Raw genomic sequence first — 57671 nt, 5'->3', positions numbered from 1 at the left:
CACGCGGCGGCCGGTGGCGTGGAAGACGGCGTTCGCGATGGCGGGGGCGACGCCGACCAGCGCCACCTCGCCGAGGTTCGTCACGCCCATCGGGTCGAGCGGGTGGCCGGGCTCGTCGATGAAGTCCACGTCGATCGTGCCGACGTCGGCGTCGACCGGGATCACGGAGTCGGCGAGGTCGTCGTCGACGAGGCCGCCGTAGCGGGGATCGGCCTCGCTGTGCTCGCGCAGCGCCGCGCCGATGCCCCACACCACGCCGCCGCGCACCTGGGACTCGGCGGCGACCGGGCCGGCCACCCGGCCGCCGTCGGCCACGCTGACCATCCGCGAGACCCGGATGCGCCGCGTCACCGGCTCCACCCTGACCTCGGTGAAGTGGGCGATGAAGCTGAAGGAGACGAAGCCGGGATACTCGGGTCCGACCGGCGCGACCAGGCCCCTGCGCATCCGGTCGGACGCCTCGGGCGGCTGCCCGGGCGCCCGGGTGACGGCCTCGGCCACCACCTCGTCGCCGCCGGTCCGCTTGACCGCCGCCGCCACGTCCACCGGGCCCTCGGGGTCGGCGCCGAGCCGTGCCCGCAGCTCGCGCAGCGCCGCGTGCACCGCGAGCAGCGCGCTGTCGGTGCCCCGCGCGCCCGCCGTCAGGTGGTGCGGCACGCCGCCAGGTGCCGGGACGAGAACGGCTTGCCCGTCACCGGGTCCGTGCGCGCGCCGTTGGCCAGGCGCAGCTCGACCGGGTCGCGCCCGGCGGCGACGGCCAGCTCGTCGATGGCCGACTCCAGCGCGAACGCGGCCGGATGCTCCCGCATGTGGCCGGGCGGCCCGAGCGGTCGGCGCCCAGCCGGACGCGGTGCCGGGTCTTCGGGTGGAAGCTCGCCGCGTGGAAGGTTGCCGGTGAGGAGCGGCCGCGGCGGCGCCTCCTCCTGGGAGACAGGCTCCGCGCCGTCCGCGCCAGGCTCCACGGCGAACGGAATCTCGTCGTGCTCGGCCCGTACGAGCGATGCCGCGTGCGCGGCGGCGACCGGCGTGTCGGCCACGACCAGCGCGATCGGCTGGTGCGCCGGGTGGGGCGATCAGCCCGGGAGCCCCGCGAGGTCACTTCGGCAGCACGGAACCCGCCAGGCGGCCCTCGGGCCGGTAGACCGCGCACATGACGTCACGATCGCCGTCCGCCCACGTCTCCGCCGTCGGCATGATCGGGTAGTACGCCAGGTCTTCGCGTTCGCCGCCCCAGAAGCGGTCGAACCGCTCGCCGCAGCTCCGCCACGCGAACGCCGCCAGCCTCTCCCGGTCGTACGGGCCGTCGGGGACGTGGGCGAACCCGTACGACTGGTTGTCCGCGCCCTGCGCGCACGGCGTGTAGACCACGATCGGCTCGCCGGCGCGCACCGAGTACTCCGGATCGCTGAAGCACTCGCCCGCCTCGATCAGCAGGATGCCCGTCGTCTCCGCCGTGATGAACGTCTCCGTCTTGACCGTCGCCTGCGCCGGCGGCGGCACGAACAACGTCGCCAGCGCCAGCACGGCGGGCAGCAGGCTCCAGCGGCGCACCATCCGTCCCTCCACCCGTCCATCCACCGGCCCGATCGTAGGAGGCGGCCGGGGAACGCCGGGCGAACGGCCGATGACCGGCGGCTTACCGATCGCGAATTCACCTGGCGGACCACTGCGCGACAGGAGATCGTCAGCGCGGTCTGGATGAATGCGCTCGCACCCGTCCGCCTTCGCGCGGGCGGGCCCGTACAGCCCCTCTCAGAGAGCGAAACGAGAAGTGAACGACCCCATCAAGCCGCGCAGGTCCTGGCCGCGCCAGGCGAAGCTGGCGGCGGCAGGCACCGCCGCGCTGCTCGCCGCCGGGTTAGCGTTCGGCCCCGCCGCCATCGGCGCGGCGGCACCGCCCGCCTACCCGGCCGCCGAGGCGCACAAGCCCAGCCCCATCCCCGACCGCATCATCCTCATCCCGACCACCACGCCCGCCACCAGCCAGCGCGTCTCGTGGCGGGCCGAGGCCGACGCCGACACCGCACAGGCCGAGATCCTGGAGGCGCCGCGCGCCCTCGGCCAGGTGCAGCCGCCGCCCGGGGCCGTCACCACGGTCAAGGCCATCGCGAGCACGCCGGTCAACACCACGCTCGGGTACGCATCGACGTACCACACGGTGGAGTTCACCGGCCTCAAGCCCGGCACCCGCTACACCTACCGCGTCGGCGACGGCACCAACTGGAGCCCCTGGACCGACTTCACCACCGCCGCCGAGGGCTTCGAGCCGTTCTCGTTCATCTACTACGGCGACGCCCAGAACTACCTCGACTCCGCCGTGCCGCGCGTCTTCCGCCAGGCGTTCGCCGACCGGCCCCAGGCCAAGGTCATCGTCAACGCCGGCGACCTCATCGACTCCGCCAACAGCGAAGAGCAGTGGGGTCAGTGGTTCCAGGCCGGCGGCTTCATCGACAGCCAGATCAACAACATCTCCATCCCCGGCAACCACGAGTACAGCGGCGGGCTGTCCGCGTTCTGGCGGCCGCAGTTCCCGTATCCGGACAACGGGCCCGGCGACCCCGAGCTGAAGCAGACCGTCTACAGCGTGGACTACCAGGGCGTGCGCTTCATCGGCCTGGACACCAACCACCAGAGCAACGCCACGCTCATGGCCGCCCAGACCGCCTGGCTCGAGGGCCTGCTCAAGGACAACCCGAACAAGTGGACCGTGGTGACCTTCCACCACCCCGTCTACTCCACCACCGGCACCCGCAACAACCCGAACGTCCGCGAGCAGTGGGCGCCGCTGTTCGAGAAGTACGGCGTGGACCTCGTGCTCCAGGGGCACGACCACTCGTACGGGCGCGGTAACCAGGTGGCCGCACGCAAGTCCGCCACTGTGCACAACGGCGTCGCGTACGTCGTGTCGGTCTCCGGCGGCAAGATGTACGCGCTCAACGGCGGCGAGAACTGGACCGGCAACGGCGCCGAAGTCCGCAGCACCAGCGAGAACACCCAGCTCTACCAGCTCATCGACGTCGCCGAGGACACCATCACGTTCGAGGCCCGCTACGCCGACGGCACCCACCACGACGGCTTCGTCATCCGCAAGAACCGCAAGGGCGAACGCACCGTCAACGACCTGCGCACCCCCGAGAACACCGTGGGCGAGCAGGTCACCGTCGACAAGACGTCGGTGCGCCGGCTGGAGCCGGTCAAGGTGTCGGCGTACGGGTACGACCCGGGCGAGCGGGTCGCCATCTGGTGGCGCGAGGCTGATTCCCGCCGCGGCGGCGGCCACGGCAAGGACGGCACGCTCCTCGGCCACGCCAAGGCCGACGAGCTGGGCCGCCTGTCGCAGACCGTCCGCGTCCCCGCGCCGGTGAAGCGGGGCGGCACGTACGTGGTGCACCTGGACAGCGACCACCAGAAGATCACCAGCCCGCCCATCACCGTCACCAGGTAACACCCTCGGCGCGGGCTCGCCCCCCAGCGCCCGTGCGGCTTCGGGCGCGCTGACGCCGCGACTCATCAGCGCGCCCGGAGCTTTCAGCGCCGCGTCCCAACCCCTCAGCACGCCGGCACCCCGGCGCCTCCGCTCCCCATCGGCTCGGAGCCGTAGCGCTGCCGCGCCTTCGCGCGTCAGGCCCCGTGCGCCGGCGTGCCGACGGTGTGAGGGCGTGCGAGCCGGCCGATCCCGAGCACGGGCCGGCTCGCTTTGAACGCGGGCGGGCCGGCCTTGGGCACCGGCCGGTCCGCCCGCCGAACGCCGGTCGGCCTGTTTCGGGCGGCCGCGTCATCACGAGCCGGTCTGGGCCGTGGGTACGGGTGGCGGCGCGTTCGTCGCGTGGCCGGGCGTCACGGGGTGGTTTCGTTGGTTTTCTTGCTAGGAGTTCCCTTGAGGTCTGGCCTTCTGGCACGCCTATGCGTGCCCTTCATCGTCGCCGTCGTCGCGGTGCTCGTGCCCGCTCAGACGGCGGCCGCGCACCCCTTCGGGCCGCCGTCCACGGCCAGGATCGCCGTGGACGGTGACCGCGTGACGCTCGCCTGGCTGCCCGCCGAGGACGACTGGGTGGCGCTCGGCCAGTCGCTCGGCGCGTTCGAGGACCCGGCGACCGGCGCCGACACCACGCTGACCGGCGAGCAGAAGCTGGCCAGATCCGCCGCCGTACGCGACTACCTCCTCGCCCACGTCGGCGTCACCCAGGGCGGCCTGCCGTGCGCCGCCGAGCTGGAACCGCTGGAGCGGCTGCTCGCCGAGGGCGCGCGGTTCGGCTTCGAGTGCCCGGAGCCGGTGGTGACGGTGGACGTGCGCATCGCGGCGCTCACCGACCTGCACCAGGCGTACCGCACCGTGCTCACCTCCGACACCCCGGCCGAGCCCGCGAAGGTGCTGTTCACGAAGGCGGAGGACACCCGAAGCGTGCGGTTCGACGCGCCGGAGGGCGGTGGGGTGCCGCTCGCGGTGCCCGCCGTCGCGCTGGTGGCCGTCCTCGGCGTGCTGGTTCTTCTCCTGGTACGCCGCCGCGCCCCCGCCCCGCCCGCCGCCTCGGACAAGCCTGCTGAGCCGGCCGCGACACCGGGGACGGGCGAATGAACGATCTCACCGGGCCCGAGAACGTCCTCATCACCTTGTTCGACGGGGCGGGCGCGTTCTGGCCGGCGTTGATCGTGGCGCTGGGGGCCGGTGCGCTGCACGCCGTCGCGCCGGGGCACGGCAAGAGCGTGACGGCGGCGTACCTGATCGGAACGCACGGACGCTACCGCGACGCCCTGCGTCTCGGCGTGGTCGTGGCGTTGATGCACACGGTGTCGGTGCTCGCCCTGGCGCTGGCCTGGGTGGGGTTGAGCAGCGGCGCCGCCGCCGTGGGCACCGAGGCCGTCACCGCGTGGCTGCAGGTGGTCGCCGGTGTCGTCGTGATCGGCGTGGGGGCGCACCTCACGTACCGTCACCTGCGCGGACGTACGACGCATGCCCACGGCCACGGCCACGGGCATGGGCACGGGCATGGACACGGGCACGGGCATGCGGAGGTGCACGATCCGTGGTCGGCTCGCGGGCTCACCGCGCTGGCCCTGTCAGGGGGTCTGGTGCCGTCGCCGTCGGCGTTCATCGTGCTCGTCAGCGGTCTGCTCACCGGGCGGTCGTTCGGCGCGGTGGTGCTGGTGCTGGCGTTCGGTGCGGGGATGGCCGTCACGCTGACCGGCGTCGGCGTGGTGACCGTGCGCGGTGCGACGATGGTGCGCGGACGTACGCCACGGCTGCGGGCGTTGCGTACGGCGGCGGCGTGGGCGCCGGCGCTGGCGGGCGTGGCCGTGGCGATCGGCGGCTGCCTCTACCTGGCCACCGCCGTGACCGCCCTTTCCTCATGAGCCTTCGCGCGTTTCGCCGGGGATGCGGTCATTCGGCCGCGACCGCGCCCGCGTACGCGAGATCCGCCTCCATGCGCGCCGCCGCCTCCCGCAGCTCGGGGAGGACATCGCGGATCAGAGCGTCGTTCCCGAACCGTCCGGCGTGGGTGGCGACGTTCACGGCGGCCACGGTGCGCCCGGTGCGGTCCCTGATGGGCACGGCGATCGACCGTACGCCCTCCTCCAGCTCCTGGTCCACCAGCGCGTAACCGTCGGCCCCGGCCCGCCGGATGAGGGCGCGCAGCTCGTCCTTGGAGGTGACGGTCCGCGCGGCCAGGCGGCGCGGCTCGATGGCGGCCAGCCGCTCGTCCGGCTGCTCGGCCAGCAGCACCCGGCCCATGGAGGTCGCGTACGCGGGGAAGCGGGTCCCGACGGTGATGTTCACGCTCATCAGGCTCACGGTCTGGACCCTGGCCACGTACACGACGTCGTCGCCGTCCAGCACGGCGACGGAGGCCGACTCGTTGACGCGGGCGGCCAGGTCCGCCAGGTGCGGCTGGACGATCTCCCTGAACGTCAGCCCCGACAGGTGCGCATACCCCAGCTCCAGCACCCTGGGCAGCAGCGTGAAGCGGGACCCGCGGGCGGCGGCGTACCCGAGCCGCTCCAGCGCCTGCACCGCGCGCCGCACGGTCGCCCTGGGCAGGCCGGTCACCTTGGCGGCGTCGGCGAGCGTCAGCCCGCCGCGCGCCGACCCGAGCGCGACCATGACGGCGAGCCCGCGCGCGAGCGACTGCAGGAACCCCATGCCCAGCTCCCGCTTCGCCTCCTTCGCCGGATCCACCCCGGGACGGGGGACCGGCGGCGTGTGATCAGTACGGCCGGCGGCGAGCGCGGCCTCCATCTCGGCGACCGTTTCGCGCAGTGCGGGCAGGCAGTGTTCGCCTAGCTCGGCGACGGTGTGCCGGCTCGTGTGGCTGACCACGCTGACCGCGCACACCGCCTCCCCAGGACCATCGGGTCCGGGAGCAGTCCGTACGGGCACCGCGATCGCGATCAACCCGGGCTCGATGAGCTGGTCGTCCTCGGCCCACCCCTTGGCGGGGTCGAGCAGGGCGAGCCCGGCCGCGCATCGGGAGGCGGGCAGCACGTCACCCACCCGGAAGGTCACCGACATGCGCCGCCGCCGGGTGAACTGCGCGATGAACCGCACTCCGTCACCGTCGCGCACGGCCACCGACACCGACTCGTCCAGCTCGTCGGCGAGCCGCGCGGCCGGCCCCGCGACGGCGTCGCGCAGCCCCGAGCCGGACAGGTACGCCTCGCCCAGCTCCATCAGGCGCGGCGCGAGCACCACGTCCCGCCCTTCGGCGCGCAGGTAGCCGAGGTGCACGAGGGTGCCGAGCACCCGGTCGACGGTGGACCTGGCCAGCCCGGTCGCCCGGACGAGGTCCGTGGCGCGGGCGGGCCGCCGCGGGTCGGCGGCGATCGCGCGCAGCACGCTCAGCCCGCGTTCGAGGGTTCCGGCCGGTTCCATCGGCTCCTCCTGCGGCGCTCGTAGGGGACCTTTGACAGGCCAGCCACTCCACACACATACTGAAAACCCCATAATAGTGAACAAAAGTTCGCAGAGCGAACACGTCCTGATCGGAGCGTCGTGCCGAGAGACAAGGTGGTCGCCACGGCCGCGGAGGCGCTGGCAGGCGTGCGCGACGGCGCGTCGTTCGCCGTCGGCGGCTTCGGCCTCAGCGGCATCCCGAACGTCCTGATCAAAGCCCTCTTCGACACCGGTGTCACCCGCCTGTCGGTGGTCAGCAACAACTGCGGCGTGGACGGCGGCGGCCTCGGCCTGCTGCTGGCCGCCGGCCGCATCGCCCACGTGACCGCCTCCTACATCGGCGACAACAAGGAGTTCGCCCGCCAGTACCTGTCCGGCGAGCTGACGGTCGAGCTGACCCCGCAGGGCACGCTGGCCGAGCGGCTGCGCGCGGGCGGCAGCGGCATCCCCGCCTTCTACACCCCGGCCGGCGTGGGCACGCCGATCGCCGACGGCGGCCTGCCGCTGCGCCACAACCCGGACGGCTCGGTCGCGGTGTCCTCGCCGCCGAAGGAGGTGCGCGAGTTCGACGGCCGCGAGTACGTACTCGAACGCGGCATCCGCACCGACTTCGCCCTCGTCCGCGCCGCCAAGGGCGACCGCCACGGCAACCTCGTCTTCCGCAAGGCCGCCAGGAACTTCAACCCCCTCGCCGCCATGGCGGGCCGCGTCACCATCGCCGAGGTCGAGGAGCTGACCGAGCTGGACCCGGACGAGGTGCACCTGCCGGGCGTGTTCGTGCAGCGGGTGCTGGTGCTCACCCCCGAGCAGGCCGCTGACAAGGGCATCGAGAAGCGGACGACCAGGGGAGCGTGAGCGGATGAGCTGGACCAGGGACGAGATGGTCGCGCGGGCGGCCGCCGAGCTGCGCGACGGCGACTACGTCAATCTGGGCATCGGCCTGCCCACCCGCATCCCGTCGTTCCTGCCGCCCGGCGTGGACGTGGTGCTGCACTCGGAGAACGGCATACTCGGCGTCGGCCCGTACCCGGCCGAGGACGAGATCGACCCCGACCTGATCAACGCCGGCAAGGAGACCGTGACCGTGCGCGAGGGGGCCGCGTTCTTCGACTCTGCGCTGTCGTTCGGCATGATCCGCGGCGGGCACATCGACGTGGCGGTGCTGGGCGCGATGCAGGTCTCCGCCCGCGGCGACCTGGCCAACTGGATGGTGCCGGGCAAGCTCGTCAAGGGCATGGGCGGCGCCATGGACCTCGTGCACGGCGCGCGCAAGGTCATCGTGATCATGGAGCACACCGCCAAGGACGGCTCACCCAAGATCGTTGAAGAGTGCTCGCTTCCGCTCACGGGGAAGGAGTGCGTCCACCGGATCGTCACCGACCTCGGCGTCCTCGACGTCACCGAGCAGGGGCTCGCGCTGGTCGAACGCGCGCCGGGAGTGAGCGTGGAGGACGTGCGCGAGCGCACCGACGCGGAGGTACTGGCATGAAAGACGTCTACATCCTCGACGCCGTACGCACGCCGTTCGGCCGGTACGGCGGCGCCCTGTCCGGCGTGCGCCCCGACGACCTGGCCGCGCACGTCATCAAGGCCCTCGCCGAGCGCAACGACCTCGACGCGCCCGACGAGGTGATCCTGGGCAACGCCAACGGCGCCGGCGAGGAGAACCGCAACGTCGCCAGGATGGCCGCCATCCTGGCGGGCCTGCCGATCACCACGCCGGGCGCGACCGTGAACCGGCTGTGCGGGTCCGGCATGGAGGCCGTCATCCAGGCGTACCGGGCGATCGCGCTGGGCGACGCGAGCACCGTGATCGCGGGCGGCGTCGAGTCGATGACCCGCGCGCCCTGGGTGCTGCCCAAGCCGGACAAGGCGTTCCCCGCGGGCGGGCAGGAGCTGGTCTCCACCACGCTCGGCTGGCGGCTGGTCAACCCGGCCATGCCCGCCGAGCACACGATCCCGCTCGGTGAGGGCGCCGAGCTGATCGCCGACAAGCACCGCATCAGCCGGGCGGAGCAGGACGCGTTCGCGCTGGCCAGCCACCAGAAGGCGGCCAAGGCGTCGTTCGAACGGGAGATCGTGCCCATCGCCGGCCTGACCCGCGACGAGGGCATCCGCCACGACACCTCCATGGAGAAGCTGGCCAAGCTCAAGCCCGTCTTCCGCCGGGACGGCGGCACCGTCACCGCCGGCAACTCCTCCCCGCTCAGCGACGGCGCCGCCGCGCTGCTGCTGACCGACGAGGCCGGGCTGCGCGGCCGCGAGCCCCTCGCCAGGATCGCCGCCACCGGCGTCAGCGCGCTGGAGCCGCGCTACTACGGGCTCGGCCCCGTCGAGGCGTCCACCAAGGCGCTCGCCAAGGCGGGCAAGAGCTTCGGCGACCTCGCCACCGCCGAGCTGAACGAGGCGTTCGCCGCGCAGGTGCTCGGCTGCCTGGCCGAGCTGCCCGACCTCGACCCCGCCATCGTCAACCCCGACGGCGGCGCCATCGCGATCGGCCACCCGCTCGGCGCCTCGGGCGCCCGCGTGACCGGCGCGGTGGCGCACCGGCTGGCCGCCGCGGGCTCCGGCACCGGGCTGGCCACCCTCTGCATCGGCGTCGGCCAGGGCCTGGCCGTCGTCCTCGACAGATAGCGCGAAAGGCAGCTGTATGTCCGAACCCCTCCAGCAAGCCGACATCGACCGCGAGATCGCCGAGTACGCCGGTCGTCCCCCCACGCCGTCCGGCCATCCCGCGCGCGACTACGCCCCCTACCGCAGCACCCTGCTGCGCCACCCCAAGCAGCCGCTCATCCCCGTCAAGGACCCGGAGGCGGCCGAGCTGACCGGGCCGGTGTTCGGGGCGACCGACGTGACGCCGCTCGACAACGACCTCACCAAGCAGCACCTCGGCGAGCCGATCGGCGAGCGCATCACCGTGCGGGGCCGGGTGCTCGACCGGTCGGGACGTCCCGTACGCGGCCAGCTCGTCGAGATCTGGCAGGCCAACGCGGCAGGACGCTACCTGCACCAGCGCGACGACCACCCGGCGCCGCTCGACCCCAACTTCACCGGCGTGGGCCGCTGCCTGACCGACGACGAGGGCCGCTACATGTTCACCACGATCAAGCCTGGCCCCTATCCGTGGCGCAACCACCGCAACGCCTGGCGGCCGGCGCACATCCACTTCTCGCTGTTCGGCACCGCGTTCACGCAGCGGCTGGTCACCCAGATGTACTTCCCGGGCGACCCGCTCTTCCCGTACGACCCGATCCTGCAGTCCGTCACCGACGAGCGGGCGCGGCAGCGGCTGGTCGCCGAGTACGTGCACGACCTGTCCGAGCCGGAGGTCTCGCTCGGCTACCAGTGGGACATCGTGCTCGACGGCCCCGCCGCGACCTGGATGGAGGAAGGCCGGTGAACCCCACCCCCTCGCAGACCGTCGGCCCGTTCTACGGGTACGCGCTGCCCTTCCCCGGCGGCGGCGACATCGCGCTCGGCGGCATCGCCGTCCACGGCTACGTCTACGACGGCGCGGGCGACCCGGTGCCGGACGCGCTGCTGGAGTTCTGGCAGGCCGACGAGAACGGCGAGCTGCGCGGCGCGCCTGGCTCGCTGCGCCGCGACCCCACCAACGGGGCCGTGCTCGGCAGGAACGGCGTCGTCTTCACCGGCTTCGGCCGTGTCGGCACCGACCAGGACGGGCACTGGGCGCTGCGCACGGTACGGCCGGGAAACGGGTACATCAGCGTGTGCGTGTTCGCCCGAGGTCTGCTGCACCACCTCTACACCCGCATCTACTTCGGGCAGGACCCCTTCCTCGACTCCGTGCCCGCGGAGCGGCGGCACACGCTGCTGGCCGAGCAGGAGCGCGACGGGGTCTACCGCTTCGACATCCACCTGCAGGGCGAGAAGGAGACGGTCTTCCTTGACTTCGGCTGATCCCGCGGACCTCGGCCTGCTGTCCCCGATGCGGGGCGCGGCCGGGGCCACCGGGGACGCCGCCGTGCTCCAGGCCATGCTGGACGCCGAGGCCGCGCTGACCCGCGCCCAGGCGGCGCTCGGCCTGGCGCCCGCCGAGGCCGCGCCGGCGGTCACCGCCGCCGCCCGCGCCGAGGCGTTCGACCTGCCGGGGCTCGTCGTGCGGGCTCGCTCGGGCGGCAACCCGGTGATCCCGCTCGTGGCCGACCTGCGCCGGGCGGCCGGCCCCTACGGCGCGTACGTGCATCGGGGCGCCACCAGCCAGGACATCCTCGACACCGCCCTGATGCTGGTCGCCCACCGGGCGCTCGGGCCCGTGCTCGCCGAGCTGGACGGGGTGATCGAGCGGCTGGCCGCGCTGGCCGCCGAGCACCGCGACACGCCGATGGCCGCCCGTACGCTCACCCAGCAGGCGGTGCCCACGACGTTCGGGCTCAAGGCGGCGGGCTGGCTGACGCTCTGCGCCGACGCCGCGGAACGCCTCGAAGCCGCCCGCCGCGCGCTCCCCGCCCAGCTGGGCGGCGCCGCCGGCACCCTCGCCGCCTTCGAGTCCGACGCGCGGGCGCGCCTGTCCGGCTCGCGGGAGCCGGACAGGCGGCAGGAGCCGAACGGGCACTCCGAGCCGGACGGGCGGCAAGGGCCGGACGGGCGGGTGCTCGCGCTGGAGCTGCCCGCGCGGTTCGCCGCCGAGCTGGGGCTGGCCGCGCCGGCGCTGCCGTGGCACGTGCTGCGCACACCGGTGGCCGACCTGGCGCACGCGCTGGCGTTCGCGGCCGGGGCGCTGGGCAAGCTGGCGGCCGACGTCCTGGTGCTGTCCCGCACCGAGATCGGCGAAGTGATCGAGGGCGTGGGCGGCGGGTCGTCGTCCATGCCGCACAAGCACAACCCGGTGCGGGCCACGATGATCGCCGCCGCCGCCCGCCAGGTGCCGCCGCTCACCGCCACCCTGTACGCCTCGCTCGCCGCCGAGGACGAACGCCCCTCCGGCGCCTGGCACGCCGAGTGGCAGCCGCTGCGCGAGGCCCTGCGCCTGGTCGCGGGCGCCACGAGGGACGCCGTGGAACTGGTCGCCGACCTGCGCGTGCACCCGGACCGCATGGCGGGGAACCTGGCCGTCGAAGGCGACCCGGGCCCGGCCTCGGCCCTGGTGGACCGAGCGCTGGCCCGCCACCACGAGAACCGGCGAGAAACCTGAGGAGGCCGGCAGAGCCGTCACCCAGCCCGTGAAAGCGGCCTGAGCCCATCCACGGAGCCGCCGCGCCGATCACCCAAGGCGCGAACAGGCGCGGTCTCCGTACGTCACCACGGAAGCGAAACACCGAGACAAGGCACGCCATTGATGTTGCACTACCGTCTGGACGGCCCCGAGCGGGGAGAGCCGCTCGTTCTCGCCCCCTCGCTCGGCACCACCACCCGCCTGTGGGAGCCGCAGGTGCGGACGCTGGCCCGCAGATACCGGGTGCTCAGGTTCGACCTGCCGGGCCACGGCGGCTCCAAGCCGATCCCCGCGAGCACCATCGAGGACCTCGCCGGGCTGGTGCTGCGGGTGGCCGAAGCGGCAGGGATGGAGAGCTTCCACTACGCGGGCGTCTCGATCGGCGGCGCGATCGGCGCCACGCTGGCCGTCCGCCACCCCGCCAGGCTCAAGTCGCTGGCGCTGGTGTGCTCCAGCGCGCATTTCGGCGACCCGGCGGGCTGGCACGAGCGTGCCGCGCTGGTGCGGGCCGAGGGCACCGCGCCGCTGGTGGAGGGCGCGGCGGGCCGCTGGTTCGCGGGCCCGCCGGAACAGGCGCTGCTGGACGACCTCGCCGCCGCCGACCCCGCCGCGTATGCCGCCTGCTGCGACGCCCTGGCCGCCTACGACCTGCGCGCCGAGCTGGCCGCGATCAGCGTCCCGACCCTGGTGGTGGCCGGACGCGAGGACCCGGCGACGCCGCCCGCGCACGCCAGGGAGCTGGCCGACGGCATCTCCGGCGCCACGCTCGTCGAGCTGCCGGGCGCCGCCCACCTGGCCACGATCGACCAGCCGGACCGCGTCACCCGGGCCCTGCTCGGCCACCTTCCCGCGGCCCCCGGCATGCAGGTGCGCCGCGAGGTGCTGGGCGACGCCCACGTGGACCGCGCGATCGCCCGTACCACGGACTTCACCAGGGACTTCCAGGACTTCATCACCCGCTACGCGTGGGGCGAGATCTGGACCCGCCCCGGCCTCGACCGGCGGACGCGCAGCTGCATCACGCTCACCGCGCTCGTCGCGCGCGGCCACCTGGACGAGCTGGCCATGCACGTACGCGCCGCGCTGCGCAACGGCCTCACCCCCGACGAGATCGGCGAGGTGCTGCTGCAGAGCGCCGTCTACTGCGGCGTCCCGGCCGCCAACGCCGCCTTCGCGGTGGCCCAGCGCGTCCTGAACGAGGAGACGGCCTGACCCGCCGGTCCGGGCCGCGGCGGGTCGAGCCACGGGGCGCTGAGACCGCCGCAGGCTGAGCCGCGGGGCTCCGAACCGGGGCGGCCCGGAGCCGATGGCAGGCCGGGTCAGCGGGCCGAAGCCGGCGCGGGGGAGGTGCCGAGCTCTTTCGTCGGCACCCGGTACGTCTCCCGCGCCGTGGCCACCGCGATGGCGCTGATCGCGCACAGGATCGCGGTGAACACCCCGACGCCGGTCCACCCCTGCAGCCCGAGCCAGCCGTCGGGGGAGACGATCCCGGCCGCGGACGCCACGGCGAACCCGGCGATGGCGAACCCGATCTGCGTGCCGATCGCCATGCCGGACAGCCGTACGCGGGTGCTGAACATCTCCCCGTACAGGGCGGGCCAGATGCCGTTGGACGCGCTGTAGACCACGCCGAGCGTGAGGATGCCGACGGCGAACACCAGCGGATAGCTGCCCGCGTTGATGGCCGCCAGGTACGCGAAGATCATGATCGGGCTGCCGATCGCGCCGATGAGGAACACCGGCTTGCGCCCGATCCGGTCCGACAGCCGCGCCCACAGCGGGATCGCGACGAGCGCGACGGCGTTGGCGGCCACGCCGACCCAGAGCATGGTCGCGTTGTCGAGGCCGATCTCGTCGCTGGTGGCGTAGTTGAGCGCCCAGACCGTGAAGATCGTGCTGACGGTGGCGATGAGCGCCGCGCACACCACGCGCAGCACGCTCGCCCAGTGCTCGCGGAAGAGCTCGGCGAGCGGCAGGCGCGGCACGGTGCCGGCGGCGACCTCCTCTTCGAAGGCCGGGGTCTCCTCAAGCCGCCGCCTGATCATGTAACCGGCCACCGCCACGGCCACGCTCAGCCAGAACGGCACCCGCCAGCCCCAGCTCAGCAGCTGCTCATCGGGCAGTGCGGCCACCGGGATGAAGACGAACGTGGCCAGGATCTGCCCGAACTGGGTGCCGTTCAGGGTGAAGCTGGTGAAGTAGCCGCGCCGGTCGGTGGGGGAGTGCTCGAGCGTCATGGAGTTGGCGCTGGCCTGCTCGCCCGCCGCCGACAGCCCCTGCATGATGCGCAGCAGCACCAGCAGCACGGGCGCGGCCCCGCCGATCTGCTCGCGCGTGGGCAGGCAGCCGATGAGGAACGTCGACAGCCCCATCAGGACGAGCGTGAACACCATGATCTTCTTGCGGCCGAACCTGTCGCCGATGTGGCCGAGGAAGAACGCGCCCACCGGCCGGGCCGCGTAGGCGACGCCGAAGCTGGCCAGCGACTGGAGCGTGGCGGTCGCCGGGTCGGAGTCGTCGAAGAACACCTTGCCGAAGATCAGCGCGGCGGCGCTGCCGTAGATGAAGAAGTCGTAGTACTCCAGCGCGCTGCCGATCCAGGCGGCGAAGGCGGCCTTGCGCGGCGTTCCCCTGCTCAGGGGGCTGCCTGGGGAGTTGCCTGGCGAGTTGTCGGTCACGTGGGCTCCTCGGGCTTCTGGTGAGCGTGGTGGCGGCGGCCCCCGGCGCCGGTTACCCGTGTTTTACGAACTAGATAGTTAATTAACGTGGGAGCAATGCTGACGTGGCGCGGGTCACATGTCAAGGACGTCTTCCCGGGGAGCGGCTCGTGCGTTATAACGAACTCACTAGTCCGTACGTTATTGGCCGGCCGAGGAGAACCGCATGACCTCGTACCTGATCGGGCTGATCGGCTCGGGCATCGGTCCCTCGCTGAGCCCTCCGCTGCACGAGCGCGAAGCCGCACACCACGGCCTGCGCTACGTCTACCGGCTGCTCGACACCGACCGGCTCGGCGACGACGCCGGTGAGCTGCTGCGCACGGCCCGCCGCTTCGGCTACGACGGGCTCAACATCACCCACCCCTGCAAGCAGGCCGTCATCCCGCACCTGGACGAGCTGTCGCCCGACGCCGCCATGCTGGGCGCGGTCAACACGGTCGTCTTCGACGGCGAACGCGCCGTCGGCCACAACACCGACTGGACGGGCTTCGCCGAGTCGTTCACCCGCGGCCTGCCCGGCGCGCCCACCCGCCACGTCGTCCAGCTCGGGGCGGGCGGCGCGGGCGCCGCCGTCGGGCACGGGCTGCTCACGCTCGGCGCGGACGTGCTGACCGTGGTGGACGCCGACCCCGGCAGGGCGGCGGCGCTCGCCGACCGGCTCGCCGAGCGGCACGGCGCGGGCCGCGTGCGGCAGGGCCGTACCGCAGACCTGCCCGCGCTGCTGGAGGGCGCCGACGGCCTGCTCCACGCCACGCCCACCGGCATGGCGCACCACCCCGGGATGCCGCTGCCCGCCGAGCTGCTGCGCCCCGAGCTGTGGGTGGCCGACATCGTCTACCGGCCGCTGGAGACCGAGCTGCTCAAGCAGGCGAGGGCGCTCGGCTGCCGGACACTCGACGGCGGCGGCATGGTCGTCTTCCAGGCCGCGCACGCGTTCCGCCTGTTCACCGGCCGTACGCCCGACGCCGAGCGGATGCTCGCCCACCTGACCGACCTGACTGACTGAGCCGACCCTGACCGAGCCGACCCTGACCGGGCTGATTCTGACTGGGCCGACCTTACTGGGCCGACCTTGTTGGACCGACCCGATCGGCCGGTCGCGGCCGAGGAGGAGCCGTGCGCAAGTCGATCGCCACCGTGTCGGTGAGCGGCACGCTGACGGAGAAGCTGGCGGCCGTGGCCGCCGCGGGCTTCGACGGTGTGGAGATCTTCGAAAACGACCTGCTCGCCTGCCCGCTCCCGCCCGAGGAGATCCGGGCCAGGGCCGCCGACCTCGGGCTCACCATCGACCTCTACCAGCCGTTCCGCGACTTCGAGTGCGTGCCGAGAGCCCGGCTGCGCGCCAACCTGGAGCGGGCCGAGCACAAGTTCCGCCTGATGGAGCGGCTCGGCGCGGATCTGCTGCTGGTCTGCTCGAACGTCTCGCCGGAGACCATCGCCGACGACGGGCTGGCCGCCGAGCACCTGCGGCTGCTCGCCGAGCGGGCCGCCGAGCACGGCATCCGCATCGCGTACGAGGCGCTGGCCTGGGGCAGGCACGTCAACGAGTACCTGCACGCCTGGCACATCGTGCGCCAGGCCGACCACCCCAACCTCGGCACCTGCCTGGACAGCTTCCACATCCTCTCGCGCGGCTCCGACCCGCTCGGCATCGAGGCCATCCCCGGCGAGAAGATCTTCTTCCTCCAGCTCGCCGACGCGCCGCTGCTCGCCATGGACGTGCTCCAGTGGAGCCGCCACCACCGCTGCTTCCCCGGCCAGGGCGGCTTCGACGTGGCCCGGGTGGTCAGGCACGCGCTCAACGCCGGGTACGCGGGCCCGCTGTCCCTTGAGGTGTTCAACGACCACTTCCGCCAGGCCGGCACCGCGCGGACCGCCCGCGACGGCATGCGCTCGCTCATCGCGCTCGAAAGGCAGCTCCAAGGGGCGGTGCACCCGTCGGTGCCGGCGGGGTTCGCCTTCGCCGAGCTGTCCGGCACCGGCTCGCTGGGCGGGGTGCTGCCCGCGCTCGGCTTCACCCGTACGGGGCGGCACCGCGGCAAGCCGGTCGAGCTGTGGTCGCAGGGCGCGGCCCGCCTCCTGGTCAACGAGGCCGGTGCGGGTCAGGGGCCGGGGCTGCTCGCGATCGGCCTGGACAGCCCGGACCCCGGCCGTGCCGTCGAGCACGCAGAGTCGCTGCTGTCGCCCGTCCTGCCGCGCGAACGTGCGCCGCAGGACGCGATGCTGCACGCGGTCGCCGCGCCCGACGGCACGGAGATCTTCTTCTGCGACGACGGCTGGCTCGCCGACTTCCCGCCGGAGGACGGCTCCTCCTCGGACGACGGCTCGCCCCGAGGCGGCGGTTCCCCCTCGGCAGGCGGCTCCCCGGGGCACGGAGGCGGCGGGATCACCCACATCGACCACGTGGCGCTCGCCCAGCCGCCGCACTACTTCGACGAGGCCATGCTGTTCTACCGGGGCGTGCTCGGCCTGCAGCCGCAGGAGAGCCTGGAGGTGCCCGACCCGTACGGGCTGGTGCGCAGCCGGGCGATGTCCACCCCGTCCACCCCGTCCACCCCGCAGGGCACGGGGGAGGGGCCTGGCGTGCGCATGGTGCTCAACCTGGCCCAGGTCGGCGCCGGCCAGCCGCCGCCCCAGCACGTGGCGCTCGCCTGTACGGATGTGCTCGCCGTCGCCCGCAGGCTGCGCGCCGAGCATCCGGAGCTGCTGCTGCCGATCCCCGCCAACTACTACGACGACCTGGAGGCCCGCCACGACGTGCCGCCCGAGCTGCGGGAGCTGGGCGTGCTGTACGACCGCGACGAGCGCGGCGGCGCGTTCCTGCACCTCTACACGGTCACCGTGGGCCGGGTGTTCTTCGAGCTCGTTCAGCGGGTGGACGGATACGACGGCTACGGCGCGGTCAACGCCCCCATCCGCCTCGCCGCCCAGCACGCGGCCCCATGACGGCCCCCATGACGGCCCCCATGACGGTATGGCCGGCGGCCGGTACGCGAGCAGCCCCGCGGGGCCGCCTATGATGAGCGAATGACCTCGTCTCCCGCCACCGCCGAGCGCCGGCGGGACGCCGACCGCACGCGGGCGGAGATCCTCGACGTCGCTCAGCGCGAGTTCGCCCGTTACGGCTACGCCGGGGCCAGGGTCGATGAGATCGCGGCCCGCATGCGCACCACCAAGCGCATGATCTACTACTACTTCGGCAGCAAGGAGCGGCTGTACATCGCCGTCCTGGAGAAGGCGTACTCCGAGGTGCGTGCGGTCGAGCGCACGGTCGACGTCGAGCACCTGGAGCCGGTCGAGGCCATCCGCACGCTCGCCGAGCTGACGTTCGACCACCACGACGCCCACCGCGACTTCATCAAGCTGGTCGCGATCGAGAACATCCACCAGGCCGAGCACATCCGCAAGTCGGAGGTGCTGGCCAACCTGGGCGCGCCGGTGCTCGACCTCATCACCCGCATCCTGGAGGCCGGGCGGGCCAGCGGCGACTTCGTCACCGAGGCCGACGCCATCGACGTCCACATGATGATCAGCGCGTTCTGCTTCTTCCGCGTGGCCAACCAGCACACCTTCGGCGCGCTGTTCGGACGCGACATGACCGCGCCCGAACACCGCGACCGGCTGCGCCGCATGGTCGGCGAGATGGTGGTCGGCTACCTCTGCGGCGCCGGCGAACGCGGCTGACGGCCCGGCCGCGCCCCGGCTCACCGGCCCGGCCGCGCCCCGGCTCACCGGCCCGGCCCGCCGCGGTCTCGCCCTGGCCCGCCCGGCTCGCCGACCCGGTCCGGCCCCCGACCCTCCTAGGCGGCGGCCTGTCCCGCTCGGCCCTACCCCTGGTCGGCGGGGGCGGGGCCGGTGGAGCGGCGTGGCACCAGGGTCGGGGTGACGGAGAAGCGCATGGCGGCCGCACGCCCTTCGACGCGTTCGAGCAGCAGCCGTGCCGCCGTCCTGCCCATGAGCACGCCGTCCTGATCGACGCTGGTGAGCGAGATGTTGGCCATCGCCGCCAGCTTGGTGTTGTCGTAGCCGGCCACCGACATGTCGCCGGGCACCGACAGCCCCGCCTCGTGCAGGGCCGCGAGCGCGCCGAACGCCGCCTGGTCGTCGCCCGCGAAGATGGCGGTCGGCCGGGGCGAACGGGCCAGCAGCTCGCGCGTGCCGTCGTAGCCGCCCTCCTCGGTCCAGCTCGTGACGGCGATCGCGATCTCGGCGGCCAGGCCGTGCTCGTCCATCACCCTGCGGTAGGTCTCCGCCCTGGTCAGGTGGGGCAGTGCGACCGGCCGGCCGCGTCCGGGGCAGCGCTGCGAGATGTGGCCGATGCGGCGGTGGCCCAGCTCGATGAGGTGGCGCACGACCAGCTCGGTGCCGGCGTCATCGTCGTCGAAGACCGCGTCGTACGCCGATGAGCGCTCGTGGCGGCCGAGCACGATGAGCGGCATCTCGGCGGACACCTCCTCCAGCCGTGACTTCGCGGTGAGGGGCGCGATCATCAGGATGCCGTCCACCTGCCGGTCGATCAGCGCCTCGATCGCCCGGCTCTCGGCGGCCAGGTCCGTGCCGCCGCCCTGGACGAGGATGGCCTGGTAGCTGGTGCCCGCGAGCTGCTCGTTCACGCCGTCCAGCACGTCGGCGAAGAACGGGTTGCGGATGTGGGGGAGCAGCACCCCGATGGTGAACGTGCGCCCGCGCATGGCCCTGGCCGCCGCGTGGGGACGGTAGCCCAGCTCCTCGATGGCCGCCTTGACCCGGTCGCGCATGGCGGGGCTGGCGCCGTAGGCGTTGCGCAGCACCTTGGAGACGGCGGTGGTGGACACCTGGGCGTGGCGGGCCACGTCCGCGATCGTCACCCGCCGCCTGGGCCCGCGCTCCGCCATGAGTCCCGCCTTCCGTTCGTCGGTGACGAGTGTAGGAGCCCGCGCTGCCACCCGGCAGCCTGGTGAGCAACGATGCCCTGAAAGCGACGTCCAAAGTCGCCATTCGGCGCAGGAGCTGGGGTGAGGAGTGGACATCGTTTTCCACAACAGCGTCTTGACGCACCCTCACGCGGCGTTTTACGTTAGCTCGCGGCGACGCTGTTAAAACGTTTCAAGCTTTCCCGCTGATCTCCGTACTCCTCATCCGCCTCGTCCGCACGACCGTGGCCGGCATCGACCGCCGGGGCCATCAAGGGCCGACCTGAAGGAGCGCCTTGCTACACGTCACACCACCCACCTTCGAGCACCACCGCGACCCCCTCGGCATCGGCGAGAGCCGCCCCCGCCTGTCCTGGACCGTCGCCACCGACCTGCCCGGCTGGACGCAGGCGGCGTACGAGATCGAAACCCGCACCGCGAGCGACGCGAGCGAGACATGGCGCGTCGAGTCGGCGGAGTCGGTGCTCGTGCCCTGGCCCGCCGAGCCGCTGCGGTCGCGCGAGCGGCGCGAGGTCCGCGTCCGCGTCCACGGCGGCGACGGCTCCGCGAGCGACTGGAGCCCCTGGGCGGCGGTCGAGACCGGCCTGCTGGAGCCCGCCGACTGGCGTGCGGGGGCCGCCGCGCCGCCCCGTGACCTGCTCGGCCCGCCCGACGGCCCCGCCCTGCTGCTGCGCCGCGACTTCACCCTGCGCGGCCCCGTCGCGAGCGCCCGCCTGTACGTCACCGCACACGGCCTGTACGAGGCCGAGCTGAACGGCCGGGTCGTCGGCGACGACGTGCTCGCCCCCGGCTGGAGCAGCTACGACCGGCGGCTGCGCTACCGCACCCACGACGTCACCGGACTGCTGCGCGAGGGCCCCAACACGATCGGCGCGACCCTGGCCGACGGCTGGTACCGCGGCAGGATCGGCTTCGGCGGCGGCAAAACCGAGGTCTGGGGCGACCGTACGGCGCTCATCGCCCAGCTGGAGATCACCTACGCCGACGGCGGCACCGACCTGGTCGTCACCGACGAGCACTGGCGCTGCGCCACCGGCCCGATCACCGCCACCGGCCTGTACGACGGCGAGCGCTACGACGCCCGCCTGCTGCCCCAGGGCTGGTCGGAGCCCGGCTTCGACGCCTCCGCATGGACGCCCGCCGAGGTGCTCGACCACGACCCCGCCAGGCTCGTCGCACCCACCGGCCCGCCGGTGCGCAGGGTCGAGACGCTGCGCCCGCGGCAGGTGCTCACCGGGCCGTCGGGGGAGACCATACTCGACTTCGGGCAGAACATCTCCGGGCGGTTGCGCATCCGCGTCCAGGGCCCGGCCGGGCACACGATCACCCTGCGCCACGCCGAGGTCCTGGAGAACGGCGCGCTCAGCCTGCGCCCGCTGCGGCACGCCGCCGCCACCGACACCTACACGCTGCGCGGCGACGACGCCCCGGAGCAGTGGGAGCCCCGCTTCACCATGCACGGCTTCCGCTACGCCCAGATCGACGGCTGGCCGGGCCCGCTACCCGACGGCCTCGAGGCGGCGGCCGCAGGCGGCGATGCGCAGGTGGCCGAAGACGGGTTCGGTGACGGGGACGGCGCGAAGACGGGGATCGAAGCGGTCGTGTGCCACACCGACCTGCGCCCCACCGGCTCGTTCCGCTGCTCCGATCCCGACCTCAACCGCTTCCACGACAACGCCGTCTGGAGCCTGCGCGGCAACTTCGTGGACGTGCCCACCGACTGCCCCCAGCGCGACGAACGCCTCGGCTGGACGGGCGACCTCCAGGTCTTCGCGCCCACCGCGTCCTTCCTCTACGACTGCGCGGGCCCGCTGTCCTCCTGGCTCGCCGACCTCGCCGCCGAGCAGGCCAAGCTCGGCACCGTGCCGCACTACGTGCCGTGGGTGCCGCTGATGCCCGCCGAGCCCGCCGCCGCGTGGGGCGACGCGGCCGTCATCGTGCCCTGGGTGCTGTACCAGCGCTACGGCGACGTCGGGCTGCTGCGCACCCAGTACGCCGGCATGAAGGCGTGGGTGGACCACATCGCAGAACGGGCGGGCGAGAGCCACCTGTGGGACACCGGCTTCCAGTGGGGCGACTGGCTCGACCCGGCCGCGCCGCCCGACAAGCCGGGCAAGGCACGTACGGACCCCGCCCTGGTCGCCACCGCCTACCACGCCAGAACGGCGCGGATCGTCGCCGAGACCGCCGCGCTGCTCGGCCACGACGATGACGCGGCCCGCTACGCGGCGCTGGCCGGCGAGGTGCGGGCGGCGTTCGCGCGCGAATTCGTCACCCCGTCGGGGCGGCTGGCCTGCGACACGCAGACCGCGTACGCGCTGGCGATCTGCTTCGACCTGCTGGAGACGCCGCGGCAGCGGAAGCGGGCGGGACGGCGGCTGGCCGAGCTGGTCGCGGCCGACGGTCACCGCATCGGCACGGGGTTCGTGGGCACGCCGCTGATCTGCGACGCGCTGGCGGCGGTCGGCGAGTACGGCACCGCCTACGAGCTGCTGACCCAGCGCGAGTGCCCGTCGTGGCTGTACCCCGTCACGATGGGCGCCACCACGATCTGGGAGCGCTGGGACAGCATGCTGCCCGACGGCAGCGTCAACCCGGGCGAGATGACCTCGTTCAACCACTACGCGCTAGGCGCGGTCGCCGACTTCCTGCACCGTACGGTCGCCGGGCTCGCCCCCGCCGCCCCCGGCTACCGGCGGCTGCGGGTCGCGCCGCGTCCCGGAGGCGGGCTGACCGAGGCGGAGGCGGCGCTCGACACCCCGTACGGGCCTGCCCGCGTCGCCTGGACCAGGGCGGGCGGCGAGGTGACCGTCACCGTCACCGTGCCGCCCGGCGTGACCGCCGAGCTGGACCTGCCGTTCAAGGGCGCGCCCGCCGAGGTGGGCGCGGGCACCCACACCTTCACCGGCGAGCCGCAGGAGTGAGCCGGGCGCGGGCCCGGCGCGCTCAGCCGGGCCCGCGCGCCGCCAGGCGCTTGCCGAGTCGCTGGGCCGGCGCCTCGACGACGTGGTACGTGAGGATGCTGAGCGGAATCAGGACCAGGAGGTAGAGCGGCAGGTTCGGCAGCACGTGCAGCAGGATCGGGTGCAGCAGGTAGACGGAGAAGCTGATCACGCCGAGCCGCGGCAGCCAGGCGGGGAAGGTGCGCTCGCGCAGCCGGTACGCCAGCCAGAACGCGCAGAACGCCAGCACGATCGCCGGCGCCCAGGCCGGGTCGTCCTTGGCCGGCAGGCCGCAGCCCAGCACCACCAGCACCGCCGCGATCGCGGCCCGCCAGGAGATCGTGCCCTGCTCGGCCCGGTACATCGCCGTGCCGGCGAACATCGTGGCCAGGATGATCACGCCTTGCCAGGTGCCGCCCCTGCTGCCCAGCACCACCAGCGCGAGGCCCAGCAGCCCGCCCGCGACCGCGCCCGCCGTCCTGAGCGCGCCCCTGCCCAGCACGGTCACCGCGACGGCCGCGACCACCGCGAGGCCGAGCGACGCGGCGAGCAGGTCCGCCCGCCCGCCGATGACCGCCTTGGGCAGCAGCAGCCCGAGCGGCACGGCGGGCACCGCCAGCGCCACCGCGATCCCCGCCGACCGGTGCGACTGGCCGGCCGCGAACAGCGCCGCGCACATCAGGTAGAAGGCCATCTCGTACGACAGCGTCCAGGTGACGTTGATGACGGCGGGCAGGTTCAGCAGCTCCTGGAGCATGGTCACGTTGCCGAGCACGACCAGCGCCGCCGGCCGGTCGCCCAGCCCGTCCGGCACCGGCAGCGCCCCGGCCAGCGCTAACCCGAGCAGCAGCGCGCAGGCGACCAGCAGCAGCGGCAGCAGCCGGAACGCCCGGCCGGTCCAGAACGCGCGCAGATCGCCCTTACGCTCCAGCGAGGCTGGGATGATATAGCCGCTGACCAGGAAGAAGACGAACACGCCCCAGGTGCCCACGTCGACGCGCCGGTCCACCTCCGCCCAGATGCGGGGGATGAACGTCCACCGGCGTGATGCAGGGTGACGGCCAGCGCTGCCGGCCCTCGCAGGGCATCCAGCCAGGCCAACCGGGCGGGGGCCAGGAACATCTGCCGCAGTCTAGGCCATGTGCCGCGCCGGGCCGTTTCCCAGGGCGGGCGAATCCGGAATGAAGCCCTGTCGGATACCAGGTACCGGTATGGCGTGCGATCTTCTATCTTTACCGTGACATTGCGTCACGAAGGAGATGTCGATCGTGAAAAGCCTATCTGGCCGAGCCGTTCTCCGTACCAGCGCCGTCGCCGCCGTCGCCCTGGCCGGTGGCCTGCTCGTCGCTCCTCCCGCGAACGCCGCCGCGCCCGTCACGAGCGCGCCCGCCGTCACGACGGTGACGCTGACCGCCCAGCAGGCCGCCGCCGCGCGCCCGCGCAACGGCCGCATCCTCTACGACCGCATCAGCGGCGGGCTGGGCCAGCTCAAGATCAAGAACGGCACGTCGCGTGACGGCGTCGTCGCTCTGGTCAAGGGCAGGAAGAAGGCGATCAGCATCTACGTGCGCGCGAAGTCCAGCGCGACGATCCGGGACGTCAGGGACGGCACGTACACCATCTACTTCACCACCGGCACCCGCTACAGCGTCTCCAAGGGCCGCTTCACCCGCGGGGCCAGCTACCAGCGCTTCAACAACCGCCTGCGCTTCACCACGACCTCCCGGACGCGGACCATCTGGACGATCACCCTCAACCCGGTCAAGGGCGGCACCGCGCGGACGAGCCACGTCAACCCGAAGGACTTCCCGGCCTAGCCGGGTCGCTTGCGTGGAACGGCCGTGATCGAGGCGCCGGCCGAGCCGTCCGATCGCTGACCGCGACCCGTCCCGGCTCGGCTGACCAGCAGCCGTGCAAGCCCGGACACCGGCCCGCCACACGGGGGTCATGGGGCCCGCTGGTCACGGGTTTCCGTGTCGGGTCGGGCCGCCCCCGGGGGTCATAGGCCCGCTGGTCGCGGGTTTCCTTGCCGGGTCGGGTTGCCGTCGGGGGTAGTAGGCCCGCTGATCACCGGTTTCCGTGCCGGGTCGTGCCCCGCTCGGGTGTTACAGGCCCGCTGGTCAGGGGATTCCCCGCCAAGCCGTCCCGCGCTCGGGCCGGCGGCTGCGCGCCCCTTTCCGCAGCCGCCACCCCGCATCGGCCCGCTTGTGACCTGCCGCCGCTCCGCCGTGAGGCGCATCTGGCCTGCCGGCGCTCTCCCGCCGGGGCGCCTCAGGTCCGCTACCGCCTTGCGGCCGCCTCGTTTTGGCTCGCCCGCCGCTCCGCTGTCGGCACGTCACCGCCCCACCTCCGGCGCACGGCCGTCCCGCCTCCAGCCCGCTTGCGCCCGCAGGCACCTCGCGTCCGTCCCGTCGTCGTGCGTCCGGCTTGCTGACAGCCTGCCGCGCTCGGTCGTCGCCCCGCCACTGGCCCGCGGCCCGTCCGTCGCGTCCGGGCGCCGTCGCGTCCGGTCGCCGTTGCGTGCGGCGCCGTCGTGCGGCCGTCCCGCCCAAGCTGCGTTGCTACCCCGCCGTTGGCCGGTCGTCGGTGCGGGGGTGGTTTCTTCGCTCTGGGCGATCAGGACCCCGGGCGGAGATCATTGTGGTAGGAAAGATCCCCTTGTTGCCTCAAACGGGGGAAATATCGTTATGCTCACTAGACGCCGACTGCTCCAGGTCGGTGCCGGAATGGTGCCCGCCGTCGTGCTCGGCTCCGAGGCCGCCCACGCCAGTGCGATCCCGACGACGGGGGTCGTCCCCAGCGCGCTCGCGGGCTTCGACAACGCCATGAAGACGTACATCGCCGAGCGGAACATCTCCTGCGCCCAGCTCGCGGTGGCGAAGAACGGCAAGATCCTGCTGGCCCGCGGCTACGGCTCGTACGTCGCGAACGGCAAGACCGTGGCGGTGCAGCCGACCTCGCTCTTCCGCATCGCCAGCCTGAGCAAGAGCCTGACCGGGGCCGCGCTGGCCCGCCTGGCCCAGGACGGCAAGGTCGCGCTCGGCGCGAAGGTGGCGGACCTGCTCGGGCTGTCCACCTCGGCGGATCCGCGGCTGAAGGACGTCACGCTGTGGCGGCTGCTGCAGCACACCGGCGGCTGGGACCGCAGCGTGTCCCCGGACCCGCTCTGGTACGACCAGGGCATCGCCTCCGCGCTGGGCGTGTCGCTGCCGATCGACCACGACGACATCATCAAGTACGTCACGGCGAGGAAGCTCGACTTCACCCCGGGCAGCAAGTACGCCTACAGCAACTACGGCTACATGCTGGCCGGCCGGGTGATCGAGAAGCTGTCGGGCATGAGCTACGAGACGTACGTCCGCAACACGCTGCTCGCCCCGGTCGGGATCACCCGGATGCGGCTGGGCAGGAGCCTGCGCTCGCAGGCGTTCCCCACCGAGGTGACGTACGAGTCGCAGTACACCAGGAAGAGCGTCGTGGACGACTCGGGCGAGGTGGTGCCCTACCCGTACGGCGGCTTCAGCATGCCGAACCAGGACGCCAACGGCGGCTGGCTCGCCTCGGCGGTCGACATGGTCAAGTGGGGCTTCGTCTTCGACGCCTCCGGCCCGGTGCTCAACAAGACGTCGATCGGCCGCGTGTTCGCCAAGCCGGAGACGGGCGTCAACTCGAACGGCTCCTGGTACGGCCTCGGCTGGCACGTCCGTACGAACAATCTCGGCACGCTGAACACCTGGCACACCGGGTCCATGCCGGGCACGTACAGCTTCCTGGCCAGGATCCAGCACGGCGTCAGCTACTGCGCGATCTTCAACCGGCGCGAGGAAGAGGGCACGCCCGACTTCGACTCCATCGACCCGATCCTCGGCAAGGCGACCGGGGCCGTGAAGACGTGGCCCACGACGGACCTCACCTCGCGCTACTTCTGAGCGCTCCGCCGCTTCGAGTGCCGAGCCTCTTCCGAGCGCACGCGCCTCTTCTGAGCGGCGCGTCACTCCCGTGACCGCCACGCAGCGGAGCCCGGCGATCCCCGGCCGTGACGACGGCGGGGGATCGCCGGGCAAAGGATGCCTCATCTGCGGATTCGGCTTGACGAGCGATCTTAGATGCACCAGATTGTTCGCGTCTTTCAGCACCCTCAACAAGGAAAGCGAATGAAGCGAACCCTTATCGGTGCGGTCGCCGTCGCGGGCCTGGCGCAGTTCTTCGCCGCTCCCGCGCACGCCGCCCCCACCACGGATCCGGTCAAGGCGCTGCAGTCCCAGTTAGGGCAGGGCAAGGCGGTCAACCTGCAGGCCACCGCCAAGGTGACCTACAAGGCCGGACAGGTGGCCACCTCCGCCCTCGACGGCACCATCGGCTTCGGCCCGCGCGGGCCCGTCGCCTCCGACGTGGCCCACACCCTGCAGTACAGCCAGGCCCTGCTGCGCACCATGAAGAAGACCAGCCCGGCCGAGACCGAGGCCCTTCAGGCGGGGCCGATCCGCATGCTCTCCTCCGGTGGCGTGAGCTACGTCTCCGGCCCCGTGGTCGAGCAGGCGCTGCCGCCGGGCACGAGCTGGGTGCGCTACCGCAAGGTCGTCCAGCCGCCGAGCAACCTCGTCGTCGAGCCGCTCGACCCGGCCACGCTCAAGACCCTGGTCGCAGGCCGCACCTCGTGGAAGAACGGCATCCTCAAGGGCAGCGTGAAGGCCAGCAAGCTCGTCAAGTCCTCGAAGCCGTTCGCCGCCTTCTACGGCACGGGCTTCACCGCCAAGCGCGACGGGAAGATCGCCTACACGATCTACTTCGGTGACAAGGGCCTGGTGCGGCGGGTCGTCGCCAAGGCGACGCTGCCGATCGGCAAGAGCACCGTCCAGGTCGAGTCCGACACCCGTTACCGTGACTGGGGCCGCGAGGCGACCGTGCTGCTCCCGCTCGAGGGCGACGTGATCGACCGCAGCGAGGTCAAGGACGACACGCCCGACCAGGTGCCGGGCATCTGGAACTGACCCGCAGGAAAATCCGTGGCGGGCCCGCGCGGCCCGCCCGTACACTGATCCGCATGTCTACGCCCCGGACTTCTTAGCCCAGGACACCGGCTTCACGTCACCCTTGTGTCCTTGAGCTTTTCCGGAGCGTCATCCCATGCTTACCTTCCGTGGCGTCGCCGTGCGCGCCGGCGCCTCTCTGCTCATGTCCGGTGTCACCGGTCACGTCGCCCCCGGCGACCGCGTCGGCCTGGTCGGCCGCAACGGCGCGGGCAAGACCACCCTCATGAAGACCCTCGCCGGGCGGCTCCAGCCCGCCTCCGGCGAGATCGTCCGTACCGGCCCGGTCGGGTACCTGCCGCAGGACCCGGCCGCGGCCGACCCCGCGAGCACGGTCATCGGCCGCATTCTGTCGGCTCGCGGCCTCGATGAGGCCGTACGCGAGCTGCGCGCCGCCGAGACGGCGCTCGCCGAGACCGCCTCGGCCTCCCCACAGGCCGCAGAGAAGGCCATGGCCCGCTATGCCAGGGCCGAGGCCGAGTTCCAGGCGCGCGGCGGCTACCCGGCGGAGGCGGAGGCCGCCCGCGTCGCCGCCGGGCTCGGGCTGCCCGACCGGGTGCTCGACCAGCCGCTCGGCACGCTCTCCGGCGGTCAGCGCCGCCGCGTCGAGCTGGCCAGGGTCCTGTTCGCCGAGCCGGGCGTGCTGCTGCTCGACGAGCCGACGAACCACCTCGACCGCGACTCCATCGCCTGGCTGCGCACGTTCCTGCTCGGCTACCCGGGCGGGCTCGTCGTCATCAGCCACGACACGGACCTGCTCGCCGACGTGGTCAACCGGGTCTGGCACCTGGAGGACGGCACGCTGGAGATCCGCAACATGGGCTGGGAGGCGTACCTGGCCGAGCGGGAGGCCGACGACCGGCGCAGGGCCAGGCTGCGCGCCGCCGCCGAGCGCAAGGCCGCCGCGCTGCGCGCCCAGGCCGACCGCATGCGGTCCCGCTCGTCCACCGCCGTGCGCGCCCGCGACATGGCCCGCCGCGCCGAGCGCATGCTCGCCGAGACCCGCCCGGTGCGGCGCGCCGCCAAGGTCGCGCGGTTCCGGCTGCCCGAGCCCGCGCCCTGCGGCCGCACGCCGCTCGGCGCGATCAGCCTGACCAAGTCGTACGGCGGCCTGCCCGTGCTGACCGGCATCGACCTGGCCATCGACCGCGGCAGCAGGCTCGTCGTGCTCGGGCTGAACGGCGCGGGCAAGACCACCCTGCTCAAGATCCTCGCCGGGCATGAGCGGCCCGACTCCGGGCGGGTGGTGCACGGCCACGGGCTGCGCCTCGGCTACTTCGCCCAGGAGCACGACACCCTCGACCCCGCGCACACCGTCGGCCGCCACCTCGCCGAAGCCGCGCCGCACCTCAGCGACGGCGAGGCGCGGACGGTCCTCGGGTCGTTCCTGTTCGGCGGGGACGACGTGGACAAGCCGGTGGGGGTGCTGTCGGGCGGCGAGAAGACCAGGCTCGCGCTGGCCGGTCTGGTCAGCTCGCAGGCGAACGTGCTGCTGCTCGACGAGCCCACCAACAACCTCGACCCGGCGTCCAAGGCCGAGGTGCTGGGCGCGGTGGCGGCGTACGAGGGGGCCGTCGTGATGGTCACCCACGACGAGGAGGCCGTCGAGGCGCTCGCCCCTGACCGGGTGCTGCTGCTGCCCGACGGCGTCGAGGACATGTGGAACGAGGAGTACGCCGAGCTCGTCACCCTGGCCTAGCGGCCGGGTCGTCGCCGGCGTGAGGGGCGCGTGCCTGGGCAGGGGTCAGCTGAGGACCGCGCCCCCACGTGGGGCGAGCTGCGACGACAGGACGGCGACATGACCTCTGCACCCGATCCCCACCGGCCGGTCGCCCCTCCCATCCCGCCCGGCGCGGCGGAACCGGAGGACGCGGCCGAGGCCGCGATAGAGGCCGAGATCGGGCGCGTCAAGGAGCCGGCGCGGCTGCTGCGCGTCAGCACGATGGCCCGATCGATGCTCGACGAGGCGCGCGGGCTGCCGCTCGACGAGCACGCACGCGAGCAGCTCGGGCACATCCACGCGCGCGTCGTCGCGGAGATCGGCGAGTCGGTGGCGCCCGAGCTGCGCGAAGAGCTGGAACGGCTGCTGCCCGCCACGTCCGGCACCCTCACCCAGGGGGAGATCCGCATCGCGCAGAGCCAGCTCGTGGGCTGGCTCGAAGGGGTGTTCCAGGGCATCAAGGTGGGGCTGTCGCTCCACCAGGCGGCCCATCCCGAGCTGCCGGGACGTCCGGGACCGCCTCGCCCGCCGGGCGGCCCGGGCGCGGGCCCGTACCTGTGATCAGACCTTCATCGGCCTTTCACCGCGTACGTGACGAGCGTCGTCAGCACCTCCTTGACCGACTCGCGCTGCCGCACGTCGCACATCACGATCGGGATGTGCTCGGCAAGCCCGAGCGCCCGCCGCACCTTGGACGGCTCGTACCGGCGGGCGCCGTCGAAGCAGTTGACCCCCACCACGAACGGGATCTGCCGCTGCTCGAAGTAGTCGACGGCGGGGAAGCAGTCCTGCAGCCTGCGCGTGTCGGCGAGCACCACCGCGCCCAGCGCGCCGAGCGCCAGCTCGTCCCACATGAACCAGAACCGGTCCTGACCCGGCGTGCCGAACAGGTACAGCCACAGCCCGTCCCTGATCGTGATCCGGCCGAAGTCCAGCGCCACCGTGGTCGTGACCTTGGACTCCACGCCCGAGGTGTCGTCCACGCCGATGCCGCGGTCGCTCAGCAGCTCCTCGGTGTGCAGCGGCCGGATCTCGCTGATCGTGCCCACCATGGTCGTCTTGCCGACGCCGAAGCCGCCCGCGATGAGGATCTTGATGGCCAAGGCAGGGACGGCCGGCGCCGTCCCCGGCTCAGAGACTGCGTAGCCCATGGAGCACTTCCCTGTAGATGCGTTCGTCGATCGTCTGCGCGACGGGGCGCGGGCGGTCGATGGTGACGAGGCCGTCGCGGCGCAGATCGTCCAGGATGACCCTGGTGATGTTGATGGGCAGCCGGAGGTGCGCCGCGACGTCGGCCACGGGTGTGGGCCTGCGGCACAGCGCCAGCACGGAGCGATGCTCCGGCATCAGGTCCGGAGGCCCGGGGGCGTCGCCGGCCGTCGTGACGATGGTCATGAGGTCGAACGCCTCGCCCTGAGGCCGCGCCCGGCCCCCGGTCAGCCCGAACAGCCGGATCAGCGGCCCCGGATCGTCCCCGCTCACTGCCTCGAACCGTTCCAGGCCGGAGCCGGTGCCGCTCCTCTCGGTTGCGCGGAGAGGTGCTCGCCGACCCTCTTGACCATCAGCGCCATCTCGTACGTGACCATGCCCAGCTCGGCGTCCGCCGAGGCGAGCACGGCGAGCCTGGCGCCCTGGCCGGCGGCGGTGACGAACAGGAAGCCCTCCTCCAGCTCGATGATGGTCTGCCGGACGCCGCCCAGCCCGAAGTGCCGTCCCGCTCCGGTGGCGAGGCTGTGGCTGCCGGCCGAGATGGCGGAGAGGTGCTCGGCGTCCTCCCTGGTCAAGCCCTGGGAGCTGCCCATGTTCAGCCCGTCGGCGGACAGCACGATGGCGTGCCGGATGCCGGGCACGCGCTGGATGAGGTCGTCGAGCAGCCAGCTCAGTTCGCTTCTGGAGTCAGGCATCGGATTGGTCGTCCTTTCGGTTCCACATGTCGTGCTCGTGCCCCGTCTGGCGGCGGCCTTGCTGCCAGCCGCGTTGCATGGACGACATGAGCTGTGCGAGCTCCTCAGGGCTGCGCTCCGCCGCGACGACGCGCCGGTGCACGCGTCCGGAGTCACGTAGCTGGGGAGCGAGGCTGGCCTGCGGGATCCGCATGGGCAGCCCGTCGAGATCGTCGTCGGCGTCCTGAGGCGGCACCGTGACGCTCCACGCCTCCTTCGCCCCGCCGTTCCCCGGTGATCCGGGTACGGGCGTGGGCTTGGGGCCGCCGCCGGCCGGTCGCCGCATCGGCAGCTCCACGTCACCGGTGTCGGGCCCCGTGAGCGGGGGCCCCGAGCGTCCGTTGGCGTTTCCTGTGTTGTCTCCCATGGTGTGTCCCGTGGCGGGTGCCGTCGCGGGTCTCGTCGTGGGGGAGCCGGGTGCCGGCTCCGGTTCGGGGCCGGCCTGGCGGCCGGGACGGTGCCGGACAGCCAGGCGGGCTCGGGCGTCCAGGTCGTGCCGGGTTCCGGCGCGCTGTCCCGGTGCGGGGCGTCGAACCAGGTGCCGCGCTCGGGGGCGGTGCTCGTGTCCTGCCCCCAGGATGAGCTCGGCGCGGTGGACGAGCCGGCGGTGAGCGCCGGGCGCTGGGCTTCGGCGAGCAGCGAAGCGGGCAGCAGCACGATGGCGGTGGTCCCGTCGTACGGCGAGCGCCGCAGCATGACCTTGATGCCGTGCCGGGCGGCGAGCCTGGCGACCACGAACAGGCCGAGCCGGTCGGTGTCGTCCAGGTCGAACTCCGGCACGTCCGACAGGCGGGCGTTCAGCTCGGCGAGCGTGGCGTCGTTCAGGCCCAGCCCGCGGTCCTCGATCTCCAGCGCCAGCCCGTTGGCCGCGGTGAGGCCGCGCACGCTCACGGTGGTGTTGGGCGGCGAGTAGACGGTGGCGTTCTCGACCAGCTCGGCGACCAGGTGGATGACGTCGGTGACGGCCGGGCCGACGAGCAGCGGCGCGTCCTGCATGGGCGCGACGGTGACCCGCGTGTAGTCCTCGACCTCCAGCACGGCGGCGCGTACGACGTCGAACAGCGGCACCGGGTCGCGCCAGCGGCGCGCGGGCGCGGAGTCGGACAGGATGATGAGGTTCTCGGCGTGCCGCCGCATGCGGGTGGTCAGGTGGTCGAGCTTGAACAGGTCCTCAAGGACGTCCGGCTCCTCCACCCTGCGCTCCATCGTGTCGAGCAGCGAGAGCTGGCGGTGCAGCAGCGCCTGGTTGCGCCGGGCCAGGTTGAGGAAGACCTGGCTGACGCCCTTGCGCAGCGCGGCCTGGCCGACGGCGGCCTCGACGGCGGTGCGGCGCACCGCGGCGAAGGCGTCGACCACGCGGTCCACCTCGGCGGTCTCGGCCGGTTCGAGCGGGGGCGCCTCGGTGGCCGGGTCCACGTCCTCGCCGCGGCGCAGCCGTTCGACGAGGCGGGGCAGCCGCTGCTCGGCCAGCTCGACCGCCGAGCCCTGCAGCCGGTGCAGCTCGCCGACCAGCGAGCGGCTGAACCGGTACGACAGCGCCAGCGACACCAGCACCGCCGCCAGGCCGATCAGCAGGACCAGCCCGATCCGCCAGTACGCGCCGACCTTCTGGCTCTCGGCCTCGGCGGCGGCCCTGGCCAGCTCGGCCTGCGTGGCCTGGTTGATCTGGGCCAGCACGGCCTCGGCGTCCGCGCGCCACTCGTTGCCGTTCACCGGCGGCGCGCCGCCCGTGTCGAAGGTGAACAGCTCGTCCTCGACCGCGACCACGCGCTGGTAGGCCTCGCTCGCCACCAGCTTGTCGTAGGCGGCCCGCAGCTCGGGCCCGGCGTCGCGCTCGGCGTTGGCGAAGACGAGCCGGCGGCTGGTCATGGCGGCCACGAACGCGGCGCGGTCGGTGGGGGTCATCCTGCGGTGCACGATCGTGCTGGTCAGCACCGCGTGCTCGCGCCACAGGTATTCGGCGGTGGCGCTGTAGGCGGCCATGCCGCGCACGGCGCGGTAGGAGGAGACGTCGCTCAGCGCGTCCCGGTCGGTGAACTGCCGGTTCACCACCGCGATCAGGTTGTTGTACGCCTCGATGATGGTCAGCGGCGGGGCCAGTACGCCGCCGTCGGCGGAGGCCCGCAGCGACTGGAGCCCGTCGAGGGCCTGCACCATCGCCTCGACCTGAGCCGGCGCCTCATCGGTCTCGCCTTCGAGGATGTCGTCGATGATCTCGCGGATCCTGGCGACCTGGGCGTCGGTCTTGTGCCGCTGGTCGGTGAGCGGCCTGTACGCCGCCGTGCTGCCGGGCGCCTCGGCGGAGAGCTTGCGCTCGCGCTGCAGCTCGACGATCAGCTGGAGCAGCGGGGAGCCGATGGCCTCCCAACGGTCCTGCGTCTGCGAGACCTCGACGATCTCGTCCACGCTCGAGTAGGCGATGAACCCCCATAACGCGACCATCGAGACCAGCGGGAGTAAAAGAATCCTGAGCAGCTTGGTACGGATCGGCGGGGGCGAACTCATCCTTCATCCATTCCGCGCGTGCCTGTGCGCTGCCGGGTGGCCGTGGACTCGCTACCGCCCCCCGAGGTTGCCCGCCACGACCTGATTGCGCCTGTGGTCCGTCCACTATGCCGATGGGGCAGATGTACTTCAAGGTACGGATGCGAAGAAACATCGCGAATGGTGGGTTGACTCTTTGTCAACCTACGATTCGTGAATCGTGACGGCCGTCATGCCACGCACAGTGACCAATTCCGCGCGAACGACCAGGGAATCGATCAGGGGGACGAGCGTGGGACCGGTCAAATGAGCGGCCACGATCAGACGAACGCGCTGTGCCCCGTCACCGCCCGCCCGACGATGAGCGTGTTGATCTCCCGGGTGCCCTCGTAGGAGTAGATCGCCTCCGCGTCCGCCACGAACCTCGCGATGTCGTAGTCGAGGATGATGCCGTTGCCCGCGAGCAGCTCGCGCGCCCAGCCGACCGCCTCCCGCATCCGCGACGTGCAGTACGCCTTGGCCAGCGCCGAATGCTCGTCCTTGAACACGCCCTCGTCCTGCAGCTTCGCCAGGCGCACCACCATGCCCAGGCAGGCGGTGGCGTTGCCCAGCATCTTGACCAGCAGGTCCTGCACGAGCTGGAAGGACGCGATGGGCAGGCCGAACTGCTCGCGCTCCCCGGCGTAGCGCAGCGCGATCTCGTACGCGGCGATCATGATGCCGACCGCCTGCCACGCGACGCCGCTGCGGGTCCTGCGCAGGATCTGCGCCGTGTCGCGGAAGGACCGGGCGTTCGCCAGCCGGTTCGACTCCGGCACCCGGCAGCCCGACAGCGTGATGTCGGCGTTCTGCACCGTGCGCAGCGCCATCTTGTTCTCGATCTTCGTGGCGGTGAACCCGGGCGTGCCCTTCTCCACCACGAACCCCTTGACCTGCCCGTCCTCGACGTCCCTCGCCCACACCACGATCAGGTCGGCGAACGTGCCGTTGCCGATCCAGCGCTTGGCCCCGTCCAGCACCCACGTGCCGCCCTCGCGCCTGGCCGTGGTCCGCATGCCGCCCGCCACGTCGGAGCCGCCCAGCGGCTCGGTGAGCGCGAACGCGCCGATCTCGTCCATCCTGCTCATCGCCGGCAGCCAGCGCTCGCGCTGCTCCTGCGAGCCGCACGCGGCGATGCTGCCCATCGCCAGGCCCGTGTGCACGCCGAAGAACGTCGCCATCGACGGGTCCGCGTGCGCCATCTCCAGCGCGAGGAAGCCGCTGAGCAGGCCGCTCGGCTTCGAGCCCGGGCACTCGGGGTGGGCGAGGGCCGCGATGCCCAGCTCGGCGTACTCCTTGACCAGGTCGATCGGGAACTCGCCGCGCAGCCAGCAGTCGTTGGCGATGGGCACCACCTTGTCGTGCAGGAACTCCCGCACGCGATGCAGCGTCCGCCGCTCGTCCTCGGCGAGCATGTCCTCGAACTGGTAGAAGTCCCCGGTCAGCAGCTCCGACATGGCCCCCGCTTCCTCCGCTCGTGGCCGCTCCTCCTACCCAGCACCCGCGTCCCGACACTGCCGGGTCTTTCTCGGGGCGTCATGCGTACGCGCTGGCGGCGAGTGCCACGGTCACCGCGAACAGCGCCAGCGCGGGCGCGGCCAGGGGGAGCAGGCGGACCAGCAGCGTGCCGCCCGTCGCGCCGAGCGCCAGCGCGAACAGCACCGCCACCAGCTCGGCCTCCGCCGCCACCGCCAGCCTCGTCCGCGGCGCCCACCCCGTCACCCCGCGCGTGAACCGGAACGCCGCCGCGAGCCCGCAGGTGAACGCGGCCAGCGCCACCAGCGAGCCCACCGCGTCGGCGAACTGGCTCCAGGCCGCCGAGATGCCGAGCAGTACCAGGTTGCCGGTCATGTTCGAGGTGAAGACGTGGCCCAGCGAGAGGAAGGTGAAGGCGTCGACGGCTCCCGAGGCCAGCGCCAGGCTCAGCACCGGCAGGCGTGGGACTGATCGCATCTGTCCATCGTCCGCCGTACAGGCCGCGGGGACGGGGAAGGCACGCAGGCAGCACGGCCGTGTCGGCCGAAGCGCTGGTCGACCGGCAGCGAGGATCGCCCCCGCCGGCCCCGCCCGCTTCGCATGCCGGGAAGTCGGGCGGCTACGCGCCGCCCTGGTGCCCGTTCGAGCCCGGGTGCGTGCCGTTCCCCGGTGCGGCCTGGGCCTGCTGGGTCGCCTGTTTGGAGGCGTCCGAGACGGGCTTCTGGGCGGGTTTCTGCGTGGAGGCGGGCAGGCGGTCGAGGACGCGGCGGCGGATGACCCGCTTCACCCGCCCGGTCAGGGTCACCGGCGGTGCGGGCTGCCGCGCCTGCCGCTGCGCCGCGTGCAGCTCGCGCCGCAGCGTACCCACCTCGCGCCGCAGCTCGACCGTGCTCTTGCGCCAGCGCCCCGCCTCGTCGCGCCACTTGGCGACCTGGCCGCGCAGCCGCTCGTTCTCCTCGGTCAGCCGCTCCACCTCGGCCTGCGCCTGCACCCTGGCCTTGTACGCGGCCCGCCGCCCCACCAGCTCGGGCAGCTCGTCACCGGAGGGGGAGAAGTCGTACTCCTCGCCGGTCACCCACCGCACCCCGGACACGTCGTCCACCGCGTCCTCCAGCGGCTCGCCTGGACGGGCGACCAGCCGGGCGCGCGAGAAGGACGCCACGCGTTCGAGCCGGGCCTCGACCACCCCGTCAGGCGTCTCGTCCAGCAGCACCCTGATCAGCCCGAGCGCTTCGTTGCGGGCCAGCCGCAGCAGCCGCGCCACGCTGTCCTCGCCCGGCATCCACCCGGCGGGCAGCCGCAGCACGAACGGCACCGACGGGTGGACCTCCTCGGTGGTCGCCAGGCGTACCCGGCCTTCGTGCTCGTAGTGGCCGTGGACCAGCACCAGATCGAGGTTCGGGTCCCTGAGCGGGGCGCGGCGGTCGCGGTCGAGGGTGTCCCAGGGGCCGGTCACGACGACGGACAGGTCCGGCACCGTCGAGGCGAGCAGGGCGTCCACGCTGGAGCGCACGGCCTCGTACCCGGCGGTGCCGGAGACGACGGCGGTGACGTGCGGGATCTTCCTCTGCCGCGCGGGGTGGGTGCGCAGCCACTGATAGGTGGGGATGCGGTCGGCGACGAAAGCGTGGCTGACGCGGTCGATGCGCTTCTGCTCCCGCATCCGCATGGTCGGCCCGAGGTGATAGGCGCGAGCCTTGGGCTCCGGTACGAACACCGCGCCCGCCTGCGCGAGCCGGTAGCCCATCTCGGTGTCCTGGCCGAGGATCAGCTCCTCGTCCATCGGCCCTGCGGCCTCGATGAGCCGCCTGCTGACCGAGGTGGCGCCGCCGACGTGCAGGCTGAACGGGCGTATCGGGTTGGCGGTGAGCCCGTCGGTCCGCTCCACCAGGCCCACCAGCCAGGCGTGCGGCTCGGCCGGCTCGAACGCCGCCTCCAGGTCATCGGGCAGCTCGTCGGGCAGCGGGGCGCTGGTGAAGCGGATGTAGCCGGTCACCGAGAGATAGGGGGCCGTGTGGTGCCAGCGCATGTGCGCCTCGAGGGCGCCCGGCGTGAGCACCACGTCGGAGTCGAGCCAATGGATGACGTCGCCGGTCGCCTCCGCGAGCCCGGCGTTACGGGCGGCGGCCCGGCCCGGCCGCTCGCACACCACCAGACGGGCGGCGCTGCCCTCGGGCAGCCGCAGCGGCGGATCGCTGCCGTTGTCCACCACGATGATCTCGGTCAGCTCCGCCGGATACGTCTGCCGCGCCAGCCCCGCGAGCACCAGGTCGAGCTTGTCCTGGGCGCCGTAGGCGGGGATGACCACGCTGACCCGCAACCGGGGCGTGAACCGCTCCGGCGGCCGCAGGACGCGGTAGTCGTTGCCGCGGACGCGCGGCACCTGGCTGTCTGCAGGGTCCCGAGGGGTCACGGACATGCGCGTTGCTACTCCCTCATTGCGTCGTCGGTCGGGGCGATCGCGTGCCCACTGTAGAGCCCTTACCTGAGAACGCAACGAAACCGGCATTCAGGAACTTGTGTTCCCGCAGGTCAGGCTTGTCAGGATTTGTCAAGAAGCAGGAAAACCGCGCCGCCGTCCTCGCCCGCCGTCGAACACCCCTCCGCTCCGGCGCCCCTTCGTGCTCAGGGGTGCACTGACGCCGGCGACGGCGGCGGGAGCGGTCGTGCTCAGGGGCGCACTGACGCCGGTGCCGGCGACGGCGGCGGGTGCGGGTGGGGTCAGGGGCGGGTGGTCGTCGGCGGCGGCACGAGGCGGCCGTTCCTGATCAGCGCGACGACCCGCTCCAGATCAGGCGTCATGTAGCGGTCGTCACCGAGTGGTGCGACGTACTGGCGCAGCTCCGCGTGCAGGGCGCGGGTGCCGGGGCCGAGCGGCAGGCCGGTCATCTTGTCCGCGATCAGATCGATGCCCTGGGCGGCCATCAGGTACTGCACCGCCAGCACGATCTCCAGCCGGTCGAGGTTCTCGTGCAGGTGCCGGGCCGAGGCCATGGCCATCGTGTTGTGGTCCTCCTGGCCGTCCTTGACCGGGCGGGACAGCGTACCGGCCGGGGTGGCCCTGACCTGCAGCTCCGGGATCAGCGCCGCGGCGACGGACTGCACCTGCACCATGCCGGAGTTCAGCCCCGGCATGCCGCCCGCGAGGTTCGCGGGCAGGCCGTAGCTCCAGCGGGGCGACAGCAGCCGCCCGGACAGCTCCTGCGACAGGACGGCGACGTCGGCGATCTCCGCGTTGAGGCTGTCGGCGAGGTGCCCCATGATCGAGGCGTCCCAGTTGCCGCCCATGACGAACTCGTAGCCGGTGCCCTGCTTGCGCCGGAAGACGAGCGGGTTGGAGGTGGAGGAGTTCGCCTCGCGTACGAGGGTGCGGCGGGCGTCGGCGAGCACGTGCCGCAGCCCGGCGAGGATGTGCGGCGCGGCCCGTACGGACACCGCGTCCTGCACCCGGGGCTCGTAGTTCTCGGGGTCGAGCCGCTTGCGGCCCTCCTCGGTCATCCAGCCCGAGCCCGCCACCATCGCCCGCAGCCGCGCAGCGACCGCGTTCTCCTCGGGGATGTGCCGTTCTTTGTGCGTACGCGCGTCCAAGGATCCCTGCTCGGCCCTGGTCGCCTCCATGAACAGCGCGAAGGCGCCCTCCGCCTGGTCGGCGAGTACCGTGGCCCGGCGTACGGCGTCCATGAGCAGGGCCGCCACGACCGTGCTGCCGCTGACGATCGGCAGCGCCTCCCCGGCCTTGAGCGTGAACGAGGCCGGCAGCCCGGCCTTGGGCAGCAGGGCGGACGCGGGCCCCTCCTCACCCGCGTACCGCACCGGCGCATCCTCGCCGATCGCCGCCAGCCCGGCCGCGGCCTGCGGCTGCAGGTCGCCGGTGCCGAGCGAGCCGATCTGCGGCATCCTGGGCACGACCCCGGCGTTGACCAGGGCGAGGAGCCGTTGCGGCAGCTCGGGGCGCACGCCGTACGTGCCGCGTGCCATCTGGTTGGCCTTGATGACCAGCGCCAGCCTGGCCACGTGATCGGGCACGGGCTCGCCGACCCCGGCGGCGTGCGAGCGGAGCACGTTGCGCTGGAACTGCTCGGCCTGTTCCGGCGAGAGTGGCCGGTCCTTCAGCGGCCCGAGCGCCTGGTTCCAGCCGTACACCCGCTGCCCGCTCTCCAGCGCTTCGAGCGCGCCCGCCCGCGTCCGCGCCATCGTCGCCTGCGCGTTCGGCGCGATTCTGGCCGAGACCGGGCGGCCCTCCAGGATCGCGAAGGCGTTCTTGAGCGTGAACGAGCGGCCGTCGAGCACCAAATTCAGCGGGCGCGGCGCGGGCGCGGCCGGTTCCGCCGTGGCCTGCCCCGGTACGAGCAGGGCTGCCAGCAGTCCCAGCCCTGTGGCGATGCGTGCGATCCTCATGAAACGCCTCCCCCTTCGGATCGCTCCGTTATAGGCAGGGGAGAGGTCAGGATGGGCGACGGCAGGCGGGTGCTGACCTGATCCGGGACAAGTGATGAGGGCCCCGGTACTGTCGGTGGCCATGGAGATCTGGATCAACCCGGCCTGCTCCAAATGCCGCGCCGCGCTGTCCGTGCTCGACGCCGAGGGCGCCGGCTACACCGTACGCCGCTACCTCGACGACCCGCCGAGCGCCGACGAGCTGCGCGACCTGCTGGCCAGGCTCGGACTCGAACCCTGGGACATCACGAGGACCGGCGAGACGGTCGCCAAGGAGCTGGGCCTGGCCTCCTGGCCGCGCGACGCCGCCGCCCGCGAGCGGTGGATCGAGGCGCTCGCGGCCCATCCCGTGCTCATCCAGCGGCCGATCATCACGGCCGACGACGGGTCGGCGGTGGTCGCCCGTACGGAGGAGGCCGTCCGCTCCGTCCTGCCCGCGGCGGGAAAGTGACGGAAGGCCGCGTCCCCGCGGGCGAGACGGGAACGCGGCCTTCCGGGTCCTTCGGGTCTTCCGGCTCTCCCGAAGGCTCACGCGGCCACCGGGCTCTTACGGCCTTCCGGGTTTGTTGACGCCTTACGCGGGACTGGCCGGGGTGGGAGCGTCCTCCTTCATCGGCTGAGCCGGCAGGTCGAGGCTGTCGCGCAGCTTCGCCGGCTTGAGGAAGAACGCCGCGATGAGCCCGACCACCGCGATGCCGGCCGAGACGAGGAAGATGTGGCCGGTCGCGTCACCGTACGCGGCGCGCACGATCTGCTTGATCGGCTCGGGCAGCGCGGCGATGTTGAGGCTGCCGCTCGCCGCGGCGCCGTCGCCGGTCACCGGGATGCCGGCCTTGGCCAGCCCTTCCGTGATGCTCGTCGCCACCCGGTTGGCCAGCACCGCGCCGAGCACGGACACGCCGACGGTGCCGCCGAGCGAGCGGAAGAACGTGATGGCGCCGCTCGCCGCGCCGACCTCGCGCAGCGGGACGGTGTTCTGGATGACCAGGACGAGGTTCTGCATCGACATGCCGACGCCGATGCCGACGGCGAGCATGAAGAGCGAGACCAGCACCAGCGACGTCTCGTGGTCGATGGTGGACAGCCCGCCGAACCCGGCGAGCAGCACGACCAGGCCGACCAGGATGTACGGCTTCGTCTGGCCGCTCTTGGAGACCATCCGGCCGCTGATCGTCGAGGAGAACAGCACGCCCACCATCATCGGGATGGTCAGCAGACCGGCGGCCGTCGGGCCGTAGCCGCGGCCGATCTGGAAGTACTGGCCGAGGAAGACCGCGCCGCCGAACATGGCCATGCCGACCGAGAGGCTGGCCAGGATGGCGAGCGCGGGGTCGCGGCGCTTGATGACGTGCAGCGGCACGACCGGCTCGCGCACCTTCGACTCCACGTACGTGGCCAGCGCGAGCAGCGCCACGCCACCGCCGACCATGGCGGCGGTCTGCCAGGACAGCCAGTCGAAGGAGTTGCCGACGAAGGTCACCCAGATGAGCAGGACGCTGACGCCGGCGGCGATGAGCGCGGCGCCCCAGTAGTCGATGCTGACGTCGGCGCGGCGCACGGTGGGCATGTGGAGGGTCTTGGCGAGCAGCGCGAACGCGGCGATGGTGAACGGCACGGCGATGAAGAAGCACCAGCGCCAGCCGAGCCAGGAGGTGTCGGCGATGAGGCCGCCGAGCAGCGGGCCCCCGACGGTGGCGACGGCCATGACGGCGCCGAGGTAGCCGTTGTACCGGCCGCGCTCCTTCGGCGGGATCATGGCGGCGATCACGACCTGGGTGAGGATCTGCAGCGCGCCCATGCCCAGGCCCTGCAGGGCGCGGAAGGCGATGAGCTGGCCGGTGTTCTGTGCGAACCCGCAGGCCAGCGAGCTGACCATGAAGATAACAATGGAGATCTGGAGCAGCAGCTTCTTGTTGAACAGGTCGGCGAGCTTGCCCCAGATGGGCGTCGAGGCGGTCGAGGCCAGCAGGGATGCGGTGACGACCCACGTGTACTGCGACTGGCTGCCGTTCAGCGCGCCGATGATCTGCGGCAGCGCCACCGAGACGATGGTGGCGCTGATCATGGCGACGAACAGGACGAGCAGGAGGCCGCTGAGGGCGTTGAGGATTTGGCGGTGGGTCATCGGCTCCGCCGCGGACGGCGCTGCCGGCTGGGCACTCACACGCAACCTCCGTTCAGGGTGTGTAAGGGAAGCAACTGGGACACTTTACATGCTCAAGCGGCAACTTTGCTCATTGAGCATTTATTCCCAATGGGTAAACTATGTCGCACCATGGGCAGTACAGCAGGGTTGCGCGAGCGCAAGAAGGCAGAGACGCGGCAGGCCGTGCACGAGGCCGCGCTGCGGCTCACCGTCGAACACGGCCTCGACAACGTCACCGTCGAGGCCATCGCCGACGCCGCCAACATCTCGCGCCGGACGTTCTCCAACTACTTCGCCGGCAAGGAGGACGCGCTGCTGTACGGCGACGAGCACATGCACGACACCCTCGTGCGCCGCGTACGCGAGCAGCCGCCCGACCGCTCCGCCTGGCTCGCGCTGCGCGGGGCGCTGGACAGCCTCTTCGACGAGCACGACGGGCCCGACCGCGAATGGCACGTCCGCGCCCGCCTCGCCATGCGCCACCCGTCCCTGCTCGCCCGCCAGCTCGCCAACCGGATCCAGCTGGAGAACGATCTGAGCGAGGCGGTGGCCGGACGCGACGGGGCCGCCGACCCCCGGCTCGTCGCGGCCACGTTCCTGGCGGCGCTGCGGGTGGCCACCCAGCAGTGGTGCTCGGAGGACGAGACCCGCCCGCTCCAGGACGTGATCGCCCAGTCCCTCGACCAGCTGGCAGCCCCCTTCACCTGACCCGGGCCGCCGGCGGCCCGAGCTCCTGTCCCGTCGGCCGCCGGCCCGCCGGACACGCCGCCCGTTGAGCGCCTCTACGACGACTCGCCGGACCGTGACGCGCACGGCATCCGGGTCCGCCGCGTGTCCTGGCCGCTCAGCCGCCGGTCTTCTCGTCGTCCCAGGGCAGGACGATGGCGGTGAGGATCAGCCCGTCGGCCGCCAGCCAGCGTCCGGAGAAGTCCTGGAGCGTACGCCCGCCGAGCTGCGGCCCCGGGACGAGTAATCGCGCGCTGAAGCTGCCGCGCACGCCGCCGGGCTGAGCGGCGGGCGCAGGGGCGGACCCAGGGGCGGACCCAGGGGCGGGCGCAGGGGCGGACCCAGGGGTGGACTCTGTGCCGGACACCACCGCCGGGGCCGGGTCGGCGACGAGGTCGATCCGAGCCTCCTCGAAGCCGAGCCACCGCCCGGTCAGCGGATACCACGTCTTGTAGACGGCCTCCTTGGCACAGAACAGCAGCCGGTCCCAGTGCACGCCGTCCTGCCCGGCCCGCTCCCGTACGAGCACCGACTCCTCGGGCAGCGCGACCGCGTCGAGCACCCCGTCGGGCAGAGGACCGTCGGGCTCGGCGTCGATCCCGATGGACGCCACCTCGGACCGTACGGCCGCCACCGCCCCGCGATAGCCGGCGCAGTGGGTGATGCTGCCCACGATGCCGTCGGGCCACAGCGGCTCTCCGCGGGATCCGGACAGGATGGGCGCAGGCGGACGGCCGAGCAGCGCGAGCGCCCTGCGGGCGCAGATGCGGGCCGCGGCGAACTCCTTGCGGCGCTTGTCGACGGCGCGGGCCACCAGGGCCTCTTCCTCGGGGAACAGCACGCCGTCGAGATCGTCGTCGTCGCGCGACTCGACCGCGACGACCTGCGGGGGGAGGATGGATTCGATCACGTGGACACCGGGGCCGGGCCGATCATGGCTTCATTCTAGGCGAGCACTGTTTAGGTAGATCGTCTAATGATTGGGTGGTCGCTGAGATTCAACCCCATTGCCTGGAGGACGACATGCCCGCCCGCGCCGCCGCCGACCGTGAGCTGTGGATCCGCTCCTTGCGCCCGGCTCCCGGGCGCGCGGTCACGCTGCTGTGCTTCCCGCACGCCGGTGGTGCCGCCGGCGATTTCACCCCGCTGGCCCGGTGTGCGCACGAGTCCGTCGAGGTGCTGGGCGTGCAGTATCCGGGGCGGCAGGACCGCTTCGGCGAACCCATGATCGACGACATCTTCGTGCTGGCCGAGCGCATCCATGAGGCGCTGACGTCCGCGCCGGTGGAAGGGCCGATCGCCTTTCTGGGGCACAGCATGGGGGCGACGGTCGCGTTCGAGGTTGCCAGGATCATGGAACGGGAGGGCCAGGCCCCGCCCGTACGGCTGTTCGCCTCGGGCCGGCGCGCGCCGTCCCGCTCGCGTGACGAGGGCGTGCACCGCCTGGACGACGCGGGCCTGGTGGCCGAGGTGCGCGCGCTGAACCCGGCCGTCGCGCCCGCCTTCGACAACGCCGAGTTCGTCTCGATCGTGCTGCCCACGCTGCGCAACGACTACCGCGCCGTCGAGCGCTACCGGTGCGCGGAGGAGGCGACGGTGAGCTGCCCGATCACCGCGTTCCTCGGCACGGAGGACCCGAAGGTGACGCGGGACGACACGAGCGCGTGGGCCGGGCACACCACCGCCGGTTTCGACATGGAGCTCTTCCCCGGTGGCCACTTCTACCTCGAGGACCAGTGGGAACGCGTGTACGCCGAGCTGGCCCGCCGCCTGCCCGGCCGCTGAGCACGTACAAGATCGAGTTGTGCGGAGAGAAATCGTCAGGGATTCTTGACGACTATGAGTTTCCGCTCCCCTGACATCCCCGGCCACGAGGGCTTCGCCGCCCCGGTGCTCCCCGACGGCCAGGCCGCCCCGACCTCACCCGTCTTCACCAAGACGTTCGTCGGATACCGGGCCTCGTGCTCGTGCGGATGGACCGACCGCCGCCAGCTCCCGCCCACGGAGGAGGGGCTCAAGGACGCCGAGTACCGGTGGTGGAGCAAGCACGCGGCCGCCCTCATCGCCGCCGCGCCGCCGAACTGGCTGGTGGTCAAGTCGGATCTGCTGTGCCAGGAGATCGTACGGCTGGCGGGGGAGCGGCCGCTCGCCGCGCTCACCCTGCTGTCGCAGGTCGAGAGCTGGCAGCGCACGCTCCTCGATCAGGCCGTCACCGCGGCCAGGGCGGGTGGCGCGTCGTGGGCGGAGGTCGGTGAGGCGATGGGCATCAGCAAGCAGGCCGCACACGAACGGTTCAGGGCGCTCAGCGGCACGTGAGGCGGCCTGGGCTCAGCTCTCGACCCACTTGTAGCTCTTGGCGAGCGACGACAGCTCTTGCCGGATGGCCGCGATCTGCGTGCCCGTCAGCGTCGGGACCGTCGTGATGAGCAGCTCGGTGATCTCTCGCTTGAACTCCGACTCCGACAGCACCTCGCACAGGTCGTCGCCGCCGCTCTCGTGGGAGCCGGCGTAGGAGCCCTGCGTGTGGGCGGTCGTGCCCCGCTGACCGACGATGCGTACGTCGGACGCCTTCAGCCCCCGGTCGCCGCCCTCAAGGCGGAACTCCACGATGGTCCCGGGCCTGAGCGCGTGCTTGTCGTCCAGCAGGTCGTTCGCGTGCAGGAAGACGTCGGCGCCGCCGGTATCCGGCGCGATGAACCCGTAACCCCGAACCTGATCGAACCGCAGTACCCTACCCGTGACCACCAGCACCTCACTCGACCAAACCACGGGTGTACCAGCAGTTGGACACCCGAGCGCAGGCTACCGCGCGCCGCTGCGGGGGCACAACGGCACGCTCCGGCGGCGCGCGATGAGCGTCCTGCGGCTGCTCAGGCGGGCACGGGCTGGGGCGGGGTGGCGCCCACGTACCGCGCCGCCGGTCTGATGATCTTGCGGTCGGCGGCCTGCTCGAGGATGTTGGCGCACCACCCGACCGTACGCGCCGCGGCGAACGTCGGCGTGAACATCGAGCGCGGCACCCCGCACAGCTCCATCACCACGCCCGCGTAGAACTCGACGTTGGTGTGCAGCTCGCGGCCCGGCTTGAGCTCGGCCAGGATCTCGACGACCCGCCGCTCGACCTCGTGCGCGAAGTCCACCAGCTCGCCGCCGAAGCTCCGCGCGATGCCCGACAGCAGGCGCGAGCGCGGGTCCTCGGTGCGGTAGACGGCGTGGCCGAAGCCCATGATGCGATCGCCGGCCAGCACGCGTTCGCGGACCCAGGAGTCGATGCGGTCGGGCGTGCCGATCTCGTCGAGCGTCTCCAGGGCGCGGCTGGGAGCGCCGCCGTGCAGCGGCCCCGACAGCGCGCCGAGCGCCCCCACCACGCAGGAGGCCAGGTCGGCGCCCGTCGAGGCGATCACCCGCGCCGTGAACGTGGAGGCGTTGAAACCGTGGTCGACGGTGGAGATCAGGTACTGCTCGATCGCCCTGGCGTGCGCGGGGTCCGGCTCCTCGCCGGTGAGCATGTAGAGGTAGTTGGCGGCGTAGGCGAGGTCGTCGCGCGGCTCGACCGGCTCCAGGCCGAGCGAGAGCCGGTGCAGCGCGGTCAGCAGCGTCGGCATCAGCGCGCTCACCCGCAGCGCGTCGTCAAGGCGGCGCTCGGGGGAGAGGTCGTACAGCGGCTTCATCCCGAGCATGGCGCCCGCCGCCGACACGGCGCTGCGCGCGGCGTCCAGCGGCCCGCCGTCCGGCGCGGCCAGGGCGGGCAGCACGGGTCGCAGCGCGTCGGGGACGCGGCGCAGCGCAAGCGTGCGCTCCAGGAAGCGGCGCCGCTCCTCGCCGGACGGCAGCGTGCCGAGCAGCATCAGATGCCAGACGTCCTCGAACGTCCGCTTCTCCGCGAGCTCGATCGCGGAGTACTGGCGATAGTGGTAGAAGCCCTCACGGCCGCGGACGTCGCTCAGGTGCGTCTCGGTGACGACGACGCCGCTGAGTCCTCTGGGCACGTCGATGCCCTGCCCGTTGCCCGCCGGCGCGGTGGTGCTGTTCATGACGTGAAACCTCCTCTGATACCGGCACTCTCCGGCCTCCGGCAGAGGGGTGTCAACATTGATTTTCATCCACGTGATCTAGACCACTGGCCGGTCAGCAGTCGTTGGTGGCTCGCAGCATATTGATTTTCATCAACACTAAGGCGGATGGTGTGGCCGTATCGATCCGGGAGGGTTTCGCCGTGCGCGGAAGGCGCGGGGAGCTGGGAAAACCCGGCCCGCGATTCCGTAACGCGGTGGTATAACTACTCACCGTAATCAAGAGCGTGCGCCGGTGCGGACACTCCCGGCGCCGTCCCCCCGCTTCCCCCGAAGGAGCACCACGCATGCGCCTGACCCGTGCGTCCCTTGTCGCCGGCGGCACCGCGCTGGCCGCAGTCCTGCTCGCCGTCCAGCCCGCCGCCGCCGTCCGCCCCGACACGGGCTGTCTCGCGTACGGGCAGGTCGGCAGCTACCTGTCCAGGGACGGCGGCGCGAAGGTGACGCTCTCGGCCGCGTTCGTCGACGAGCTGAAGAGGGCCGGCATCGGGTTCTCGGCGCTCGGCCCGGTCGAGCCGGTCGACGGTGGCAGGGCGCTGTGGATGCCCGTCGGTGAGCGCTACGACACCATCGAGACGCCCAGCGGGCGGATCTGCCACCCCGGCGGCTTCCGTTTCACCGAGGACGAGGTCGGCGTCACGTACGAGATCGACACCTTCCGCATGCTCTTCGCCACTGGCGGCGGCAGCGCGATCCTCGCCACCCCCACCGTCAACGGCGAGTCGAGGCCGCGCGGCGAGCTGACCCTCGCCACCTTCAGCCTCCGGCAGGCGCTCGACCCCGGCACGTTCGTCCGGCACGGCGGCGGCGTCGGGCCGCGCAAGGTCGCCCTGACCCTCCACCAGAGCTGGGCCGACGACCTCAACAGAGAGCTCGGCACCCGCCTGCGCGGCGGCGCCCACTGGGCCGACATCGCCATCGCCTGGCAGGGCGCGCCCAGCCGGCCCGTCCCCGCCGGCACCTCGCCCGGCCTGCGCGGCATCAAGCTCGTGAACGACGCCATCCGGCGCACCTCGGCGCGGCCCGCCCCGATACTGCCGTTCTGACCGGCAGTCCCCCCTCCGCCATCCCCCTCACGAGGACACCTCGAACAGATGAAACGCGTACGGCTTGTGCTGCCCCTGCTGGGATGCGTGCTGCTGGGCGGCCTCCTGCTCGCCCCGCACACCCCCACGGGCGTCATACGCGATGAGGAGCCGCCGCAGCCCGGGCCCTCGGCAGGTGCGTCGTACGACCCGGCGGTCACCATCGAGGCCGCCCGGCGCCGGCTGAGCCGCGACCCCCGCGACGCGGCGGTCTGGGCGAACCTCGGCCACATGTACCTCCAGCAGGCCCGCCGCACCACCGAGACCGGCTACCACGCCAAGGCCGAGGCCGCTCTCGAACGCTCCCTGCGGCTCGGAGCCGGCGGCCGGCCGCCCGTCGATGCCGTCATCGGCATGGGCGAGCTGGCCAACGCCCGCCACGACCACACCGGCGCGGTCCGCTGGGCCGTACGCGCCCGCGCCGCCGCCCCGCACCGCTGGGCCCTCTACGGCGTGCTCACCGACGCCTACCTCCAGCTCGGCCAGTACGACCGGGCGGAACGCGCCCTGCGCCGCATGCTCGACGGCCGCCCCGACCTGGCCTCCTACAGCAGGGCCGCCCGCATCGAACACCTCCGCGGCCGCGTCGGCCCGGCGCGCGAGCTGCTGCGCCGCGCCTGCCGCCTCGCCGCCGACCCCGCCGAATACGCCTCCTGCCAATGCCAGCTCGCAGACCTCTCCTGGGACGAGGGCGACCCGTCGGCGGCGCGGGCCGCGTACACGCTGGCTCTGGCGGCCGACCCCGGCCACGTGCCCGCGCGGGCCGGCAAGGCGCGCACCGAAGCCGCGCTCGGCGACCACGACCAGGCCCGCCGCGACTACGCCGCGGCCGTCGCCCGCTCGCCCGCCTACGCCGTCGAGTACGGCGAGCTGCTCGACCACCTCGGCGATCATGCGGGCGCCCGGCAGCAGTACGCCGCGTTCGTGGCCCACCACAAGGTGCTGGCCGCCAACGGCGCCACCGACCACTACGCCATCGGGGTGTTCCAAGCCGACCACGGCGACCCGCGCACCGCCGTACGCCACCTGCGGCTCGAATGGGCGCGACGGCAGGCCGTCGAAGTCGCCGACGCCCTCGCCTGGGCCCTCCACCGGGCCGGCCGTCACGCTGAGGCCGCCCGCTACGCTGCTCGCGCCGCCGCGCTCGGTGGCCGCAACGCGTTGTTCTCCTATCACCGGGGTGAGATCGAGTACGCCCGTGGGCACCTTGCCTGGGCCCGTACGCACCTCACCCGGGCCCTGGAGATCAACCCGTACTTCTCACCCGGAGGGGCGGTCCGCGCCCGCGCCCTGCTGGCGGAGACCGCGTGACGGCGCGGGGAGGACTTGTCCTTCGGGGCGGGACGGGTGGGTGAACGACTCCGGCAGCAGGCCGGCTCGGCCGAGAGCGAGCCTGCCGACGCCCTCGCCTGGGTACTTCACACGAGCCTGCCGTCACGCTGAGGCAGCGCGCTACGCTGCTCGCGCCGCCGCGCTTGGGGCCGCGATGCGTTGTTCTCTTGCCATCGGGGTGAGATCGAGTGCGCCCGTGGGCACCTCGCGTGGGCCCGCACGCGCCTCACCCGCGCTCTGGAGATCAACCCGTATTCCCCGTTCGCCGAAGCGGTCCGCGCTCACGCCTTGCTGGCAGCGACCGCCTGGCCCTGTGGGGCGTTGGGGTGCGAGGCGCTCGGACACGAGGCGTAGGGACGCGAGGCGCAAGCGCGCAAGGGCGTCGGACTGCGAGGCGTGGGGGCACAAGGCGCAGGGCGCAAAGAACGCCGCGTGCAGGGGCGCGAGGGGCGAGGGTGAGGGCGTGGAAGCGCAGGGGGCGCAGGGGGCGCAGACGCACGGACGCACGGACGCACGGACGCACGGACGCACGGACGCACGGACGCACGGACGCACGGACGGGCGGCCCTGTACCCCTCAGGAAAGCACCGCAAACCAGGTAATTTCACCGTCAGATCCGAGAAAAAGAGACGGCGCGCTCAAGCGTCAATCCCGGATTGCTGTGCTAGCCTGGCGGCGTTGCAGTTGTGGTTCCCATAAAAGACTTTGTGTGCGCCTGACAGATTGCTATCAGGCGCATTTTTTGTTCGCCGGTCATTTCCGGATGGGCACATCGTGGCGACACGGATTCCGCAAAGTGCGGATTCCGTCTGATCTGCGCATTTCTAAGGAGATCGACATGGCGACAGGCACCGTGAAGTGGTTCAACTCGGAAAAGGGCTTCGGCTTCATCGCCCAGGACGGCGGCGGCGCCGACGTCTTCGCCCACTACTCCAACATCGTCAGCAACGGCAGCGGCTACCGCGAGCTCACCGAGGGACAGAAGGTGTCCTTCGACGTCGTACAGGGCCAGAAGGGCCCGCAGGCGGAGAACATCATCCCCGCCTGACCATAAACCGCCGAAACCCCTGAGCCTCACGGCTCCCGAGCCCGGGCCCCGCGTAACGCGGCGCCCGGGCTCGCGCATGCACCGACGGACACGCACGCGCGCCCCACGGTTTCCTGCGGGTACGCGGTCGTGCTTCTGGGGCGGCGAGGGGGTGCGGTGGTGCGACACGCCGGCGATGAGTTTCGTGCTCGGTGGGAGTCAACACGGTGGCAAGGACGTATCCGGCATGACGAGAGGAATCATCGCCATGAGTGAGCAGAAGGCAGCCCCCGCCGACGTGCCGTCCGACCGATCGCCCGCACTCGACCGGCTGGACGTGCTGGTGGGGGAGTGGGAGACGGCCTCCATTTTCGAGCCGGGCTTCTTCGGCCCCGGCAGCCCCGAGATCGTCGGACGCGGGCGCACCATGTTCACCTGGATGGAGCGGCGGCACTTCCTCATTCAGACCTACACCAACGAGCACCCCGACGCCCCCGACGGCATGTGCGTCATCGGCCTGAGCGACCGGCCGGAGGTGTTCGTGCAGCACCTGTACGACTCGCGCGGCGTCACCCGCGACTACCTCTTGACCCTGGAGGACGGCGAGCTGCGCATCTGGCGCGACGACCCGGCTTTCGCGCAGCGCTACCGCGGCACGATCTCGGCGGACGGCAAGACGATCGAGGGCGCATGGGAGGCGTCGGAGAACGGCGGCCCGTGGCGGCACGACTTCACCCTCGTCTACACCAGGGTCGCCTGACGCCCGCGAAGATTCTTGCAACGAAAGCCGCGGCCCGGGCGTCCTGGGAGGTGGAGTTCGAGGATTTCGTCCGGGCCAGGGGGCCGGCGCTGCTGCGGTACGGGCTCGTGCTGACGGGGAACGCCGACGACGCCGCGGACCTGGTGCAGGAGGCGCTGCTCAAGCTGAACTCCACCTGGCGCCGGGTCAGAAGGAAGGACGACCCGGAGGGCTACGTCCGCACGATCATGGCCAGGCAGCACGTGACGTGGTGGCGGCGCCGCCGGCGGGAGCAGCTCACGGACGAGGTGCCGTCGCCGGTCCGGGAGGACGAGGAGGACCTGCGGGAGGTCTGGGAGCGGCTGCGCGCTCTGCCGCCGAAGCAACGGGCGGTGCTGGTGCTGCGCTACCACGAGGGGTTCGGCGACGGTGAGATCGCCGCGATCCTCGGGATCTCCCAGGCGACCGTACGCAGCCAGGCGTCCCGCGCGCTCGCCACACTCCGCGCCCGCGCACGGGCACTGTCGGGGAGGCAGGCATGAGAACCGACGATGAGCGCCCGGCCAAGCAGCCGACCAAGGCCGAGTCGGCCGAGGTTGAGGTGAGTGGGGCCGGGCTGACCGAGGTCGAGTCGATCAAGGCTGGGGTGAGTGGGGCCGAGACGACCGGGGCTGGGGTGAGTGGGGCCGGGCTGAGCGGGGCCGAGTCGGCCGAGGTTGAGGCGAGCGGGGCCGGGCTGACCAGGGTCGAGCGGACCGAGGCCGGGCTGACCAAACTTGGGCTGGCCGAGCCCGAGCTGGATAGGGCCGAGCTGGCCAAGGGCCCGCTGTTCGGTGGTCCGCTGGTCGAGGGGTCGCTGGTCGAAGGGCCGCTGATCGAAGCCGGGCTGGTTGATGACGAGGCGGCCGATGATCAGGCGGTCGATGATCGGCTGGCTGAGGAGCGGCTGGCCGAGGCGTTGCGGACGATCGCGGAACGGGCTCCGCAGCACGACCTGCTCGCCGCCCTGGCGGCGCGACGGCGGGACCGGCGGCGCCGCCGGACGGGGGCCGTGCTGGCGTCGGCGTGCGCGCTCGCGCTCGGGTGGGCGGTGGTGACCGCGTGGCCGTCCCCGCCCCAGCCGATCCCCGGACCCGGCGCGGGCGGCACCGCCGCCCCCAGCGCGGCGGCCCCCAGCGCGGCGGCCCCGAGCGCGGCACCTTCGAGCGCGGCAGCCCCGAGCACGGAAACCCCGAGCACGGCGGTCCCTGCATCAGGGCTGGAGACGCCGGGATCGGGCAGGGAGTCCGCGCCAGGGCCGGACGGGGACAAGGCGAACCTCGGCCGCACGCCGCGGCCCGACAGGGACACGGCGTCTGGGCCGGAGGGAGACGCTACGCCGGGTCCGGGCAGGGACGGCGCGTCATGGCCGGACGGAAGCCTCACGCAGGGGCCGGACGCGTCAAGGCCGGGCAGGGAGATCGAGCGGGTGTGGCCGGGCGCCATGGTCACCGTCCCGGCGGCCTACCGGCCGCTGGCCGCCATCGACGCCACACGGCTGCTGGTCAGGGAAAACCGCGGCACGATCGGCGTTTACGACGTCACCACCGGGCGGTTCACGACGGTGGCCACACCGTCCGGCGAGATCACGGCGCTGACCGTCGATGACGAGCACGCCGCCTGGCTGACCGATGGCTGGGTGTGGGTCGCGCCGCTGCGCGGCACCGGCCAGGCGCGGCGGGTGGGCCGCGCCGAGGGCCGTTCCGTCGATCGGCTGGAGCTGGCGGGCGATCAGGTGATCTGGTCGAGCCCGCTCGACGGGGTGTGGCGGATGCCCATCGGCGGGGGAGCGGCGAAGAAGGTGCCCAGGTCGGCGGGGCTACAGCTCGCCGGCTGGCCGTGGGCCACCGACGAGCCGCTCGCCCTCAAGCACAGCGCCACCCGCCTGGTGAACCTTGAGACGGGCAAGAAGGTGACGATCCGGGCGGCGCGCGGGGTCGAAGGGCTGCGCTGCCGGGCCACCTGGTGCGCGGGGCAGCGCGGGCAGGACACTGTGGTGCAGCGGACGGACGGCCGTGACGCGCGGGTGGTCAAGGGTTTGCACGGGGAGTCCTACCGCGACCGGTTCTTCCCCGGGTACGCCGGCGTGTACGACGCCGACGCCGGCCTCGTCTCCTTCGAGCCGCTCAGCGAGTGGTCGGGAGGGGACGGGGTGATCTTCTGGGAGCAGGGCGACGGACTACGGGTGGTGAACCTGGCCGCCGTCCCACCGGCCCGGTAAGCGCACCGGGGTCGCCCGCCGATGTCCGCAGCTCGGGTGGACCCGGTGGGGTCCCGGGGGAATCGGCGGGAGACTTCGGCCCCGGACGGAAAACGGGGCCGCCTTCAACGGCGCGGCCCCGGACGGAAAACGGGGCCGCCTTCAACGGCGCGGCCCCGGGTGGGAATGGGCCGCTCCGAAGGCGGCCCACTCATGTCCGTTCTGAGGCTCTCTTATGCGACCACCAGGTGATCGCCCAGAGGATCAGGCCGATCGCCAGCAGCACGCCCGCGATCTCGTACTGCCCCGCCGGACGGCCGGACGACCACGGCAGGACGAGGTAGAGGCAGGTGATCGTGCCGATGACGGGCAGCACGCTGCCCGCTCTGAAGTGCTCGACCCCCGTGTCCTCCCTGCGCAGCACCAGGACGGAGACGTTGACCAGCGCGAAGACCGCGAGCAGCAGCAGCGAGGTGGTGCCGCCGAGCAGCGCCACGACCGGGCTGTCGGGCACCAGCGAGACGTAGGCGATGAGCAGCAGCGCGATCACGGTGGTGAACACGATCGACACGTGCGGGGTGCGCCGTGTCGGGTGCACCTTGGACAGGAACGGCGGCAGCACGCCCTGCTTGCTCATGCCGTACAGCAGGCGGCTGGCCATCAGCATGTTGATCAGCGCCGAGTTGGCGACGGCGAACATCGAGATGAACGGCAGCAGCTCGCCGATCGGCACCCCGGGCGCCGCCGTCTCCACCACTGTCACCAGCGGCGTCTCACTCGCCTCCAGCTCGCCGACCGGCACCACGGCGACCGCGCAGATGGACACCAGCACGTAGATGAGCCCGGTGATGCCGATGCCGGTGAACATCATCCGCGGGAAGATCTTGACCGGGTCCTTGGTCTCCTCCGCCATGTTGACGGAGTCCTCGAAGCCGACCATGGCGAAGAAGGCCAGCGACGTGGCCGCGCTGACCGCGAGGAACACGCTCTTGTCCTCGGGCGTCTCGAACGCCACGACCCGGGAGAAGTCGGCCTCGCCGCCGGTGATGAAGTACAGGCTGAGCACGATCACGAGCAGCAGGCCGGACAGCTCGATCGCGGTGAGCACCACGTTGAGCTTGACGCTCTCCCCCACGCCGCGCAGGTTGACGGCCAGGACGAGCAGCATGAACGCCATCGCGATCAGCAGGATGACGGTGTTGCCGACCTCCAGGCCGAACCCGGTGGCGAGGTTGGCGGCGAAGGCCCGCGACGCCGCCGAGGCCGAGGTGATGCCGGAGCACATCATCGCGAAGCACACCAGGAAGGTCAGCAGGTGCTTGCCGAACGCCTTATGGACGTACAGCGCCGCGCCCGCCGCTTCCGGGTATTTCGTGACCAGCTCCAGATAGGAGCACGCCGTGATCAGCGCGACGACGAACGCGACGGCGAACGGCAGCCACGCGGCGCCGCCCACCTCCCCGGCCACCTGGCCGGTCAGGGCGTAGATGCCGGTGCCGAGGATGTCGCCGACGATGAACAGCAGCAGCAGGCCGGGGCCCATCACCCGCTTAAGGGTGGGCTGGCCGTCACTCCCCGTTTCCGCGGGGCCGGGGGACTGATCTGTGACATAGGGGTCCTTGTCGTGCGTCAGCCGTGCGGCTGCATGGGCATGGGAACGCGTCCCGCGCGCGGGAACCTCGTGGGTTGAGCGATCACGGCGCCGGCGGGCGTCGTGGGCCGGACCGGCCGCCTGATCACGACAGTCATCCTGTCACTTTACGGCGCGTACAGACATCCGTGAATACGTCGTCACGCTGTGTCGGCGCGTGTCCCCGCGCTGCGACGTTCGCACGTCGGAGCCGATTCCCGGCCGCCATGACCGGTGTTGCGGCTACCGTCCGTTAGCCCAGGTCGTCGGCGGGTAGCGGCCCTCAGCAGCATCAAGCCGGTGCGAACTGGGGGAGTCATGAGCACCTTTCGGGACGAGACCGCGGGGCCGTCACGCCTGCCCAGCCTGCTCAAGGCGGCCGGGGTGGGAGCCTGCGCGGGGGCCGCGGCCGCGTACCTGCTGGACCCCGCGAGGGGACGGGCCCGCAGGGCGCGCGTACGGGACAAGGCGGCGCACGCCACGCACGAGATGCGCGACGGCGCGGCCGTGCTCAGCCGCGACCTGGGCAACCGCGGACGGGGAGCGGGCGCCGAGCTGCGCTACCGGATCGCGGGCCGCTCGGCCGACGACCGGGTGCTGTCGGAGCGGGTACGCGCCGAGCTGGGCCGTCATGTCAGCCACCCGCACGCCGTGCGCGTCTCCGTGCACGATCACGTGGTGACGCTGGAAGGCGACCTGCTCGCCGAAGAGGAGGAGCACGCCAGGAAGGCGGTGCGGCGCATTCCGGGTGTGAAGGCGGTCGACGCCCGCTGGATCCCGCACATCGACCCGTCCGGCGTGCCGACGTTGCAGGGCCGGGGCCGGCCCCGCGAACCCGTTCCCGAACTGCGGCAGCAGCGCTGGTCCCCGACCGCCAGGTTCGGCGCCGGGCTGGCCGCCGCGTACGCGCTGACCGCCTCCCGCCGCCTGCCCGGCCCGCTGGCCTGGATCGTGCGCGCGGCCGGCGCCGCCGTGGCCGCACGCGCGCTGACGAACCTGCCGCTGCGCCGCCTCACCGGCATCAACGCCGGCAGGCGCGCGGTGGACGTGGCGGAGGCGGTCGAGATCACCGCGCCGCCCGAGGCCATCTGGAAGCTGGTGAGCGACTACTCGGTGTTCGCCGAGGTCATGCCCGACGTGTACGAGGTGCGCCGCTCGCCCGACGGCGGGCTCTCGCACTGGATGATCAAGGGCCCGGCCGGTGTGCCGATCCGCTTCGACGCCACTGAGACCAAGCGCGACGAAGGCAAGGAGATCGCCTGGAAGTCCACCGAAGGCCAGCTCATCGCGCACACCGGGTCGCTGCGGCTGGTGGACAGGGGGCGGGGCAGGACCCGCGTGCAGGTGCGGTTCACGTACAACCCGGTGGTGGGCGCCGCCGGGCACGCCATCGCCAAGCTCCTCGGCGCGGACCCCGGCCACAAGCTGCGGCAGGACCTGGCGCGGCTGAAGCGGCACGTCGAACGCGCGCAGCAACGGCGGGAGACCGGCCGCAGGGGGCGCCCGGTCGCGGTCGGCAGCTGAGGTAGCGGTCGGTGGCTGAGGTCGCGGTCGGCGGCTGAGTCGGTGTTCCGCGCCTCAGCGGTCATGCCGGGGCGCGGTACACCCCAGAGGTGGCGTCAGGCCGGCTGCGGGGTGCGGGCGGCCATGCGGCGTTCGAACCAGATCGAGGTGAACGGCGGCACCGCGCACGCCAGCCCGAGCACCACCGTGCCCCGGCCCCAGCCCGCCTCCCGCGCCGAGAGCAGCACGCCGAGGCCGTAGAGCACGAACAGCGCGCCGTGGATCGGCCCGAAGATCTTGACGCCGAGCTCGCTGGTCTCGGTCACGTGCTTGAAGAACATCCCGACCAGCAGCCCGGCCCACGAGCACGCCTCGGCCACCGCCGCGACACGGAACCAGCGCAGCACCTTTCGCCCCTTTCCTTGGAAGATCTCCACGTACTCTACAGGCTGTAGAGCAGAGGCTGGACGGCGGTCTCAGTGGCCGCGGCGGCGCTGGACGTAGAGCCGGTCGCCGCGCGGCCCCGTCCACTCCAGCCGCACCACCCCGGGCACGGCCGCGTCGCCGGTGCGGGAGGGGTCGGCCCAGTAGCCGGCGTTCGGGTTGCGGAAGAACGTCGCCCACAACCGCCCGGCGTGGTCGCGGAAGAGGTTGTTGTGCCCCGCGCCGACGCCCAGCGTCCACCGCTTGGAGTAGGGCCCTTCGAACCGGTCGGCGACCGCCACCACCGCGTCGTACTGGTACTGCGTCCGGCCCGGGCCCGGTGGGTCGTAGGCGTGGCGGGTGCTGCCGTCGATGTGGTGGTACGCGCCCGGCTCGATGAAGTCGGGCCCGCCGATGAAGGACTCGCCGAACGGCTTGTCCAGGTTGCCCTCCGCGAGCCGGTACGGCCCCTCGATCCCGCCCTCGCTGACCAGCAGGAACGAGCCGACCTTGCGGGAGTGGTCGCCCATGCACGCCACGATGTACCACTTACCGCGGAAGCAGTGCACCTCGGGCGCCCACACCTGACCCCGCTTGCCGAACCGCTCGTCGCTCCAGTACTCCTGCCAGGGCGCGACCACCGTGCGCCCTTCGCGGTTCTCGTTCACGAACTCGGGCGACCACACCTTGCCCTTCTCCGCGCCGGGCCTGATGCGGGTGGTGTCCACCAGCCGCCACGGGCCGCGCAGGGACGGCGCGGTCCACACGAAGATGCCGTCGTTCCAGGGCCCGGCCGCCTGCAGGCCGGGCACCCGCGTGGTGCCGGTGGCGACATAGAGCGGGCGGCCGCGCACGATGAAGCAGTTCACGTACGTGTCCCGCATCCAGACCCGGCCCAGCTCCCGGTCGCGGGGGCGGGGGCGGCCGCCGCGCGACATGCCGGAGAGTCTGCCGATATCCCTGGAATTTCGTCAATAAC

The 57671-nt window shown here is 72.4% G+C and carries 51 protein-coding genes (1 of these 51 only partly in view); 30 read left to right on the top strand and 21 right to left on the bottom strand.

What is annotated here, in order from left to right; translation table 11 throughout:
- The 3 genes in view from WBK31_RS24105 to WBK31_RS24095 are tightly spaced (at most 58 nt apart) and all read right to left on the bottom strand, a layout consistent with a single transcriptional unit that may run on beyond the window.
- A protein-coding gene (locus WBK31_RS24105; protein ID WP_364055968.1) for a molybdopterin cofactor-binding domain-containing protein crosses the window boundary here: on the bottom strand, positions 1-657 show its 5' portion. The gene continues 36 nt to the left of window position 1, outside the view; only the first 657 of its 693 coding nucleotides appear in the window; it begins with the start codon at positions 655-657; its stop codon lies off the left edge, out of view.
- The gene (locus WBK31_RS24100) at positions 642-1037 is read right to left on the bottom strand and encodes a hypothetical protein (protein WP_364055965.1); all 396 of its coding nucleotides are present in this window, start codon (positions 1035-1037) and stop codon (positions 642-644) included. Before WBK31_RS24100 ends, WBK31_RS24105 begins: the two co-directional genes overlap by 16 nt.
- Positions 1038-1095: 58 nt before the next feature.
- Positions 1096-1578, bottom strand: coding sequence for a hypothetical protein (locus tag WBK31_RS24095; RefSeq protein ID WP_406673178.1), 483 nt, complete (start codon positions 1576-1578; stop codon positions 1096-1098).
- Positions 1579-1771: 193 nt separating this feature from the next.
- On the opposite strand from WBK31_RS24095, the gene WBK31_RS24090 reads away from it, so the two are divergent.
- The 3 genes from WBK31_RS24090 to WBK31_RS24080 all read left to right on the top strand — a co-directional run bounded on the left by WBK31_RS24090 (position 1772) and on the right by WBK31_RS24080 (position 5352).
- Positions 1772-3445, top strand: a complete 1674-nt coding sequence (locus WBK31_RS24090) for a metallophosphoesterase family protein (protein WP_364055959.1) — start codon at positions 1772-1774, stop codon at positions 3443-3445.
- Between the two features lie 432 nt (positions 3446-3877).
- On the top strand, positions 3878-4576 hold the full coding sequence (locus WBK31_RS24085) for a hypothetical protein (protein ID WP_406673177.1): 699 nt from the start codon (positions 3878-3880) through the stop codon (positions 4574-4576).
- A complete protein-coding gene (locus WBK31_RS24080) occupies positions 4573-5352 on the top strand; it encodes a hypothetical protein (RefSeq protein ID WP_406673176.1) in 780 nt (259 codons plus the stop codon). The genes WBK31_RS24085 and WBK31_RS24080 overlap by 4 nt, the downstream gene beginning before the upstream one ends.
- Before the next feature lie 28 nt (positions 5353-5380).
- Here WBK31_RS24080 and WBK31_RS24075 read toward each other — a convergent pair whose 3' ends face one another.
- Positions 5381-6868: an IclR family transcriptional regulator C-terminal domain-containing protein gene (locus WBK31_RS24075; RefSeq protein WP_406673175.1), complete on the bottom strand. Its 1488-nt coding sequence runs from the start codon at positions 6866-6868 to the stop codon at positions 5381-5383.
- Between the two features lie 120 nt (positions 6869-6988).
- Here WBK31_RS24075 and WBK31_RS24070 point away from each other — a divergent pair, with 120 nt between their 5' ends.
- From WBK31_RS24070 to pcaC, 7 genes are all read left to right on the top strand, one after another.
- Positions 6989-7744, top strand: a complete 756-nt coding sequence (locus tag WBK31_RS24070) for a CoA transferase subunit A (RefSeq protein ID WP_364055947.1) — start codon at positions 6989-6991, stop codon at positions 7742-7744.
- A gap of 4 nt (positions 7745-7748) precedes the next feature.
- Positions 7749-8378: a CoA transferase subunit B gene (locus WBK31_RS24065; RefSeq protein ID WP_364055944.1), complete on the top strand. Its 630-nt coding sequence runs from the start codon at positions 7749-7751 to the stop codon at positions 8376-8378.
- Positions 8375-9523, top strand: coding sequence for a thiolase family protein (locus tag WBK31_RS24060; protein WP_406673174.1), 1149 nt, complete (start codon positions 8375-8377; stop codon positions 9521-9523). Before WBK31_RS24065 ends, WBK31_RS24060 begins: the two co-directional genes overlap by 4 nt.
- A gap of 16 nt (positions 9524-9539) precedes the next feature.
- Entirely contained in the window at positions 9540-10289 is a 750-nt protein-coding gene (gene pcaH, locus WBK31_RS24055; RefSeq protein WP_364055938.1) for a protocatechuate 3,4-dioxygenase subunit beta, read from the top strand.
- Positions 10286-10810 carry a protocatechuate 3,4-dioxygenase subunit alpha gene (pcaG, locus tag WBK31_RS24050; protein ID WP_364055935.1) on the top strand — a complete coding sequence of 175 codons (525 nt, stop codon included), beginning with the start codon at positions 10286-10288 and terminating at the stop codon, positions 10808-10810. The genes pcaH and pcaG overlap by 4 nt, the downstream gene beginning before the upstream one ends.
- A complete protein-coding gene (gene pcaB / locus WBK31_RS24045; protein WP_406673173.1) occupies positions 10797-12044 on the top strand; it encodes a 3-carboxy-cis,cis-muconate cycloisomerase in 1248 nt (415 codons plus the stop codon). The genes pcaG and pcaB overlap by 14 nt, the downstream gene beginning before the upstream one ends.
- Positions 12045-12188: 144 nt before the next feature.
- Complete coding sequence (gene pcaC / locus WBK31_RS24040) at positions 12189-13277, top strand: 4-carboxymuconolactone decarboxylase (RefSeq protein WP_364055930.1); 1089 nt, start codon at positions 12189-12191, stop codon at positions 13275-13277.
- A 107-nt stretch (positions 13278-13384) separates the two neighbouring features.
- Here the strand turns inward: pcaC and WBK31_RS24035 are convergent, their stop codons facing one another.
- Positions 13385-14743, bottom strand: a complete 1359-nt coding sequence (locus tag WBK31_RS24035) for an MFS transporter (RefSeq protein WP_364055927.1) — start codon at positions 14741-14743, stop codon at positions 13385-13387.
- Positions 14744-14948: 205 nt separating this feature from the next.
- Here WBK31_RS24035 and WBK31_RS24030 point away from each other — a divergent pair, with 205 nt between their 5' ends.
- From WBK31_RS24030 to WBK31_RS24020, 3 genes are all read left to right on the top strand, one after another.
- A complete protein-coding gene (locus tag WBK31_RS24030; protein WP_406673172.1) occupies positions 14949-15791 on the top strand; it encodes a shikimate dehydrogenase in 843 nt (280 codons plus the stop codon).
- 110 nt (positions 15792-15901) lie between these two features.
- Positions 15902-17731 carry a TIM barrel protein gene (locus WBK31_RS24025; protein ID WP_364055921.1) on the top strand — a complete coding sequence of 610 codons (1830 nt, stop codon included), beginning with the start codon at positions 15902-15904 and terminating at the stop codon, positions 17729-17731.
- An 81-nt stretch (positions 17732-17812) separates the two neighbouring features.
- On the top strand, positions 17813-18469 hold the full coding sequence (locus tag WBK31_RS24020) for a TetR/AcrR family transcriptional regulator (RefSeq protein WP_364055918.1): 657 nt from the start codon (positions 17813-17815) through the stop codon (positions 18467-18469).
- A gap of 143 nt (positions 18470-18612) precedes the next feature.
- On the opposite strand, the gene WBK31_RS24015 is transcribed toward WBK31_RS24020, so the two are convergent.
- Positions 18613-19659, bottom strand: a complete 1047-nt coding sequence (locus tag WBK31_RS24015) for a LacI family DNA-binding transcriptional regulator (RefSeq protein WP_406673171.1) — start codon at positions 19657-19659, stop codon at positions 18613-18615.
- A gap of 314 nt (positions 19660-19973) precedes the next feature.
- On the opposite strand from WBK31_RS24015, the gene WBK31_RS24010 reads away from it, so the two are divergent.
- Positions 19974-22622 carry a family 78 glycoside hydrolase catalytic domain gene (locus WBK31_RS24010; protein ID WP_406673170.1) on the top strand — a complete coding sequence of 883 codons (2649 nt, stop codon included), beginning with the start codon at positions 19974-19976 and terminating at the stop codon, positions 22620-22622.
- 22 nt (positions 22623-22644) lie between these two features.
- Here the strand turns inward: WBK31_RS24010 and WBK31_RS24005 are convergent, their stop codons facing one another.
- Positions 22645-23649, bottom strand: coding sequence for an acyltransferase family protein (locus WBK31_RS24005; RefSeq protein ID WP_378787447.1), 1005 nt, complete (start codon positions 23647-23649; stop codon positions 22645-22647).
- A gap of 259 nt (positions 23650-23908) precedes the next feature.
- Between WBK31_RS24005 and WBK31_RS24000 the strand changes: the two genes are divergently transcribed.
- From WBK31_RS24000 to WBK31_RS23980, 5 genes are all read left to right on the top strand, one after another.
- On the top strand, positions 23909-24457 hold the full coding sequence (locus tag WBK31_RS24000) for a hypothetical protein (protein ID WP_364055906.1): 549 nt from the start codon (positions 23909-23911) through the stop codon (positions 24455-24457).
- 870 nt (positions 24458-25327) lie between these two features.
- Positions 25328-26569 (top strand): serine hydrolase domain-containing protein, encoded by a 1242-nt coding sequence (locus WBK31_RS23995; protein ID WP_364055903.1) that lies wholly within the window; start codon positions 25328-25330, stop codon positions 26567-26569.
- A gap of 225 nt (positions 26570-26794) precedes the next feature.
- Positions 26795-27631 (top strand): hypothetical protein, encoded by an 837-nt coding sequence (locus tag WBK31_RS23990; RefSeq protein WP_406673169.1) that lies wholly within the window; start codon positions 26795-26797, stop codon positions 27629-27631.
- 136 nt (positions 27632-27767) lie between these two features.
- On the top strand, positions 27768-29369 hold the full coding sequence (locus WBK31_RS23985) for an ABC-F family ATP-binding cassette domain-containing protein (RefSeq protein ID WP_364055898.1): 1602 nt from the start codon (positions 27768-27770) through the stop codon (positions 29367-29369).
- Positions 29370-29468: 99 nt separating this feature from the next.
- Positions 29469-29951 (top strand): proteasome activator, encoded by a 483-nt coding sequence (locus tag WBK31_RS23980; protein WP_378787451.1) that lies wholly within the window; start codon positions 29469-29471, stop codon positions 29949-29951.
- A gap of 8 nt (positions 29952-29959) precedes the next feature.
- Here the strand turns inward: WBK31_RS23980 and WBK31_RS23975 are convergent, their stop codons facing one another.
- From WBK31_RS23975 to hutH, 7 genes are all read right to left on the bottom strand, one after another.
- Positions 29960-30541 carry an ATP/GTP-binding protein gene (locus WBK31_RS23975; RefSeq protein ID WP_364055894.1) on the bottom strand — a complete coding sequence of 194 codons (582 nt, stop codon included), beginning with the start codon at positions 30539-30541 and terminating at the stop codon, positions 29960-29962.
- Positions 30522-30872 (bottom strand): DUF742 domain-containing protein, encoded by a 351-nt coding sequence (locus WBK31_RS23970; RefSeq protein ID WP_406673168.1) that lies wholly within the window; start codon positions 30870-30872, stop codon positions 30522-30524. The genes WBK31_RS23975 and WBK31_RS23970 overlap by 20 nt, the downstream gene beginning before the upstream one ends.
- Positions 30869-33838, bottom strand: a complete 2970-nt coding sequence (locus WBK31_RS23965; RefSeq protein WP_406673167.1) for a nitrate- and nitrite sensing domain-containing protein — start codon at positions 33836-33838, stop codon at positions 30869-30871. Before WBK31_RS23965 ends, WBK31_RS23970 begins: the two co-directional genes overlap by 4 nt.
- Before the next feature lie 299 nt (positions 33839-34137).
- Positions 34138-35313: an acyl-CoA dehydrogenase family protein gene (locus WBK31_RS23960; protein WP_406673166.1), complete on the bottom strand. Its 1176-nt coding sequence runs from the start codon at positions 35311-35313 to the stop codon at positions 34138-34140.
- Between the two features lie 79 nt (positions 35314-35392).
- On the bottom strand, positions 35393-35809 hold the full coding sequence (locus WBK31_RS23955; protein ID WP_406673165.1) for a DUF1275 family protein: 417 nt from the start codon (positions 35807-35809) through the stop codon (positions 35393-35395).
- A 142-nt stretch (positions 35810-35951) separates the two neighbouring features.
- Positions 35952-37751: a glycosyltransferase gene (locus WBK31_RS23950; RefSeq protein WP_406673164.1), complete on the bottom strand. Its 1800-nt coding sequence runs from the start codon at positions 37749-37751 to the stop codon at positions 35952-35954.
- Between the two features lie 302 nt (positions 37752-38053).
- Positions 38054-39730 carry a histidine ammonia-lyase gene (gene hutH, locus WBK31_RS23945; protein ID WP_406673163.1) on the bottom strand — a complete coding sequence of 559 codons (1677 nt, stop codon included), beginning with the start codon at positions 39728-39730 and terminating at the stop codon, positions 38054-38056.
- 94 nt (positions 39731-39824) lie between these two features.
- Here hutH and WBK31_RS23940 point away from each other — a divergent pair, with 94 nt between their 5' ends.
- A complete protein-coding gene (locus WBK31_RS23940; protein WP_364055870.1) occupies positions 39825-40220 on the top strand; it encodes an arsenate reductase family protein in 396 nt (131 codons plus the stop codon).
- 123 nt (positions 40221-40343) lie between these two features.
- Here WBK31_RS23940 and WBK31_RS23935 read toward each other — a convergent pair whose 3' ends face one another.
- Positions 40344-41894, bottom strand: a complete 1551-nt coding sequence (locus tag WBK31_RS23935; protein ID WP_364055867.1) for an MDR family MFS transporter — start codon at positions 41892-41894, stop codon at positions 40344-40346.
- Positions 41895-42044: 150 nt separating this feature from the next.
- On the opposite strand from WBK31_RS23935, the gene WBK31_RS23930 reads away from it, so the two are divergent.
- Entirely contained in the window at positions 42045-42623 is a 579-nt protein-coding gene (locus tag WBK31_RS23930; protein ID WP_364055864.1) for a TetR family transcriptional regulator, read from the top strand.
- 136 nt (positions 42624-42759) lie between these two features.
- Here the strand turns inward: WBK31_RS23930 and WBK31_RS23925 are convergent, their stop codons facing one another.
- On the bottom strand, positions 42760-43551 hold the full coding sequence (locus WBK31_RS23925) for a 4'-phosphopantetheinyl transferase (RefSeq protein WP_406673162.1): 792 nt from the start codon (positions 43549-43551) through the stop codon (positions 42760-42762).
- Between the two features lie 74 nt (positions 43552-43625).
- Here WBK31_RS23925 and WBK31_RS23920 point away from each other — a divergent pair, with 74 nt between their 5' ends.
- Both WBK31_RS23920 and WBK31_RS23915 read left to right on the top strand, forming a co-directional pair.
- The gene (locus WBK31_RS23920; RefSeq protein WP_406673161.1) at positions 43626-44426 is read left to right on the top strand and encodes a thioesterase II family protein; all 801 of its coding nucleotides are present in this window, start codon (positions 43626-43628) and stop codon (positions 44424-44426) included.
- 54 nt (positions 44427-44480) lie between these two features.
- Positions 44481-44957 (top strand): hypothetical protein, encoded by a 477-nt coding sequence (locus WBK31_RS23915; protein ID WP_406673160.1) that lies wholly within the window; start codon positions 44481-44483, stop codon positions 44955-44957.
- Positions 44958-44969: 12 nt separating this feature from the next.
- Here the strand turns inward: WBK31_RS23915 and WBK31_RS23910 are convergent, their stop codons facing one another.
- Both WBK31_RS23910 and WBK31_RS23905 read right to left on the bottom strand, forming a co-directional pair.
- Positions 44970-45386: a cold shock domain-containing protein gene (locus WBK31_RS23910; RefSeq protein ID WP_364055852.1), complete on the bottom strand. Its 417-nt coding sequence runs from the start codon at positions 45384-45386 to the stop codon at positions 44970-44972.
- 125 nt (positions 45387-45511) lie between these two features.
- Positions 45512-46675, bottom strand: a complete 1164-nt coding sequence (locus WBK31_RS23905) for a citrate synthase/methylcitrate synthase (RefSeq protein ID WP_364055849.1) — start codon at positions 46673-46675, stop codon at positions 45512-45514.
- A 326-nt stretch (positions 46676-47001) separates the two neighbouring features.
- On the opposite strand from WBK31_RS23905, the gene WBK31_RS23900 reads away from it, so the two are divergent.
- From WBK31_RS23900 to WBK31_RS23875, 6 genes are all read left to right on the top strand, one after another.
- The gene (locus WBK31_RS23900) at positions 47002-47760 is read left to right on the top strand and encodes a hypothetical protein (protein ID WP_364055846.1); all 759 of its coding nucleotides are present in this window, start codon (positions 47002-47004) and stop codon (positions 47758-47760) included.
- Positions 47761-47808: 48 nt separating this feature from the next.
- Positions 47809-49110, top strand: coding sequence for a tetratricopeptide repeat protein (locus tag WBK31_RS23895; protein WP_364055843.1), 1302 nt, complete (start codon positions 47809-47811; stop codon positions 49108-49110).
- 859 nt (positions 49111-49969) lie between these two features.
- Positions 49970-50179 carry a cold-shock protein gene (locus WBK31_RS23890; protein ID WP_364055840.1) on the top strand — a complete coding sequence of 70 codons (210 nt, stop codon included), beginning with the start codon at positions 49970-49972 and terminating at the stop codon, positions 50177-50179.
- 247 nt (positions 50180-50426) lie between these two features.
- Positions 50427-50918 (top strand): hypothetical protein, encoded by a 492-nt coding sequence (locus tag WBK31_RS23885; RefSeq protein WP_378787466.1) that lies wholly within the window; start codon positions 50427-50429, stop codon positions 50916-50918.
- Between the two features lie 50 nt (positions 50919-50968).
- Entirely contained in the window at positions 50969-51439 is a 471-nt protein-coding gene (locus WBK31_RS23880) for a SigE family RNA polymerase sigma factor (RefSeq protein WP_364055834.1), read from the top strand.
- Positions 51436-53157 (top strand): hypothetical protein, encoded by a 1722-nt coding sequence (locus tag WBK31_RS23875; protein WP_406673159.1) that lies wholly within the window; start codon positions 51436-51438, stop codon positions 53155-53157. The genes WBK31_RS23880 and WBK31_RS23875 overlap by 4 nt, the downstream gene beginning before the upstream one ends.
- Positions 53158-53347: 190 nt before the next feature.
- On the opposite strand, the gene WBK31_RS23870 is transcribed toward WBK31_RS23875, so the two are convergent.
- On the bottom strand, positions 53348-54679 hold the full coding sequence (locus WBK31_RS23870; protein ID WP_406675523.1) for an APC family permease: 1332 nt from the start codon (positions 54677-54679) through the stop codon (positions 53348-53350).
- A 405-nt stretch (positions 54680-55084) separates the two neighbouring features.
- On the opposite strand from WBK31_RS23870, the gene WBK31_RS23865 reads away from it, so the two are divergent.
- A complete protein-coding gene (locus WBK31_RS23865; RefSeq protein ID WP_364055828.1) occupies positions 55085-56290 on the top strand; it encodes an SRPBCC family protein in 1206 nt (401 codons plus the stop codon).
- A 95-nt stretch (positions 56291-56385) separates the two neighbouring features.
- On the opposite strand, the gene WBK31_RS23860 is transcribed toward WBK31_RS23865, so the two are convergent.
- Positions 56386-56676: a DUF3817 domain-containing protein gene (locus WBK31_RS23860; protein WP_364055825.1), complete on the bottom strand. Its 291-nt coding sequence runs from the start codon at positions 56674-56676 to the stop codon at positions 56386-56388.
- Positions 56677-56745: 69 nt separating this feature from the next.
- Positions 56746-57630, bottom strand: a complete 885-nt coding sequence (locus WBK31_RS23855; protein ID WP_406673158.1) for a hypothetical protein — start codon at positions 57628-57630, stop codon at positions 56746-56748.
- Positions 57631-57671: the final 41 nt, after the last annotated feature.

It is taken from the genome of Nonomuraea sp. N2-4H (assembly GCF_045291505.1).
GTDB lineage: Bacteria > Actinomycetota > Actinomycetes > Streptosporangiales > Streptosporangiaceae > Nonomuraea > Nonomuraea fastidiosa.
The sequence above is the reverse complement of the archived record's forward strand: the minus strand, read 5'-3'. Positions and strand labels throughout refer to the sequence as shown.

Coding starts and splice junctions, on each gene's coding strand:
- WBK31_RS23865 (WP_364055828.1), top strand. CDS start 55,085: ATGAGCACCTTTCGGGACGAGACCGCGGGGCCGTCACGCCTGCCCAGC.
- WBK31_RS23855 (WP_406673158.1), bottom strand. CDS start 57,630: ATGTCGCGCGGCGGCCGCCCCCGCCCCCGCGACCGGGAGCTGGGCCGG.
- pcaH (WP_364055938.1), top strand. CDS start 9,540: ATGTCCGAACCCCTCCAGCAAGCCGACATCGACCGCGAGATCGCCGAG.
- WBK31_RS24020 (WP_364055918.1), top strand. CDS start 17,813: ATGACCTCGTCTCCCGCCACCGCCGAGCGCCGGCGGGACGCCGACCGC.
- hutH (WP_406673163.1), bottom strand. CDS start 39,730: ATGAGGATCGCACGCATCGCCACAGGGCTGGGACTGCTGGCAGCCCTG.
- WBK31_RS23975 (WP_364055894.1), bottom strand. CDS start 30,541: ATGGGCTACGCAGTCTCTGAGCCGGGGACGGCGCCGGCCGTCCCTGCC.
- WBK31_RS23875 (WP_406673159.1), top strand. CDS start 51,436: ATGAGAACCGACGATGAGCGCCCGGCCAAGCAGCCGACCAAGGCCGAG.
- pcaC (WP_364055930.1), top strand. CDS start 12,189: ATGTTGCACTACCGTCTGGACGGCCCCGAGCGGGGAGAGCCGCTCGTT.
- WBK31_RS24030 (WP_406673172.1), top strand. CDS start 14,949: ATGACCTCGTACCTGATCGGGCTGATCGGCTCGGGCATCGGTCCCTCG.
- WBK31_RS23905 (WP_364055849.1), bottom strand. CDS start 46,675: ATGAACAGCACCACCGCGCCGGCGGGCAACGGGCAGGGCATCGACGTG.
- WBK31_RS23965 (WP_406673167.1), bottom strand. CDS start 33,838: ATGAGTTCGCCCCCGCCGATCCGTACCAAGCTGCTCAGGATTCTTTTA.
- WBK31_RS24075 (WP_406673175.1), bottom strand. CDS start 6,868: ATGGAACCGGCCGGAACCCTCGAACGCGGGCTGAGCGTGCTGCGCGCG.
- WBK31_RS23870 (WP_406675523.1), bottom strand. CDS start 54,679: ATGGGCCCCGGCCTGCTGCTGCTGTTCATCGTCGGCGACATCCTCGGC.
- WBK31_RS23985 (WP_364055898.1), top strand. CDS start 27,768: ATGCTTACCTTCCGTGGCGTCGCCGTGCGCGCCGGCGCCTCTCTGCTC.
- WBK31_RS23885 (WP_378787466.1), top strand. CDS start 50,427: ATGAGTGAGCAGAAGGCAGCCCCCGCCGACGTGCCGTCCGACCGATCG.
- WBK31_RS24065 (WP_364055944.1), top strand. CDS start 7,749: ATGAGCTGGACCAGGGACGAGATGGTCGCGCGGGCGGCCGCCGAGCTG.
- WBK31_RS23915 (WP_406673160.1), top strand. CDS start 44,481: ATGAGTTTCCGCTCCCCTGACATCCCCGGCCACGAGGGCTTCGCCGCC.
- WBK31_RS23990 (WP_406673169.1), top strand. CDS start 26,795: ATGAAGCGAACCCTTATCGGTGCGGTCGCCGTCGCGGGCCTGGCGCAG.
- WBK31_RS23950 (WP_406673164.1), bottom strand. CDS start 37,751: ATGTCCGTGACCCCTCGGGACCCTGCAGACAGCCAGGTGCCGCGCGTC.
- WBK31_RS23940 (WP_364055870.1), top strand. CDS start 39,825: ATGAGGGCCCCGGTACTGTCGGTGGCCATGGAGATCTGGATCAACCCG.
- WBK31_RS24080 (WP_406673176.1), top strand. CDS start 4,573: ATGAACGATCTCACCGGGCCCGAGAACGTCCTCATCACCTTGTTCGAC.
- WBK31_RS24015 (WP_406673171.1), bottom strand. CDS start 19,659: ATGGCGGAGCGCGGGCCCAGGCGGCGGGTGACGATCGCGGACGTGGCC.
- WBK31_RS23955 (WP_406673165.1), bottom strand. CDS start 35,809: ATGCGATCAGTCCCACGCCTGCCGGTGCTGAGCCTGGCGCTGGCCTCG.
- WBK31_RS23980 (WP_378787451.1), top strand. CDS start 29,469: ATGACCTCTGCACCCGATCCCCACCGGCCGGTCGCCCCTCCCATCCCG.
- WBK31_RS23935 (WP_364055867.1), bottom strand. CDS start 41,894: ATGACCCACCGCCAAATCCTCAACGCCCTCAGCGGCCTCCTGCTCGTC.
- WBK31_RS23930 (WP_364055864.1), top strand. CDS start 42,045: ATGGGCAGTACAGCAGGGTTGCGCGAGCGCAAGAAGGCAGAGACGCGG.
- WBK31_RS23995 (WP_364055903.1), top strand. CDS start 25,328: ATGCTCACTAGACGCCGACTGCTCCAGGTCGGTGCCGGAATGGTGCCC.
- WBK31_RS24060 (WP_406673174.1), top strand. CDS start 8,375: ATGAAAGACGTCTACATCCTCGACGCCGTACGCACGCCGTTCGGCCGG.
- WBK31_RS23895 (WP_364055843.1), top strand. CDS start 47,809: ATGAAACGCGTACGGCTTGTGCTGCCCCTGCTGGGATGCGTGCTGCTG.
- WBK31_RS23890 (WP_364055840.1), top strand. CDS start 49,970: ATGGCGACAGGCACCGTGAAGTGGTTCAACTCGGAAAAGGGCTTCGGC.
- WBK31_RS23960 (WP_406673166.1), bottom strand. CDS start 35,313: ATGTCGGAGCTGCTGACCGGGGACTTCTACCAGTTCGAGGACATGCTC.
- WBK31_RS23900 (WP_364055846.1), top strand. CDS start 47,002: ATGCGCCTGACCCGTGCGTCCCTTGTCGCCGGCGGCACCGCGCTGGCC.